The sequence below is a fragment of the Kitasatospora aureofaciens genome, assembly GCF_019192735.1.
Lineage (GTDB): Bacteria > Actinomycetota > Actinomycetes > Streptomycetales > Streptomycetaceae > Kitasatospora > Kitasatospora aureofaciens_A.
This window is the reverse complement of the sequence record NZ_JAHTKP010000047.1, coordinates 1-57,131: the sequence shown is the minus strand read 5'-3', so window position 1 is coordinate 57,131 and position 57,131 is coordinate 1. Positions and strand designations below refer to the sequence as shown.

Below are 57,131 nucleotides of genomic sequence, written 5' to 3'. Positions count from 1 at the left end.
GATCCGGCCCGGGGTCACCGCGCCGTCCGCCAGGGCGGCGAGGCCCAGCGCGCGGGCCGTGCCCCAGCGGGCGGCCCGTTCGGCGCCCTCCTCGGCGAGCGCTCGGGCCGCGGCCGGCCTGCGCGCGGCGGCGAGGATGAGGCAGGAGTCGGCCCACCACGGGGCGAAGACCGGGTTCTCGACGCCGGCGGCCTGCTGGACCCGGCCGCATTCGAGTAGCAGGCGCAGGGCGCCGTCGGTGTCACCGGCCGCCCAGCGGGCGCGGCCCCGGGCGAGCAGGTAGAGCTGTTGCTCCAGTCCGGTGCCGTCCGGCCCGGTCCGGACGGCACCGGCGAGCAGGGCCTCGGCCCGGTGGGCCTCGCCGCGGTCCACCAGGATCGCCGCGAGGACGGCCCGGGGGGCGATCAGGCAGGTGTCGGGGCCGGCCGTCCCGAACCCGTCGACCGCGGCACGGGCCACCCTCTCGGCCTCGGCGACGGCGCCGGCGCGGTGCAGGACGAGGGCCCGGCCGGCCTCGGCGAGGGTGCGGACCCAGGGGCCCGCGCCGTGCAGGGCGCGGTCGAGCACGGCGCCGGCGGCCCCGGTCTCGTCCGCGAGGGCGAGGGCGGCCGCGGCGGCGATCAGCGGCCACCCGGGGCAGGACGGCCCGGCGGCGTCCGCGGCGCGGCGGGCCGCCGCCACCGCCAGCTCGCGGGAGTGCCCGGCCAGGGCGGTGCGCAGGGCGGCGAGCGCCTGCTCCTGGACGTTCCCGAGGTCGTCCTCCGCGACCGTGAACTGCGCGGCGCGGGGAGCGGGGACGGTCGCCACGGCTGCCCGGTATCCACGGCCGGTGACCAGCAGGGCGGTCCGCACCTGCCAGCGCAGCCGCGGGCCGGGGCTGCCCTCCGGGCCGTCCAGGGCGCCCTCCAGCGCCTCCGCCAGTTCGGCGCGGGAGGACGGCGTGAGCGGGACGGCCAGGCAGGCCATCGCGCACTGGACGGCGATCCGCGCCCGCGCGGTGGGGTCGGCGGCGAGGGCGAGCGCCGCGCGGAACCTCGGGACGGCGGCCAGCGGGTCCGTCTGGGCGAGCGCGACGGCCAGCCGCAGGAGCAGCCGGTCGTCGTCCGGTGCCGCGTCCAGGGCGCGCTGCAGGAACCCGGCGGCGGTGTCGAAGTCGCCGCGCTCCTCGGCCTCGGTGGCGGCGTCCCGCAGGACCGCGGCCATCCACGGCAGCGGGGTGCCGGGGACCTCCATCAGGTGCCGGGCCACCTGCTCGGGCGGGCGGCCCGCGTCGCTGAGCAGCAGGGCGGCCCTGGCGTGCAGGTCGGCGGGACCGCCCGCGTCGCTCAGTAGGGCGGTGCGCGCGGCCTCGTGGACCGGGCCGGCGCCGTCGGCGGCGAGGACGCCGGCCTCCCGCAGCAGGGCGACGGCCTCCTCGGCGCGAGGGCCGGCCACGCCCGCGAGGGCGGCGATGTGGTCGGTGCGGGCCGCGCCGACCACCGCGACGGCGGCAGCGGCGGCCCGCACCGGGGCGGGCGCGCCGTCGAGCAGGCCGCGTACCGTCCGGGCGAGGATCCGGCCACCGAGCTCGGCCGCCCGGTCCGCACCGTCCCGGTCCGGGCGCACGCCCTGCGCGCGCAGCTCGTCGAGGACCTGCAGGGTGGTGCGCGGGTTGCCGCCGCTCACCTCGGTGAGGTGTTCGACGAAGGCGGGGTCGGCCGGTGCCTGCGACCACTGCCGGACGAGTTCCCCGACGGCGGTGCCGTCCAGCGGGGTGAGCCGCACGGTGCTGACCGAGGGCTGGGTGGAGAGGTCCAGCCAGGCTTCGGAGCCGGCCGGCCGGGTGCCGGCGCGGCGGGTGAGCGCGATCAGCAGCGGGTGCCCGGCCGAGCGCCGCAGCAGGAAGTCCAGGAAGCGGAGCGTGTGTTCGTCGCAGTCCTCGGCGTCGTCGAGGGCGAGGACGAGCGGACGGTCCGTCATCAGCGCGGCGGTGGCCCGGTAGAGAGCGTGGAAGACCGGGCAGGCGCTCGCGGGGGTGAAGGGCTGCTCGGCGCCGGGCTCGGGCAGCAGGGCGGCGAGTGCGCCGGCGAGCTCCCTGTCCACGGCTGGTGCGAGCAAGGCCCGCAGCCCCGAATAGCCCGTGCGCGCGGGTCGGTGGCCGTGCAGGACCACAGCACCGCGACGGCGGGAATCGGCCAGGAGCGCATTGAGCAGACTCGTTTTCCCGATACCGGCCGGGCCGGTCAGGAGCACGCATCGGGCCCGTCCCCGGCGCGCTGCCTCGGCATGTCCGAAAATCGTCGACAGTTCACTGCTGCGGCCGAAAATCGGCTCCGCCTCCCCCGGAATTCCCTCCGATGACAGCACGAAACCTTCACCCCCAAGCGCAGACAGTTCCGATATTCCGTCACCACGCCCGGAACGGACCACAATTGCGGCCGACAGGCGTCAGCGTACCCGAGCGCATCCGACCAAGAATGTATGGGGTCCGTCAAGAAGCCGAGGGGTGTCCGAACCAATTCCGGCCGCGCCGCGCCCGCATCCGCGGACCGGCTGGTGGCCGCCCCGAACGCCGCGGGCGCCGCCGTGACCACCAAGAAAGGTTGAAACGTCCGTTAACTTCTCTTTGCCATCAGGCTTTTCGGCCAAATACGGACACACCCGGACGATCGGGCCGGGTGCGTGCCCGGCCGGGCGCAGGACTAAGGAATTCCCGGCACCGGGCGTGAGACCACAGTGGGGTGCAGTACCAGCCGCCACCCCGCCCCGAGGGAGTCCGATGAGCACCGCGCAACGGCCGATCCTTTTCGTCAGCCTTCCGGAGAGCGGCCTGCTCAATCCGCTGCTCGTGCTGGCCGGCGAGCTGGCCCGGCGGGGCGTGCCCGACCTCTGGTTCGCCACCGACGAGCCCCGGCGCGCCGACGTCCTGGCGCTCGCCGACAAGTCGGCGGTGGAGTTCGCCTCCCTCGGCGACGTGTTCTCCGAGCTGTCCGCGGTCACCTGGGCCGACGACGTCTACCGCGAGGTGACCCAGGCCTCGCGGTTCAAGGCGCACCGCGCCGTGATCCGGCAGTCCTACCGGCCCGATCTGCAGGCCGAGAAATACCGCCGGCTCGCCGCGGTCGTGGACTCCTGCGAGCCGGCGCTGATGGTCATCGACTGCGTCAGCTCCTTCGCCGTCGACCTGGCCCTGACCCGGGGGATTCCGTTCGTCCTGAGCGTGCCATTCCTGCCGAGCAATGTCCTCACCTCGCACAGCCCGTTCGGGAACTCGTACACGCCGACGGATTTCCCCGTCCCGCATTCCGGCCTGCCCTACCCGATGGGTTTCGGCCAGCGTCTGCGCAACCGGCTCTTCAAGCTCCGCACGCTCGCACTCTTCCTCCACCCCGCGATGGGGAAGGTGCTTTCCGAGGACGCCCGGCTGCGCAAGGAACTCGGCCTGCCGAAGCCCAGCCCGATGACCCGGATCGACCGGGCGGAAATGGTGCTGTGCAATTCCGTCCCGGAACTCGACTATCCGTTCGAAATGCCGGGGAAGGTGAAGCTCGTCGGGGCGATGGTACCGCCGCTGCCGGAGACCACCCGGGCCGAGGACGGCACCGGGGTCATGGACTGGCTGGACGCGCAGTCCTCGGTGGTCTACATGGGCTTCGGCACGATCACCCGGCTGACCCGGCCGCAGGTCGGCGCCCTGGTGGAGGTGGCCCGGCGGCTGGACGGCAGCCACCAGGTGCTGTGGCGGCTGCCGGCCGAGCAGCAGCACCTCCTGCCGCCGAAGGACGAACTGCCGGACAACCTCCGGATCGAGGGCTGGCTGCCGTCCCAGCTGGACGTGCTGGCCCACCCCAAGGTCGGGGTGTTCTTCACCCACGGCGGCGGCAACGGCTTCCACGAGGGCGTGTACTTCGGAAAACCGCTGGTGGTACGGCCGTTGTGGGTGGACTGCTACGACCAGGCGGTGCGCGGGCGGGACTTCGGGATCAGCCTGACGCTGGACCGGCCGCAGGACCTCGACCCGGCCGACGTCGTGGACAAGCTCACCCGCGTGCTCGGCAACCGCTCGTTCCGCGAGCGCGCCGAACGCATCGGCGCGGCGCAGCGCGCGGCCGGCGGGCGAACCGCCGCGGCCGACCTCCTGCTCAGCCTGCCGTCCGTCGCCTGACGCCCACCCCGATCTCCCACCCCGACCGACCACCCCGACCGACCACCCCGACCGACCGCGAAGCGAGGACCCCATGCCCTTCACCATCCCCGTGTCCCGGCCGAGCCTCGACGGGCGGGAGCTGGAGTACGTCACCGACACCATCGGCGACGGCTGGATCTCCTCCCAGGGCCCGTACGTCCAGCGGTTCGAGCAGGCCTTCGCCGACTACAACGGCTCCGCCCACGGCGTCGCCTGCTCCTCGGGCACCGCGGCGCTCACGCTGGCGCTGCGCGCCCTCGGCGTGGGTCCGGGCGACGAGGTGATCGTGCCCGAGTTCACCATGATCGCCTCGGCCTGGGCCGTGACGTACACCGGCGCCACCCCGGTCTTCGTCGACTGCGCGGACGACCTGAACATCGACGTCACGCGGATCGAGGAGAAGATCACGCCGCGGACGAAGGCCGTCATGCCGGTGCACATCTACGGCCGCCGCTGCGGCATGCGGGCGGTCATGGACATCGCGCACCAGTACAACCTGCGGGTGGTGGAGGACTCCGCCGAGGCCCACGGCATCCGCCCGACCGGCGACATCGCGTGCTTCTCGCTGTTCGCCAACAAGATCATCACGGCCGGCGAGGGCGGGATCTGCCTCACCGACGACCCCCGCCTGGCCGGCCAGCTGGCCCACCTGCGCGCCATGGCCTTCACCACCGACCACAGCTTCCTGCACAAGAAGCTCGCCTACAACTTCCGGATGACGGCCATGCAGGCCGCCGTGGCCCTCGCCCAGACCGAGCGGCTGGACGGGATCCTCGCGGCCCGCCGGGAGATCGAGCGGCGCTACGACCAGGGCCTCAAGGACGTCCCCGGGATCACCCTGATGCCGCCCCGGGACGTGCTGTGGATGTACGACCTGCGCGCCGAACGCCGCACCGCGCTGCGCGAGTTCCTGGCCGCCGAGGGCATCGAGACCCGGCTGTTCTTCCAGCCGATGAGCCGCCAGCCCGGCTACCTCGACCCGGCCTGGCCCGGCCTCAACGCGGCCCGGTTCGCCGCCGACGGCCTCTACCTGCCCACCTACACCGACCTGACCGTCGCCGACCAGGACCGCGTGATCGACCGGGTCCGCGCGTTCCACGGCGCGTCCTGAACCGGACCACGAACCCGGAGCACAGATCCGGACCACAGAGACCCGGACCACATACCCGGACCGCGAACCGGCCCACGAACCCGGACCACGCCGAGGGAGACCCGACGACATGACAAGCGCCGAACCGCGGGTGGTCGACTTCCCGCTGCGAAGGCCCGGCGAGGCCTTTCCGCCGCCCCGCTACCAGGACTACCGGGACCAGCCGGGCCTGATGCTGTCCTACCTGCCCAACGGCAACAAGGTGTGGCTGGTCACCCGGCACGAGGACGTCCGGGCCGTCCTGACCAACCGGAAGATCAGCTCCAACCCGGACCACCCGGGCTTCCCGAACATCAGCCAGACCATGGGCGTGCCCCGCCAGGAGCAGATCCCCGGCTGGTTCGTCGGCCTCGACTCGCCCGAGCACGACCGCTTCCGCAAGGCGCTCATCCCCGAGTTCACCGTCCGCCGGGTCCGGGAGCTGCGTCCCGCGGTCGAGCAGACCGTCGACCGGTGTATCGACGCGATGCTGGCCGCCGGGAACGAGGCCGACCTGGTCGCCGACTTCGCGCTGCCCGTCCCCTCGCTGGTCATCTCCTCCCTGCTCGGCGTGCCGCCCGTCGACCGGGACTTCTTCGAGTCCCGCACCCGCACCCTGGTCGCCATCCAGGCCTCCACCGACCAGCAGCGCGACACCGCGTCCCGCGAACTGCTGCGCTACATCAACCGGTTGGTGGCCATCAAGCAGAAGTGGCCCGGCGACGACCTGATCAGCCGTCTGCTGGCGACCGGCGCGATCGAGCCCCAGGAGATGTCCGGGGTGCTGATGCTGCTGCTCATCGCGGGCCACGAGACCACCGCCAACAACATCGCGCTCGGCGTCGTGACGCTGCTGAACAACCCCGAGTGGATCGGCGACGACCGGGTGGTCGAGGAGACGCTGCGCTTCCACTCCGTGGCCGACCTGGTCTCCCTGCGGGTCGCCGTCGAGGACGTCGAGATCTCGGGCCAGCTGGTGCGGGCCGGCGAGGGCATCGTGCCGCTGGTGGCCGCCGCCAACCACGACGAGCAGGCCTTCGCCTGCCCGCACCGCTTCGACCCGGCCCGCACCGAGCGCCACCACGTGGCCTTCGGCTACGGCGTCCACCAGTGCCTCGGCCAGAACCTGGTCCGGATCGAGATGGAGATCGCCTACCGCAGGCTCTTCGAGCGCATCCCGGGGCTGCGCCTGGCCGTGCCGGCCGAGGAACTGCCGCTCAAGTACGACGGCGTGCTGTGCGGCCTGCACGCGCTGCCGGTCCGCTGGTAGCACGCGCTGCCTCGTCGCACCTGTCACCGACTGGTAGCACCCACCACCCACCACCGACCGGGAGAACCGTTCATGCGCATCACCGTCGACACCGACCGCTGTGTCGGCGCGGGCCAGTGCGTGCTGACCGCGCCCGCGGTCTTCGACCAGGACCACGACGGCGTGGTCGAGGTCCACGACCCCGCGGTGGGCGCCGACGAGCAGGACGCGGTCGCCCTGGCCGCCACGCTCTGCCCGTCCGGCGCCATCACCGTCCAGCGGGACTGAATCCCGCCCCCAGAGAGGACCGACCCCATGACCAGTCCCGGCACGTCGAGCACGCTGTGGCTGCGCCGCTTCCATCCGGCCGCCGACCGCCCCGTACGGCTCGTCTGCTTCCCGCACGCCGGCGGCTCCGCCCCCTTCTTCCACCCCGTCTCGGCCGCCCTCGCCGCCGACACCGAGGTGATCGCCCTGCAGTACCCCGGACGGCAGGACCGCCGGCTGGAACCCTGCATCGAGGACATCGCCACCCTGGCCGACCGGATCACCGACGAACTGCTCGCCCTGGACGACCGGCCCACCGTCTACTTCGGCCACAGCATGGGCGCCGTCCTCGCCTTCGAGACCGCCTGGCGGCTGGAGCAGAAGGGCACCCACGCACCCCGGTGCATCGTCGCCTCCGGCCGACGGGCGCCCTCCACCACTCGCAGCGAGACCGTGCACCGGCAGGACGACGACGGCATCATCGCCGAGCTCAAGCTGCTCAACGGCACCAGCGCCCAACTCCTCGGCGACGAGGAGGTCCTGCGCATGGCGATGCCCGCGATCCGGGCGGACTACCGCGCCATCGAGCGCTACACCTGCGGGGCGGAGCGGGTCGTCGGCTGCCCGATCACCGCGCTCACCGGGGACGCCGACCCCCGGACCACGATCGCCGAGGCCCGGGCCTGGCAGGTCCACACCGCCGGCGCCTTCCGGCTCCAGGTCTTCCCCGGCGGCCACTTCTTCCTGGCCGGCCGGCAAGCCGCGGTCCTCCGGGAGCTCTCCGCCGAACTCGCCGCGTTCCGCTGACCAACCGCCGGCCGGACAAGGACCTCTGATGCGCACTCTCCTGGTCGACAACTACGACTCCTTCACCTACAACCTGTTCCACTACCTCGCCGAGGTCAACGGCTGCGAGCCGGAGGTCATCCGCAACGACGACCCGGCCTTCCGGCCGGGCCTGCTCGACGCGTTCGACAACGTCGTGCTCTCCCCCGGCCCCGGCACCCCGCACAACCCCGCCGACTTCGGCCACTGCGCCGGGATCGCCCGCGAGGGCCGGCTGCCCGTCCTCGGCGTCTGCCTCGGGCACCAGGGCCTGGCCCTCGCCCACGGCGCCGCGGTGGGACGCGCGCCCGAACCCCGGCACGGGCGCACCTCGGCCGTCCGGCACACCGGCACCGGGCTCTTCCACCACCTGCCGAACCCGCTGGAGGTCGTCCGCTACCACTCGCTCGCAGTCACGACGCTCTCCCCCGCCCTGGAGCCCATCGCCTGGGCCACCGACGACGGGGTGGTGATGGCCCTGCGCCACCGCGAACTCCCCATGTGGGGCGTGCAGTTCCACCCCGAATCGATCGGCACCGAGGCCGGCCACCAACTGCTCGCGAACTTCCGCGACCTCACCGAACGCCACGGCCGCCGGCGCAGCACCACCCCGCCGCCGCCACGCACCGAGCCCACCCCCGCGCCGGCGACGCCGGCCGCCCGGCACCTGACGGTCCTGACCCGGCGGATCGACACCCGGTGGGACGCCGAGACGGTCTTCGACCGGCTGTTCCGCCCCGGCAGCCACCCCTTCTGGCTGGACAGCAGCCTCCCGGGCGGGCGGCTCGGACGGATCTCCGCGATGGGCAACGCCTCCGGGCCGCTCGCCCGGATCGCCACCGCCGACGTGTCCCGCGGCACCGTGACGGTGACCGCCGGCGACACCACCGAGGTCGTGCACGGCGCGTTCCTGGACTGGCTCGACGAAGACCTGCGCTCGGTGCGGGCGGACGTGCCCGCGCTGCCGTTCGACTTCGCGCTCGGCTGGGTCGGCTGCCTGGGCTACGAGCTCAAGGCCGAGTGCGGCGGCGACCGCGCCCACCGCTCCCCCGACCCGGACGCCGTCATGGTGTTCGCCGACCGGGCGGTCGTCCTCGACCACCACACCGGCGCCGCCCACCTGCTCGCCCTGGCCGAGGACGGGAAGGACCGCGCCGCGAGGGCCTGGCTGCAGGCCACGGAGGCCCTGCTCACCGCGCCCGCCCCGCGCACCGACGCGCCCACCGCCACCCCGCCCGGCGAACCGGTCCGGCTGCGGCTGCGCCACTACCGCGACGCCTACCTCAAGCTCATCGACGCCTGCCAGGACGAGATCGGGGCGGGCGAAACCTACGAGGTCTGCCTCACCAACATGATCGACGCCCCGTCCGGCCTCGACCCCTGGCAGGCCTACCGCGCCCTGCGGCGGATCAGCCCGGCCCCGTTCGCCGCCTTCCTGGACTTCGACGGCCTGTCGGTGCTCAGCTCCTCCCCCGAGCGCTTCCTGCGGATCGGCCCGGACGGCCTGATGGAGTCCAAGCCGATCAAGGGCACCCGGCCGCGCGGCGCCACCCCGCAGGAGGACACCCTGCTGCTCGCCGACCTGGCGACCAGCGAGAAGGACCGGGCCGAGAACCTCATGGTCGTCGACCTCGTCCGGCACGACCTCGGGCGGTGCGCGCGGACCGGATCCGTCACCGCCGACCCGCTGTTCGACGTCGAGACCTACGCCACCGTCCACCAGCTGGTCAGCACCGTCCGGGCGCAGCTGCGCCCCGAGTGCAGCGCGGTCGCGGGCGTGCGGGCGGCGTTCCCCGGCGGCTCGATGACGGGCACGCCGAAGATCCGCACCATGCAGATCATCGACCGGCTGGAGAACGGCCCGCGCGGCATCTACTCGGGCGCGATCGGCTACTTCTCGCTCACCGGCGCCGCCGATCTGAGCATCGTCATCCGCACCGCCGTGCTCAGCGGCGGCCGGCTGCGCTACGGGGTCGGTGGCGCGATCATCGCCCTGTCCGACGCCGAGGGCGAGTTCGACGAGACGGTGGTCAAGGCCCGCCCGCTGCTGGCCCTGCTCGGCACCACGCTTCCCGAGCACGCCCCGCCCCCGCCGCGCCTGCGCAGCTCTAGGGCTTTCCCGGCGGTCTCGGGCTGAGGATGGCTGCGGCAGCCCCAGCGACCCCTCGGGAGTGAAGGTGTCCGTCCACCGCAAGAACTACGCGATCGATCCGGCCGCGGGCTCGCCCGGGGCCCTGGGCGGCCACACCCTGCCGGGCGTGTTCGCGGCGGCGGTGCGCAGCGCGCCGGACGCCGTGGCCCTGGTCGACGGGGACCGCGAGCTCACCTGGGCCCAGTGGCGGGCCGAGGTGGCCGCGCTGGCCCGGGCGCTCCAGGAGCTGGGTGTCGGCCCGGGCGACGTGGTCGCGGTCCAGCTGCCGAACTGTCGGGAGTACCCGACCGCGCACGTGGCCGTCGCCACGATCGGCGCGGTCATGCTGCCGGTGCACGCCGGACACGGCGCCGCCGACGTCCGGGCCCTGCTGGCCCGGGTGGACCCGGTGGCGGTCCTGCTCGGGCCGGAGGCGGCGGGGACGGCGCCGGACCTGCTGGCGGCGGTGCCGTCGCTGCGGACGGCGCTGGTCGCGGGGGATCCGGACGAGCTGCCGCAGTCGCCGCGGGTCCACTCCCTGGAACGCGAGTCGGCCGCCTGGGCCGGCCACGAGCCGCACCCGGTCGAGGTGCGGCCGGAGCAGCCGCTGGTCCTGATCCCCTCCTCCGGCACCACCTCGGCCCGGCCGAAGATCTGCCTGCACAGCCACGACGGGCTGCTCTCCAACACCGCGCCCGTCGCGGAGGAGGGCGGCCCGGCCTTCGCCGGGGCGATCCTGACGGCCTGTCCGCTCACCCACCTGTTCGGCCTGCAATCCCTGCACACCGCGCTGTTCCGGGCCTGCCGGCAGGTGCTGCTGCGCAGTTGGGACCCGGACCGCTTCCTCGCCCTCGCCCGGCGCACCGGGCCCAGCGCGGTCTTCGCCGTCCCGGCGCAACTGCACGACGTCGTCGCCGCCCTGGCCCGCAGCGGGCAGCCGGCCGGCTTCCGCCCGTACGAGGTGCGCACCGCCGGTGCGGCGATACCCGCCGCGCTGGCGGCGGACGTCCGGGCGGCGCTCGGCGGCGAGCTGGTGGTGGTCTGGGGCATGTCCGAACTGGGCACCGGGACCCGGACCCCGGCGGGTGACCCGGCCGGGGCGGCCGTGCGCAGCGTCGGCCGGCCGACCAGCGGCGCGCAGGTCCGGATCGTCGCCGAGGACGGGCAGGAGCTGCCCGCGGGCGAGGCCGGCGACCTCCAGTACCGCAGCCCGAGCATGTTCCGCGGCTACTACCGGGAGCCCGAGCTGACCCGCGCCGCGATGACCCCGGACGGCTGGCTGCGCACCGGCGACCGGGCGAGCGTGGACGAAGACGGGCTGGTCCGCTTCCACGGCCGGTCGGCGGAGCTGATCAACGTGGGCGGGCGGAAGTTCGACGCGACCGAGGTCCAGGAGGTGCTGGCCGCCCTGCCGGGCATCGGCCCGCTCGCCGTCGTCGGCCGGGCGGACGAACGGCTCGGCGAGATCCCGTGCCTGGTGCTCACCCGCCGGGCCGACCCGGCGATCGGGCTCCGGGCGGTGACGGCGTTCCTGCGGGAGCGCGAGGTCGCCGAGTACAAGGTCCCGCTGGAGCTGGTGACCGTCGACGACCTGCCGCGCACCCCGGCCGGCAAGCTCCACCGGCGGGCGCTGGAGGAGCTGGTGGCCTCGGACGCGGCAGCCGGCACCCCGGCGGAAGGCCCGGCCCCGCTCGGGTACGGCGACGCGCTCGACCTGGTGCGCTCCTGCGCGGCCGAGGTCATGGGCCGCGGCCCCGAGGAGGAGCCGATCGGGGCGGAGACCGCGTTCCGGGCGTACGGGCTGGACTCGGTGCGCACCATCCGGCTGCGGAACCTGCTGGCAGAGGCCACCGGACGGCCGCTCCCGGTGAGCCTCGGCTTCGACCACCCGAACCCGGCGGCGGTCGCCCGCCTGCTGTCCGGGTCGGCCCCGGACCAGCCGGACGAGGACGCTGCGGTTGCCTTCGACGAACCGGTGGCCATCGTCGGCATGGCCTGCCGGCTGCCCGGCGGGATCGCCTCGCCCGACGACCTGTGGGCGCTGGTCGCCGACGGCATCCACACCGCCTCCGGGTTCCCCGACGACCGCGGCTGGGACCTGGACGGCCTGTTCCACGACGATCCGGAGCACCCGGGCACCTCATACGTCCGCAAGGGCGGCTTCCTGCCCGACGCCGGTCGGTTCGACGCCGCCTTCTTCGGCTTCTCGCCGCGCGAGGCCCTGGCCGCCGACCCGCAGCAGCGGCTGCTGCTGGAGACCGCGTGGGAGGCGCTGGAGCACGCCGGGATCGACCCGACCGGGCTGCACGGCAGCCGCACCGGGGTGTTCACCGGCGCGATGTACCACGACTACGGCGCCCGCCCGGGCGCCGGGGCCCCGGCAGAGCTGGAGGGACTGCTCGGGATCGGCACGGCCGGCAGCGCGCTGGCCGGGCGGATCTCGTACTGCTTCGGCTTCGAGGGCCCGGCCCTGACGGTGGACACCGCCTGCTCGTCCTCGCTGGTCGCCCTGCACCTGGCCTGCCGCTCGCTGTGCTCGGGCGAGTCCTCGCTCGCCCTGGCCGGCGGCGTCGCGGTGATGGCCACCCCGGCGTCCTTCGTCGAGTTCTCCCGGCTGCGCGGGCTGGCCCCGGACGGCCGCTGCAAGGCCTTCTCGGACGACGCCGACGGCGCGGCCTGGGCGGAGGGCGCGGGGCTGCTCGTCCTGGAGCGGCTGAGCGACGCCCGGCGCAACGGGCACCCGGTGCTCGCGCTCGTCCGGGGCTCGGCCGTCAACCAGGACGGCGCCTCGAACGGCATCACCGCGCCCAACGGCCCCGCGCAGCAGCGGGTCGTCCGGCGCGCGCTCGCCGACGCCGGGCTCGCCCCCGCAGACGTGGACGCCGTCGAGGCCCACGGCACCGGGACGGCGCTGGGCGACCCGATCGAGGCGCAGGCCCTGCTGGCCGTCCACGGACGCGAACGGCCGGCGGACCGGCCGCTCTGGCTGGGATCCGTGAAGTCCAACATCGGGCACGCCCAGGCGGCGGCCGGGGTCGCCGGGGTGATCAAGACGGTCCAGGCGCTGCACCACGGCCTGCTGCCACGCACACTGCACGTCACCGAGCCCACCACCCGGGTGGACTGGTCCTCGGGCGCGGTCCGGCTGCTCACCGAGGCCCGGCCGTGGCCGAGGGAGGCCGGGCGGGCGCGGCGGGCGGGAGTGTCCTCGTTCGGGATCAGCGGGACCAACGCCCATGTCGTCCTGGAGGAGGCGCCCGCGCCCGTAAGCGCCGGTGCCGCCGAGGGCGGGCCGGTGCCGCTGGTGCTCTCCGCGCGCAGCGAGCCTGCCCTGCGGGCCCAGGCCGGACGGCTGGCCGAACATGCTGCCGCGCACCCGGAGTACGCCCTGCCCGATCTCGCCCGCGCCCTGGCCACCACCCGGGCCGTCCACGGGCACCGGGCGCTTTTGGTCGGCGCGAACCGTGGCGAAGTCCTCACCGCGCTGCGGCAGTTCGCCGCCGGATCGCCCTCGCCGGTCGCCCCGGTGGCGGGCCGGCGCGACGGCGGCGGCCGGCTCGCATTCGTATTCGCCGGGCAGGGCAGCCAGCGGCCCGGGATGGGCCGTGAACTCGCCAGTGCCTTCCCGGAGTTCAGGGCTTCCCTGGAGGAGGTGTGCGCCGCCCTCGACTCCTTGCTCGACCGGCCGCTGATCTCCGTCCTGTGGGCTGAGCCCGGTCCCTTGCTGGACCGGACGGAGTACGCGCAGCCCGCGCTGTTCGCCCACGAGGTCGCGCTGCACCGGCTCTTCGCCTCCTGGGGCGTGCGGCCCGACCTGCTGGCCGGGCACTCCGTCGGCGAGATCGCCGCCGCCCAGGTGGCCGGGGTGCTCTCCCTCGCGGACGCCTGCACCCTGGTCGCCGCCCGGGGCCGGCTCATGCAGGCCCTGCCGGCCGGTGGCGCCATGCTCGCCGTGCAGGCGACGGAGGACGAAGTCCGGCCGCTCCTGGGTGAGTTCGTCTCGATCGCGGCGGTGAACGGCCCGTCCTCAGTGGTCGTCTCGGGCACCGAGGACGCCGTCGCGGCGATCGAGGCCCGCTTCGCCGACCGGCGCACGACCCGGCTGCGCGTCTCGCACGCCTTCCACTCCCCGCTGCTGGAACCGATGCTGGCCGAGTTCCGGGCGGTGGCGGCCCGGCTGTCCTTCACCGCGCCCGCCGTTCCCCTGGTCTCCGGGGTCACCGGCCGCCTCCTCACCGGGGACGATGCCTGCGACCCCGGCTACTGGGTGCGGCAGGTCCGCGAACCGGTCCGGTTCCGGGACACCGTCGAGCAGCTGCGCCGCGAACGGGTCGACGCCTACGTGGAGCTCGGCCCCGCCGCCGCGCTCGCGCCGATGGTCGGGGAATGCCTGGCCGGGCCCGGCGGACGGCGGCCGTCCGCCGCCGTGATCGCCACCGGATCGGCCGACGGGGACGAGACCCGGGGTGCGCTCGCCGCCGTGGCGCGGCTGCACCTGCACGGCGTGCCGGTGAACTGGGACGCCGTCCTGCCCGGGACCGGGCCGGTGCCGCTGCCGACCTATCCGTTCCAGCGGCAGACGTACTGGCTGGCCGCGCAGGCTCCGCTGCCGGTGCTGGCGCCCGCCGACGCCCCGTCGGCTCCTCTCGCCGAGCGCCTCGCGACGGCGGGCGCCGAGGAACGCGACGCCGTCCTCCTGACGCTGGTCCTGGCGGAGACCGCGGCCGTGCTCGGACGGACCGCCGCCGAGCTGGACGCCGCGCAGGCCTTCGCGGACCTCGGCATCAACTCCGTGAACGCGATCGAACTGCGCGAGCGGATCGCCGCCGCGACCGGCAGCGCGCTCCCCGCAACCCTGGTGTTCGACCACCCGTCGCCGCACGCCGTGGTCCGCGTCCTGCGCGGCTGCATCGCCCGTCCCGCCGGGCAGCCGGGCACGGCGGCCGAGCTGGTCGAGCGGCTGGCCGACCTGCTCGCGGCCGGAACGCCCGTCGACCCGGCCACCGCCGCCCGGCTCCGCGACCTCGCCCAGCGCTGCGCCCCGCCGGCCGCCCCGGCGCGCCGCGTCCCCGGCCCGGAGCTCGACACGGCCACCGACGAGGAGCTGTTCCGCCTGATGGACGCCGTCGACTGAGGCGCCCGAACCGCCCGTCCCACCCCACCAACCGCCGCTCGGAGACCCGCCCATGACCGGCCGTACTCCTGCTCCGCCCTCGCACCCGGGCGCTCGTCCGGGCGCCGACGACATCGTGATCGAGGCGGTCGACGTCGGCATGACCTTCGGCACCGTCCGCGCGCTCGACGCGGTCAGCCTCACCGTCCGCCGGGGCAGCGTCCTCGCCCTGCTCGGCCACAACGGCGCCGGCAAGACCACCCTCGTCGGCGTCCTCACCACCGCCCTGGCGCCCACCTCCGGCCGGGCCGCCGTCGCCGGGTACGACGTCCGCCGCCGGCCCGCGGAGGTCCGCCGGCGGATCGGCCTCACCGGCCAGTACGCCACCGTCGACGGACGGCTCAGCGGGCGCGACAACCTCGTCCTGCTCGCCGGGCTGCTCGGGGCCGGCCGCCGCGCCGCCCGCGCCCGGGCCGACGAGCTGCTGGACCTTTTCAAGCTCGGGCACGTCGCCACCCGGCCCGCCCGCGGCTACTCCGGCGGCCTGCGCCGCCGCCTCGACCTGGCCGCGAGCCTGGTCGGGCGCCCGGAGGTGGTCTTCCTCGACGAGCCGACCACCGGCCTCGACCCGGTGAGCCGGCTCGGCCTGTGGGAGATCGTCGAAGGGCTGGTGGCCGAGGGCACCACTGTCCTGCTCACCACCCAGTACCTGGAGGAGGCGGACCGGCTCGCCGACTCGATCACCGTCCTCTCCGGCGGATCCGTGATCGCCGGCGGCACCCCCGCCGAACTCAAGGCCCGGGTGGGCCGGCGCACCGTCACCGTCGTCCTCGACGGCGCCGACGACCCGGCCCGCGCGGCCGAGGCGCTGCGCCGCGCCGGGCTGGCGCCGGTCGCGGGCCGCGAGGACGCCACGCTGGTCGTCCCCATCGAGGCCACCCGCGACATCGCGGCCGTGGTCCGGGCCCTCGACGGGGTGGGCATCGAGGCCGCCGAACTCTCCTTCGGCGAGCCCAGCCTGGACGACGTCTACCTCGCCCTGGCCCACCGCCCCGACCGCCCGGAAGGACCCGCCCGGTGACCACCACGCTCGACACCAGCCGGCCGCCCCGCACACCGACGTCCGCGCCACCCGCCTGGCGCGGCAGTTCGCGGCTCACCCAGGTCCGGATCCTCACCGGGCGGTCGCTGCGCTCGCTGGTGACGGACCCCGCCGTCCTGCTCTTCGGGCTGCTGCAGCCCGTGATCACCCTCGTGGTGCTGACCCAGGTCTTCGGCAAGATGGGGCTCCCGCCGCACTTCCCCCCGGGCGTCCGGTACCTGGACTTCGTCCTCCCGGCCGTCCTGGTGGACAACGCCGTGCAGTCCGCCGTCCAGTCGGGGGTCGGACTGGTCGAGGACCTGCAGAACGGCATCGTCGCCCGGCTGCGCTGCCTGCCCGTCGCGCCGAGCTCGCTGCTGATCGCCCGCAGCCTCACCACCCTGGTGCGCGGCGCCGTCCAGGCCGGGATCATCCTGCTGCTCGGTACCGCCGTGCTCGGCTACGCGCCGCGCGGCGGAGCCGCCGCGGTCGCCGCCTCCGTCGGGCTGACCCTGTTCATCAGCTGGGCACTCGGCTGGGTGTTCATCGCCGCCGCGGCCTGGCTGCGCCGGGCCGAGCCGATCCAGAACCTGGCGATCATCGCCGTGCTGCCGCTGATGTTCGCCTCCAGCGCCTACGTCCCGACCGCCGACCTGCCGGACTGGCTCGCCGCGGTCTCCCGGGTCAACCCGCTGACGTACGCGATCGACTCGACGCGCGCGCTGGCCCTCGGCCTGCCCGGGACGGGCACCGCCGTGTCGGCGCTGCTGCTCGGCGCGGCGCTCGCGGCGGTCGGCGCGGGCCTCGCGGTCCTCGGCTTCCGCCGGCCGCTGACGCCGCGCTGACCCACATCGGCCCGGCCCCCTTCCGTCGCTGCGGAAGGGGGCCGGCCGCCGTCAGGAGGTACGGTCACCGGTTTCCGTGCGGACGGCCGCCGAGTACAGCGGCCAGCCGTCGTGGTCCGGACGGCACGACACGTCCGCGAAGCACCCCGACTCCCGCAGCAGCGCCGGCACCGACGCACCGTGAAGGTGGCCGTGCTCGACGACCAGCACACCGCCCGCGCGCAGCAGCCCCGCCGCGGCCTCCACCACCTGCCGGACGACCCGCAGACCGTCCGCGCCCCCGAACACCGCCTGCCGGGGCTGATAGCGGCCGAACTCGTCCGATACCTCCGCCGCGTCCGGCATGAACGGCGGGTTCGCCAGCACCAGGTCCACCCGCCTGTCCAGCCCGGTCAGCGCACCCGCCCGGGTGGCCTCGCCCTCGTGCACCGTGACCGCGGTGTCCCCGAGAGCGGCGCGCCGGGCGGCGTTGCGGCGGGCGAAGTCCACGGCGACCGGATCGAACTCGACCGCGTGCACCTGCGCGTCCGGCCGCCCGGCGGCCAAGGCCAGCCCGATCGCGCCGGACCCCGCACACAGGTCCACCACCGTCGGCCCGGCGATGCCCGCGACGGTCTCCCGGCCCGCCGCCAGTACCAGCTCGCTGTGCACCCGGGGCACGAACACGCCCGGTCCGACCACGAGTTCGAGGCCCGCGAACACAGCCCGTCCGGTCAGGTGCCCCAGCGGCACCCCGTCGGCTCGTCTGCCCACCAGGTCCCGTAGCCGGCGGACCGCTCGGCCGTCGAGCACCCGCTCCCGGTCCAGCTCCGCCGGCTCCACCCCGAGCACCCGCGCGGCCAGCTCCTCCACCTCCCGCCGCGCTTCCGCCTGCGCCGTCGCGCGCAGAATCGGGACCGCCTCGTCGAGCAGATCCCCGAGTGTCGTCGATCTCACTGTCGCCTCCCAGTCCGCCGTGCGGCACTCGCGGCCGCACAATGCCGCCAACTCTGCGGCCGGGGAAGCTAGGTGAGCATTCAGACTTGGCGCCAACGCATGGGACACGCCGCAGGAGCCCGCTGGGTGCGGGCTCCTGCGGCGGGGTGGGGACCGGTTCTCAGTCGGCGAGGCCCAGTTCGTTGTCCAGGAGGTCGAACATCTCGTCGTCCGAGGCCGACTCGAAGTCGAAGGCTCCGGACTCGGCGGGCTCACCGGTGGACATGCTGCGGGCGGCGAGCCACTTCGCGCGGAGCACCTCCAGGCGGGCGGCGACCTGGTCGAACAGGCCCTCGTCCGCCGCCGTGGTGCCGAACGCCTGCTCCAGGCGGTCGAGTTCGGCCAGCAGGGCGGCCGGGCCCGCGGTCGGTTCCGGTTCGAGCCCGAGGCGGTCGAAGAGGTGGTCCGCCAGTTCCGCGACTGTCGGGTGGTCGAAGACCAGGGTGGCGGGCAGCCGCAGGCCCGCGAGCGCGCTCAGGCGGTTGCGCAGTTCGACGGCCGTCAGCGAGTCCAGCCCGAGATCCTGGAAGGCCCGCTGCGGATCCACCCCGGACGCCTCGGTGTGGCCGAGGACCGCGGCCACCTGCCGGCGGACCGCCTCCAGGAGGACCTCGTGCCGCTCGGCCCCCCGGAGTTCGGACAGCCTCCGGACGAACTCGGCACCGCCGCCGGCACCGCCGTCCGCACCGGCGGCCGAGCCGCGCCGCACCGGCATGCGCACCAGGCCGCGCAGCAGCGGCGGCACTTCGCCGCGCTGCCGGAGGGCAACCGGGTCCAGCCGGAGCGGGAGGACGGCGGGATCCGCACTGGCCACGGTGGCGTCGAACAGTGCCAGCCCCTGCTCCGCGCCGAGCGCCGGCATGCCCGCGCGGGCCAACCGTTCGGTCTCGGCCTCGGTGAGGCCGCCGGTCATGCCGCCGGTGCCGGCCCACGGGCCCCAGGCCAGCGAGACGGCCGGCAGGCCGAGGGAGCGGCGGTGCCGGGCGAGCGCGTCCAGGAAGGCGTTGGCGGCGGCGTAGTTGGCCTGGCCGGGGTTGCCGAGCGTCCCGGCCGCGGAGGAGAAGAGGACGAAGGCGGTGAGGTCCACGCCCTCGGTGGCCCGGTGGAGGTTCCAGGCGGCGTCGGCCTTCGGCCGCAGGACGCCCGAGACCCGCTCGGGGGTGAGGGAGCCGATCACGCCGTCGTCCAGGACACCCGCGGTGTGCACCACCGCCCGGATCGTGTGCCGGGCGAACAGGCCTGCCACGGCGGACGGTTCGGCGACGTCGCAGGCCTCGACGACGGCCTCGGCGCCCAGCTCGGACAGCTCGGCGACCAGGGCGTCGACCCCGTCGGCGTCGGGACCGCTGCGGCTGACCAGCAGCAGGCGGCGCACCCCGTGCCCGGCCGCCAGGTGCCTGGCCAGCGCGCGGCCCAGACCGCCGGTGCCGCCGGTGATCAGGACCGTGCCCTCGGCGGGCCAGCGCGCCGCCTCGGTCGAGGGCTCGGCCCGGACGAGCCGAGCGGCGAGCAACTCGCCGTTGCGGATGAGGAGTTGCGGTTCGTCCAGGGCGAGGGCGGCGGACGGCAGCTCGTGCTCGTCGGCCGGGAGGTCGATCAGGCCGAACCGGCCCGGCTCCTCGGAGGCCGCCGAGCGGACCAGGCCCCAGACTGCGGCCCCGGCGAGGTCGGCGCCGGACACCGCGCCCCTGGTGACGAAGACCAGCCGCGAGACGGCGAACCGCTCGTGCGCGAGCCACGTCCGGACGAGGTCCAGGACGTCGGCCGCCCGGGCGTGCACCGACTCGGCACCGCCGGCGGGGAGAGTGACCAGCACCACCGGGGGGACGTCCGACAGCTCGGCCAACGCCTGTGCGCTCGGCTCGACTTCGACGAACGGGATCGCCGGCTGGTCCACTTCGACCGGCACCCAGTCGAGGCGGAACAGTGAGTCCCGGCCGACCGGTCCGGCGGCGCCGAGCTGGTCGGCGCTGACCGGCCGCACCGTCAGCGCGCCGACCGAGGCCACCGGCCTGCCGCCGGCATCGGCTGCTTCGAGCGACAGCCCGCCGGACGCCGAGGGCGTCAGGCGCACCCGGAGCGCGGACGCGCCGGAGGCGTGCAGCGCCACGTTCTCCCACGCGAACGGCACCCCGGCGGCGCCCTCGCCGAGCCCGCCCGGTGCGAGCGTGTGCAGCGCGAGTGTGTGCAGGCAGGCGTCGAACAGCGCCGGGTGCAGGCCGTAGGCGGTGCCGTCGACTCCGTCCGGGAGCGCGACGTCGGCGAACAGCTCCTCCCCGCGGCGCCAGGCCGCGCGCAGCCCCTGGAACGCCGGGCCGTACCCGAACCCGGCCTCCGCCAGCCCGTCGTACAGGCCGGTCAGGTCGAGCGGGTCGGCGCCGGCCGGCGGCCACACCGACGCGTCGAACTCCGCCGGCGCCGCGCCCGTCCCCAGCACTCCGCTCGCGTGCAGGGTCCACGGCTGCAGAGCCCCCGAACCGGGCCGCGAGTGCACGCTCACGGACCGCCGGCCCGAGTCGTCCGGCGCCCCGACCGCGACCTGTAGCTGCACGGCGCCCGTCCCGGGCAGGACCAGCGGCGCCGCCAGCGTCAGCTCCTCGACCACGTCGCACCCGACCTCGTCGCCCGCCCGGACGGCCAGCTCGACCAGCGCCGTGCCCGGCAGGATCACCGAGCCCAGCACCACGTGGTCCGCCGACCAGGGGTGGGACCGGGCCGACAGCCGACCCGTGAACAGGAGGCCGTCGCTGCCGGCCAGTTCCAGCGCGCCGGTGACCAGCGGGTGCTCCGCCGACCGCAGCCCGGCCGCCTCGGCGCCCCGGCCGCCGGGCGCGCCGGTCGGCCAGTAGTCGCGGTGCTCGAACGCGTACGTCGGGAGGTCGGCGAGGCGCCCGCCCGTCCCGGCGAACAGAGCACGCCAGCCGACCTTCGCGCCGCGGACGTACAGCCGCGCGAGGGCGTGCAGGACGGTCGCCTCCTCGGGACGGTCCTTGCGGAGGGCCGGGACCGCCGCCGCCTCGTCGTCGGGCAGGGCGCTCGCGGTGAGGGCGGTGAGGACGGTGTCGGGGCCGAGTTCGAGGAACCGGCGGACGCCGGCGGTGTGGAGGGTGCGGATGCCGTCGGCGAAGCGGACGGCCTCGCGGACGTGGCGGACCCAGTAGTCGGGGGTGCGGAGGTGGTCGGGCTCGGCCAGGTCGCCGGTGAGGTTGGAGACGATCGGGATCTTCGGCTCGGCGAAGGTGAGGCCGGTCAGGACGGCCCGGAAGTCCTCCAGCATCGGGCCCATGAGCGGGGAGTGGAAGGCGTGCGAGACCCGCAGGCGGGTCGTCTTCCGGTCCGCGAAGTGGGCTTCGATCGCTGCGACGGCTTCCTCGGTGCCGGAGACGACGACCGAGGACGGGCCGTTGACGGCGGCGATCGAGACGAAGTCGGTGAGGAGGGGCAGGACTTCGTCCTCGGCGGCCTGGACGGCGAGCATCGCGCCGCCGGACGGGAGAGCCTGCATCAGGCGCCCGCGTGCGGCGACCAGCGCGCAGGCGTCGGCGAGGGAGAACACCCCCGCGACGTGAGTTGCGGCGACCTCACCGATCGAGTGCCCGGCGAGGAAGTCGGCACGGACGCCGAGGGATTCGACCAGGCGGTAGAGCGCGACCTCGACGGCGAACAGCCCGGCCTGGGCGTACGCGGTCTGGTTCAGCAGGTCCTCGTCCTCGCCCCACACCACGGCGCGGAGAGGCTGCTCCAGGTGCTCGTCCAGCCCCGCGCACACCGCGTCGAAGGCGTCGGCGAACACGGGGAAGCGGGAGTACAACTCCCGTCCCATGCCGAGCCGTTGCGAGCCCTGGCCGGAGAACAGGAACGCGTTCTTGCCCTCAGTCGCGACGCCCCGAGCAACCTCGGAGCCGTCCACGAGCACCGCGCGGTGCGCGAAGCTCGACCGGCCGGCCAAGGTGGAGCCCACGTCGACGGCCGACTGCCCGGGCAGGTCCGCGATGCGCGCGACCTGGGTGTCCAGTGCCGCCTCCGACTTGGCCGACACCACCCACGGCAGCATGCCGGGTGCGGGGGCGATCTCCCCCGGGGCCACCGGTTCGGGCTGCTCCAGGATCACGTGCGCGTTGGTGCCGCTGATTCCGAAGGACGACACCCCCGCCCGGCGCGGCCTGTCCGCCGTCGGCCACTCGGTGCGCTCGGTCAGCAGCTCGACGGCGCCCGCCGTCCAGTCGACGTGCGAGGAGGGGCGGTCGATGTGCAGAGACTTCGGCAGCTCTCCGTGCTTCATCGCCAGCACCATCTTGATCACGCCCGCCACGCCGGCCGCCGCCTGGGCGTGGCCGATGTTCGACTTGATCGAGCCCAGCAGCAACGGGTGTTGACGATCCTGGCCGTACGTCGCGAGCAGGGCCTGCGCCTCGATCGGGTCACCCAGCGTCGTGCCCGTGCCGTGCGCCTCCACCGCGTCCACCTCGGACGCCGACAGGCCGGCACTCGCCAGCGCCTGCCGGATCACCCTTTGCTGGGACGGGCCGTTCGGCGCCGTCAGGCCGTTGGACGCGCCGTCCTGGTTGACCGCGCTGCCACGCAGGACCGCGAGGATTCGGTGCCCGTTGCGCCGGGCGTCCGACAGACGCTCCAGCACCACCAGGCCCACGCCCTCGCCCCAGCCCACGCCGTCCGCCGCCTCGGCGAAGGCCTTGCTGCGGCCGTCCGCGGCCAGGCCGCGCTGCCGGGAGAACTCGACGAACGTCGCCGGGGTGGACATCACGGTCACACCGCCGGCCAGTGCCAGCGAGCACTCCCCGGTCCGCAGCGCTTGCGCCGCCAGATGCATGGCGACCAGCGACGACGAGCAGGCCGTGTCCACCGTCACCGCCGGACCCTCCAGGCCCAGCGTGTACGACACCCGGCCCGAGGCGACACTCCCCGCGCTGCCACTGCCCTGGTGGCCCTCGAACTCACCACCGCCGAGCAGGCTCGCGTAGTCCGCGTACATCACGCCCGCGAACACACCCGTCCGGCTTCCCCGCAGCGACACCGGGTCGATGCCGGCTCGCTCGAACGCCTCCCACGAGGTCTCCAGCAGAAGGCGCTGCTGCGCATCCGTCGCCAATGCCTCCCTCGGACTCATCCCGAAGAAGCCCGCGTCGAACGCGGCCGCCGCGCTCAGGAATCCACCCGTCCTCGTGTAGGACGTGCCGGTGTGATCCGGGTCGGGGTTGTACAGCGACTCGACGTCCCAGCCGCGCTCGGCCGGGAAGTCCGAGACCGCGTCCACACCGTCGGCCACCAGCCGCCACAGATCCTCCGGCGACTCCACCCCACCCGGATACCGACACGCCATCCCCACGATGACGATCGGATCATCGGACAGCACTGGCAGCGCCCCGGGCAGCTCGGTCACCGACTCGGCACCGAACAGGCCGTCCAGCACGAAGCCCGCAAGCGCGTGCGCGGTCGGGTAGTCGAACACCACCGTGGCGGGCAGCTGGAGCCCGGTCACCGACCGCAGCCGGTTCCGCAGCTCCACCGCCGTCAGCGAATCGAAGCCCAAGTCCTGGAACGCCCGCGACGGATCCACCATCGACCGGCCTTCGTGTCCCAGCACCAGCGCGACCTGGTCGCGCACCAGGTCCAGCACCACCTCATGCCGCTCGTCCGCGCCCAGCCCCGACAACCGTCGCGTCAGGTCGATCGCGGCCGGGGCCGTGGCCGCCCGGCGCATGGGGGTGCGGACCAGGCCGCGCAGCAGGGCGGGGACGTCGCCGAGGTTCCGCATGACCGGCAGGTCGAGCCGGACCGGCAGCACGACCGGCTCGGGCCCGGCGGCGACGGCGTCGAACAGCGCCAGCCCGCGCGCCGGGTCGAGCGGCGGCACGCCGGCTCGCGTCATCCTCTGGATCTCGGCCTCGGTGAGGGTGCCGGTCATCCCGGCCACGTCGGTCCAGGGGCCCCAGGCGAGCGAGACGGCCGGCAGTCCCAGCGAACGGCGGTGCAGCGCGAGGGCGTCCAGGTATGCGTTGCCCGCCGCGTAGGCGGCCTGACCGGCGTTGCCGAACGTGCCCGCCATCGACGAGAACAGGACGAACGCGGACAGCTCGCGGTCCTTCGTCGCCTCGTGCAGGTTCCAGGCCGCGTCGGCCTTCGGCCGGAGGACGGCGGTGACGCGCTCGGGGGTGAGCGAGCCGACCACGCCGTCGTCCAGGACGCCTGCGGTGTGCACCACCGCGCGGATGTCGTGGCGGGCGAACAGGTCGGTGATGGCAGCGGAGTCGGCCACGTCGCAAGGCTCGACGACGGCCTCGGCGCCCAGGTCCGCCAGCTCGGCGATCAGCTGGTCGGTTCCTTCCGCGTTCGCGCCCCGACGGCTGACCAGCAGCAGACCCCGCACGCCGTGCTCGGAGGCCAGGTGGCGGGCGAGCAGGCGACCCAGCCCGCCCGTGCCGCCGGTGATCAGGACCTTGCCCTCGGTCGGCCACACCGGGGAGTCGGATGCGGGTTCGGTCCGGGCGAGCCTGGCCGCCAGCACCTCGCCGTCGCGGACGAGCACCTGCGGCTCGTCCAGGCCGAGCGCGGCAGGCGGCAGCTCGTCCTCGTCGTCCGCCAGATCCAGCAGGCCGAACCGGCCCGGCTCCTCCGACATCGCCGACCGCACCAGACCCCAGGCCGCAGCCCCGGCCGGATCAGCGCCCGACACCACACCGCGCGTCACGAACACCAGCCGGGAGGCGGCGAACCGCTCCTCCCACAGCCACGCCTGCACCAGCTCCAGCACACGGGCGGTCAGGGCATGCACCTCACCGGGAGCCAGCCGAACCACCACCACCGGCGGCACCTCCACCAGCTCCGACAGCGACACGGCTTCCACGAACTCCGGACCGGCGTCGACGGGCTTCACCGGCACCCAGTCCACCCGGAAGAGCTCGTCCCGGCCGACTCCTGCCGTGGCGGCAAGCTGCTCGGCGGCGAGCGGCCGCACCGTCAGCGCGCCGACCGAGGCCACCGGCCTGCCGCCGGCATCGGCCACGGCGAGCGACAGCCCGCCGGACGCCGAACGCGTCAGGCGCACCCGGACGGACGACGCGCCGAAGGCGTGCAGCGCCACGTTCTCCCATGCGAACGGCACGCCCGCGGCTCCCTCTCCGAACCCGCCCAGCGCGAACGCGTGCAGGCACGCGTCGAACAGCGCCGGGTGCAGGCCAAAGCCGGCGCCCTCGGTCCCGTCCGGCAGCGCGACGTCCGCGAAGACCGTGTCCCCGGTGCGCCAGGCCGCGCGCAGACCCTGGAAGAGCGGACCGTACTCGAAACCGGCCTCCGCCAGCCCCTCGTACAGACCGGACAGGTCCACCGGCTCGGCACCGACCGGCGGCCACACCGACCCGTCGAACTCCGCCGGCACCGCACCCGAGCCCAGCACGCCACTCGCATGCAGGGTCCAGACCGGCTCCGGCCCGGTGTCCGCCGTGGCGTGGATGCCGACCGCACGACGTCCGGAGCCGTCGGGCTCGTCCAGCCGCACCTGGATCCGGACGGCACCGTCCTCGGGCAGCACCAGAGGTGCGGCCATGGTCAGTTCCTCGACGAGGTCGCAGCCGACCTCGTCCCCGGCACGCACGGCCAGCTCCACCAGCGCCGTGCCCGGCACCAACAACGCACCCATCACCACGTGGTCCGCCAGCCACCCGTGCGACCGCGCCGAGAGCCGTCCGGTGAACACCAGCCCGGCCGACCCGGCCAGTTCCAGGGAACCGGTGAGCAGCGGGTGATCGGCGGACCTGAGTCCGGCGGACTCGGCCGTGGGGAAGAAGGCCGAGGCGTCCGACCAGAACGTGCGGTGCCGGAAGGCGTACGTCGGCAGAGCGACGCGGCGGGCGCCCGTTCCGGCGTAGAAGGCCGACCAGTCCACCCGCACCCCGAGTACGTGCAGGCGGGCCAGCGCCTCGACGACCGTCGGTTCCTCGTGGCGTCCCCGGCGCAGCGCGGCGATCAGCCCGGCCTCGTCGTCAGGCAGTGTGCTCGCGGCAAGGGCGGTGAGGATGGCGTCGGGGCCGAGTTCGAGGAAGCGGGTGACGCCGTGGGCCTGGAGCGTACGGACGCCGTCGGCGAAGCGGACGGCCTCCCGGACGTGGCGCACCCAGTAGTCGGGGGTGCACAGCTGGTCGGTCTCGGCCAGGGCGCCGGTCAGGTTCGAGATCAGAGAGATCGAAGGTGCTTGGAACGACAGGCCGTTGAGGACGGCTCGGAAGTCCTCCAGCATCGGGTCCATGAGCGGGGAGTGGAAGGCGTGCGACACGCGCAGGCGCGTCGTCTTCCGGTCCGCGAAGTGGGCTTCGATGGCTGCGACGGCTTCCTCGGTGCCGGAGACGACGACCGAGGACGGGCCGTTCACAGCCGCGATCGAGACGAAGTCACCGAGCAGGGGCAGGACTTCGTCCTCCGTCGCCTGCACGGCGAGCATCGCGCCGCCGGACGGGAGCGCCTGCATCAGACGCCCACGTGCCGCGACCAGCGTGCAGGCATCAGCGAGGGAGAACACCCCGGCGACGTGAGCCGCCGCAACCTCACCGATCGAGTGTCCGGCCACGAACTCCGGTTGCACGCCCAGGGATTCGACCAGGCGGTAGAGCGCGACCTCGACGGCGAACAGCCCGGCCTGGGCGTACGCCGTCTGGTTCAGCAGCTCCTCGTTCTCACCCCACACCACGGCGCGAAGCGGCCGGTCCAGATGCTCGTCCAGCCCCGCGCACACCGCGTCGAAGGCCTCCGCGAACACTGGGAAGCGCTCGTACAACTCCCTTCCCATGCCGAGCCGTTGCGAGCCCTGCCCGGAGAACAGGAAGGCGACCCGCCCGCCCGTCGCCACGCCGGTCGGAGCCTCGCCCTGGACCACCGCGCGCAGGCCGGCGAGGAGTTGGTCCGTCCCGTCGCCGACGACGGCCGCCCGGTGTTCGAGCGACGCGCGGGTCGTGGCCAGCGAGTAGGCGATGTCCGCCGGGGCCACCGAACCGTCGGCCGGGACGGCCGCGAGCAGCCGCTCGGCCTGGGCGCGCAGAGCATCCTCGGTGGCCGCGGAAAGCAGCCACGGGACGACCCGGGGCTCGGGGCACGCGTCCGTGGTGCCGTCGGGGGCGGCCGGGGCCTCCTCGACGATCACGTGGGCGTTGGTGCCGCTGATGCCGAAGGAGGACACGCCGGCGCGCCGCGGGCGGTCGCCCGGGGCCCACGCCCGGCTCTCGGTCAGGAGCCGTACGGCCCCCTCGGACCAGTCCACCTGGTTGCTCGGCTCGTCGACGTGGAGGGTCGACGGCAGTTCGCCGTGGTGCATCGCGAGCACCATCTTGATCACGCCGGCGACTCCCGCCGCGGCCTGGGTGTGGCCGAGGTTCGACTTCACCGAGCCCAGCCAGAGCGGCCGGTCCTCGGTGCGGTCCCGGCCGTAGGTGGCGAGCAGGGCCTGCGCCTCGATCGGGTCACCCAGTGTCGTCCCCGTCCCGTGCGCCTCGACCGCGTCGACCTGGTCGGCGCCGAGGCGTGCGTTCGCGAGCGCCTGCCGGATCACCCGCTGCTGCGACGGGCCGTTGGGCGCCGTCAGGCCGTTCGATGCGCCGTCCTGGTTCACCGCGCTGCCGCGGACGACGGCCAGCACCGGGTGCCCGTTGCGCCGGGCGTCCGAGAGCCGTTCGACGACCAGGAACCCGGCGCCCTCCGCGAAGCCGGTGCCGTCGGCCGCGGACGCGAAGGACTTGCACCGCCCGTCGGGTGCCAGCGCGCCCTGTCGGCCGAACTCGGCGAACACGCCCGGCGTCGCCATGACCGTCACGCCGCCCGTGATCGCGAGCGAGCAGTCGCCCTGCCGCAGCGCCTGCACGGCCAGGTGCAGGGCGACCAGCGAGGAGGAGCAGGCGGTGTCCACCGCGACGGCCGGGCCCTCCAGACCGAGTTTGTACGAGACGCGCCCGGCCACGACGCTGCCGTTGCCGTCACTTCCGGGGTAGTCGTGGTACATCACCCCGGCGAAGACGCCGGTCCGGGTGCCGCGCAGGGCGGTCGGGTCGATCCCCGCGCGTTCCAGCGCCTCCCAGGAGAGCTCCAGCGTGAGCCGCTGCTGCGGGTCCATCGCCAGGGCCTCGCGCGGGGAGATCCCGAAGAACCCGGGGTCGAACTCGGCCGCGCCGTCCAGGAATCCGCCCTCGCGGGTGTAGTACGCCTCCGGGCCTCCGGCGGGGTCGACGCGGAGCGCCGACAGGTCCCAGCCGCGGTCGGCGGGGAACGGGGAGATCGCGTCCGCGCCGGACGTCACCAGGCGCCACAGCTCCTCGGGCGTGGTCACCCCGCCCGGGTAGCGGCAGGACATGCCGACGATGGCGATCGGGTCCTGACGGCCGGGCCCCGAGTCGGCCCCGGCCTCGTCCTCGGACGGTTCCGTGCGCAGATCGTCGGGCCGGACCCGTGCCTCGGCCAGGTCGAGCAGCGTGTCGACCAGGCCCGCGTCGCGCAGGCGGCGGGTCGGGATCGACTGCAGCGCGGCGCGGAGTTCGGCCTCGCCGAGGGCCCCGGCACCGCTCGCGCCCCCGGGCTGCGTGCCCAGCTCGGCGACGATGTACTCCGTCACCGCCTGGGCGTTGGGGTGGTCGAAGGCGAGGGTGGCGGGCAGCCGCAGGCCGGTGAGAACGTTGAGCTGGTTGCGCAGGTCGGTCGCGGCGAGGGAGTCGAAGCCGAGCTCCTGGAACGCGCGGTCCGGCGCGATCGCGTCGCCGGACTCGTGGCCGAGCAGGGCGGCCACCCGGGCGCGCACGATCCCGAGGACGGTGCGCTGCTGCTCGGCGGCCGTCAGCCCGGCGAGCTGGGCACCGAGCTGTGTACCCGGAGCGCCGGCCGGTGCGGTCGACACCGGGGTCGCCGTGCGGCGGACCGTCGGCACCAGGGCGCGCAGGAGGGCGGGGATCTCGTCGGTGCGGGCGCGCAGGGCGGCCGGGTCGACCCGGATCGGGACGACGGTCGCGCGCTCGGTGCGCAGGGCGGCGGCGAAGAGAGCGAGGCCGGTTTCGCGGGTGAGCGGCGGCACGCCCTGGGCTGCCATGCGGTTGCGGTTGAGCTCGTGCAGGTACTCGCCGAGGCCGGCGCCGACGTCCCAGAGGCCGAAGGCCAGGGACGTCGCGGGCAGGCCGGCGGCGTGCCGGTGGGTGGCGAGGGCATCCAGGAAGACGTTCGCCGCGGCGTAGTTGCCCTGGCCGGCGGTCAGGACGAGACCACCGGCGGAGGAGAACATCACGAAGGCCCGAAGGCTGAGGTGACGGGTCAGCTCGTGCAGGTGCCAGGCACCTTCCGCCTTGGGGGCGAGCACGGCGTCCATGCGCTCGGGCGTCAGCGCGCCGACGAGACCGTTGTCACCGATGCCGGCCGCATGCACCACCGCGGACAGGGCCGGGACGCCCTCGACCAGGCCGGCGACGGCGTCGCGGTCGGACATGTCGCAGGCACGGACCTCGGCGGCGGCGCCCAGCTCGGACAGCTCCGCCACCAGCTCCGCCGCACCCGGCGCAACCGGGCCGCGACGGCTCGTCAGCACCAGACTCCGGACACCGCACTCCGCCACCAGGTAGCGGGCCACCACAGCACCCAGACCACCCGTACCACCGGTGATCAGTACGGTGTCGTCCGGGCCGATGGACGTCGGAGCATCCGCTCCCGCCACACGGGTCAGCCTCGGCACCAGCACCGTGCCCGACCGCACCGCCGACTCCGGCTCACCCGTCACCAGCAGGTCCCCGTCCACGTCCAGCAGCAGGAACCGGCCAGGATTCTCCGCCTGCGCCGCCCGGACCAGACCCCACACCGGCGCCTGCACCAGATCGACCGGCTCACCGTCACGCACCGCCACCGCACCACGCGTCACCACCACCAGACGCGACGCCGCGAACCGCTCCTCCGCCAGCCATTCCTGGAGGACCGCCAACACGGCGTGGACCGTCGCGCGGACACCGCCCGGGACGTCCGCCGGGGCGACGAGGGCACCGCAGTCGAGCACGACCAGGTCGGGCACCGGTTCCGCGGAGCGGGACACGTCCTCCCAATGCTCCCAGGCGTGGCCCGTGGCAGGCGAGTCCGGCAGCTCCGACCACTCGATCGCGTACAGCGGGTCGGCCGAGCCGAGCTGTTCGGCGGACACCGCCCGGCCCACCATCGAGGCCACCGACAGGACCGGCCCGCCCGTGGCGTCGGCGAGGTCGAGCCGCAGCCCACCGTCGCCGAGCCGGGTCAGCCGCACCCGAACCGCCGAGGCACCCACGGCGGACAGGGACACCCCGGTCCACGCGAACGGGATCATCGTCTCCCGGTCACCACCGGCCAAGATCGCCGCGTGCATGGCCGCGTCCAGCAGCGCCGGGTGCACGCCGAAGCCGTCGGCCTCGACGCCCTCCGGCAGCGCAACGTCCGCGAACAGCTCGTCCCCGCGACGCCACACCGCGCGAAGGCCCTGGAACACCGGCCCGTAGCCGAAACCGGCCTCCGCCATCCGCTCGTACGCACCCTCCACCGGCACCGGCTCGGCACCGGCCGGCGGCCAGACGGACGTGTCGAATTCCTCTGTTGCCGCGGCGTGGGCGGCTTGGGGAGCCAGCATGCCGGCCGCGTGCTGGATCCACCCGGCGTCCGGATCGCCGTCCGGGCGGCAATGGATGGCGAGCTCCCGGCGGCCGGAGGCGTCCGGCCCGCCGACCCGTACGTGCAGCTGGACCGCGCCCTGCTCCGGCAGCAGCAGCGGCGCCGCGAGCGTCAGCTCCTCCACCGCCGTGCAGCCGGTCTCGGCCCCGGCCCGCAGCGCGAGTTCGACCAGCGCCGCACCCGGGACCAGGACCGTGTCCAGGACCCGGTGGTCGGCCAGCCACGGGTGCGAGTCCAGCGACACCCGGCCGGTGAGCAGGAAGCCGTCCGTGTGGGACAGGTCGACGGCCGCGCCGAGCAGCGGGTGCGCGAAGGCACCCACGCCCACCGCGCCCAGGTCGCCGAGCGGGCTCGTCGCGTCGAGCCAGAAGCGCCGGCGCTGGAAGGCGTAGGTCGGCAGGTCCACCGTCCGGGCGCCGCTTCCGGCGAAGAACGCGGGCCAGTCCACCCCGGCCCCGGCCGTGTACAGCCGGCCGAGTGCGCCGACCAGGCTCGCCTCCTCGCCCTGGTCCCGTCCCAGGGCGGGAACGACGCAGGTGCCGGCGGCGGTCGGGTCGTCGAGGCCGCCCTGCACCAGGCCGGAGAGCACGGCGTCGGGGCCGAGCTCCAGGAACCGGCGCACGCCCGCGGCCTCCAGGGTGCGGACGCCGTCGGCGAAGCGGACGGCCTCGCGGACGTGGCGCACCCAGTAGTCGGGGGTCAGCAGGCGGTCGGGGGTGGCGAGTTCGCCGGTCAGGTTGGAGACCAGGGGGATCATCGGTGCTTGGAAGGAGAGTCCGTTGAGGACAGTGCGGAAGTCTTCCAGCATCGGGTCCATCAGGGGCGAGTGGAACGCGTGCGAGACGCGCAGGCGCGTCGTCCTGCGATCCGCGAAGTGGGCTTCGATCGCCGCGACAGCTTCCTCGGTGCCGGAGACGACGACCGACGCCGGACCATTCACGGCCGCGATCGAGACGAAGTCACCCAACAGGGGCAGGACTTCGTCCTCCGTGGCCTGCACGGCGAGCATCGCGCCGCCGGACGGCAGCACCTGCATGAGGCGCCCGCGGGCCGCGACCAACGCGCAGGCATCGACAAGGGAGAACACCCCGGCCACGTGCGCGGCCGCGACCTCGCCGATCGAGTGCCCGGTCACGAACTCCGGGCGCACGCCCAGGGATTCGACCAAGCGGTAGAGCGCCACCTCGACGGCGAAAAGCCCAGCCTGGGCGTACGCCGTCCGGTTCAGCAGCTCCTCGTCCGCGCCCCACACAACGCTGCGCAGCGGCCGGTCCAAGTGCAGGTCCAGTCCCTCGCACACCGCGTCGAAGGCCTCCGCGAACACCGGGTAGCGGGCATACAACTCCCGTCCCATGCCGAGCCGCTGCGACCCCTGCCCCGAGAACAGGAACGCCGTCGCCCCGCCGGCCCTGGCCGACGCGGTGGCCGTGCCGGGGGCGAGTTCGCCCCGGCCCAGCGCGTCGAGCCCGGCCAGCAGGTCGTCCCGGCTCGTTCCCAGGAGCAGCGCGCGGTGCTCCAGCGCGGGCCTGGTGGTGGCCAGGGAGTGCGCGATGTCCAGGGCGTCGACTTCCGGACGCGAGCCGAGGAAGGACGCGAGTCGCCCGGCCTGGGCCCGCAGGGCCTCGGGGGTCGCCGCGGCGAGCAGCCACGGCAGCGTGCCGGGCGCGCGGTGGTTCCCGGGCCGGTCCGAGGCGCCGTCGGCCGGTGCCGGTCCCTGTTCGACGATCACGTGCGCATTGGTCCCGCTGATCCCGAACGCCGACACGCCCGCCCGGCGCGGACGGCCGGCCTCCGGCCAGTCCCGGGTCCCGGCCAGCAGCTCGACCACGCCCTCGGACCAGTCGACGTGCGGCGAGGGCCGGTCGATGTGCAGGGACTTCGGCAGCACACCGTGCTGCATCGCCAGCACCATCTTGATCACGCCCGCCACACCGGCCGCCGCCTGAGCATGGCCGATGTTCGACTTGATCGAGCCCAGCAGCAGCGGGTGTTCACGGTCCTGCCCATAGGTGGCGAGCACCGCCTGGGCCTCGATCGGGTCACCCAGCGTCGTCCCCGTACCGTGCGCCTCGACGGCGTCGATGTCGGACGCCGACAGGCCGGCGCTCGCGAGCGCCTGGCGGATCACCCGCTGCTGCGACGGCCCGTTCGGCGCCGAGAACCCGTTGGACGCGCCGTCCTGGTTGACGGCCGTACCGCGGACCACCGCCAGCACCCGGTGGCCGTGGCGTTCCGCGTCGGACAGCCGCTCGACCAGCAGCACCCCGACGCCCTCGGACCAGCCCACGCCGTCCGCCGCGCCCGCGAAGGCCTTGCACCGGCCGTCCGGGGACAGCCCCCGCTGCCGGGAGAACTCGATGAACATGCCCGGCGTCGACATCACCGTCGCACCGCCCGCCAGGGCCAGCGAGCACTCGCCCGACCGCAGCGCCTGCACCGCCAGGTGCAGCGCCACCAGGGACGACGAGCACGCGGTGTCGACGGTCACCGCCGGACCCTCCAGACCCAGCGTGTACGACACCCGGCCGGAGACCACGCTGCCGCCGCTGGTGCCCGAGGGGTTCGTGTTCAGGGCGTAGTCGTGGTACATCACACCCGCGAAGACACCCGTCCGGCTGCCGCGCAGCGACAGCGGGTCGATGCCCGCCCGCTCCAGGGCCTCCCACGAGGTCTCCAGCAGGAGCCGCTGCTGCGGGTCCATGTAGAGCGCCTCGCGCGGGGAGATCCCGAAGAAGCCGGGGTCGAACTCGCCGGCGTCGTGCAGGAAGCTGCCGTGGCGGGTGTAGCTCCGGCCTTCCTTTCCGGGCTCGGGGTCGTAGAGGTTCTCGATGTCCCAGCCGCGGTCGGTCGGCAGCCCGGACGTGGTGTCGACACCGTCGGCCAGCAGCTGCCACAGCTCCTCGGGCGTGGCCGCGCCGCCGGGGTAGCGGCAGGCCATGCCGACGATCGCGATCGGCTCGTCGGAGGTGTGCGGGCGAGGCACGGTGCCGTCCGCCGGCGCCGGGTCCGTGCCCGAGCCGGCCAGGGCGAGGAGGTGGTCCGCCACCGCCCGGGCGTTGGGGTGGTCGAAGGCGAGGGTGGCGGGCAGGCGCAGGCCGGTGCGCTTGGTGAGGCGGTTGCGCAGGTCGGTCGCGGCGAGGGAGTCGAAGCCCAGCTCCTGGAACGCGCGCTCCGGCGCGATCGCCTCGGCGGAGGCGTGGCCGAGCACGGCGGCGATCTCCGTCCGCACGAGGTCCAGCGCCAGCCGCCGACGCTCGCCCTCCCCCAGGCCGGCGAGCCGCTGGGCGAGGCCGGTCTCGGCGGCACGGCTGCTCGCGGGGAGTTCGGAACGCCTGCGCGGAGCCGCGAGGGCGCGCAGGAGGGCGGGGAGCTCGTCGGTGCGGGCGCGCAGGGCCGCCGGGTCGACCCGGATCGGGACGACGGTCGCGCGCTCGGTCCGCAGGGCGGCGGCGAATAGGGCGAGGCCGGTCGCGTGGTCGAGCACGGGGATGCCCTGGGTGGCCATGCGGGTGCGGTCGACCTCGGCGAGGTCGCGGCCGAGGCCGGCGCCGACGTCCCAGAGGCCGAAGGCCAGGGACGTCGCGGGCAGGCCGGCGGCGTGCCGGTGGGTGGCGAGGGCATCCAGGAAGACGTTCGCCGCGGCGTAGTTGCCCTGGCCGGCGGTCAGGACGAGACCACCGGCGGAGGAGAACATCACGAAGGCCCGAAGGCTGAGGTGACGGGTCAGCTCGTGCAGGTGCCAGGCACCTTCCGCCTTGGGGGCGAGCACGGCGTCCATGCGCTCGGGCGTGAGCGCGCCGACGAGACCGTTGTCGCCGATGCCGGCCGCGTGCACCACGGCGGACAGAGCCGGGATGCCCTCGACCAGGGCCGCGACGGCCTCGCGGTCGGACATGTCGCAGGCGCGGACCTCGGCGGCGGCGCCCAGCTCGGACAGCTCCGCCACCAGCTCCGCCGCACCCGGCGCAACCGGGCCGCGACGGCTCGTCAGCACCAGGCTCCGGACGCCGCACTCCGCCACCAGGTAGCGGGCCACCACAGCGCCCAGACCACCCGTACCACCGGTGATCAGCACCGTGTCGTCCGGGCCGACGGACGTCGGAGCATCCGTTCCCGGCACACGGGTAAGCCTCGGCACCAGCACTGTGCCGGAGCGCACCGCCGACTCCGGCTCGGCCGTCACCAGCAGGTCCCCGTCCGCGTCCAGCAGCAGGAACCGGCCAGGGTTCTCCGCCTGCGCCGCCCGAACCAGACCCCACACCGGCACCTGCACCAGATCGACCGGCTCACCGTCACTCACCGCCACCGCACCACGCGTCACCACCACCAGGCGCGACGCCGCGAACCGCTCCTCCGCCAGCCAGGTCTGTACCGTCCGCAGAACGTGATGCGTCACCGTGCGCACGGCCGCCGGAACGTCGTCGGCCGGGACGGGCACGGTCGCGCAGTCCAGGACGACGGTGTCGGGGGCCGGCCCGTCGGCGGGCAGCGCGTCCCAGGCCGTCCAGGCAGAGTCCGAGCCTGGGGTGGTCGTCTCCGACCACTCGATCGCGTAGAGCGGGTCGGCCGAGCCCAGTTGCTCGGCCGACACCGGTCGGCCCTTCACCGCGGCCACCGCCAGCACCGGCCCGCCCGTGGCGTCGGCGAGGTCGAGCCGCAGCCCGCCACCGTCGAGCCGGGTCAGCCGCACCCGCACCGCCGAGGCACCCACGGCGGACAGGGACACCCCGGTCCACGCGAACGGGACCACGGTGTCGTCGCTCCCGGCGTCGACGATCGCGACGTGCATGGCCGCGTCCAGCAGTGCCGGGTGCAGACCGTAAGCGGTGCCGTCGACGTCGTCCGGGAGCGCGACGTCGGCGAACAGCTCGTTCCCGCGGCGCCAGGCCGCGCGCAGCCCCCGGAACGCCGGCCCGTAGCCGAAACCGGCCTCCGCCATCCGCTTGTACGCACCCTCCAGGAGCAAGGGCTCGGCACCGGCCGGAGGCCAGACGGACGTGTCGAATTCCTCTGTTTCCGCGGCCTGGGCAGCCAGCATGCCGGCCGCGTGCTGGATCCACCCGGCGTCCGGGTCCCCTCCCGGCCGGGAATGGATGACGAGCTCCCGGCGGCCGGAGGCGGCCGGCGCTCCGACCCGGAGCTGGACCTGCACCCCTCCGCCCGCGGGCAGGAGCAGCGGCGCCCCGAGCGTCAGCTCCTCCACCAGTTCGCAGCCCACCTCGGCGGCGGCCCGCATCGCGAGTTCGAGCAGCCCCGCGCCGGGGAGCAGGACCTTGCCCTGGACCACGTGGTCGGCCAGCCAGGGGAACGAGGCCGGTGACAGGTGGCCGGTGAGCACCAGCACGTCCTCGTCGGCCAGTTCGACGGCCGCGCCGAGCATCGGGTGCGTGGTGGCCCCGAGGCCGGCGGAGCGGATGTCGCCGCTGCGGGCCGAGAGGGGGGCCGGCCAGTACCGCCGGCGCTGGAAGGCGTAGGTCGGCAGATCAATGCGCCGGGCGCCGGTGGCGGCGAACAGGGAGGCCCAGTCCACCTTCATGCCGTGCACGTGGAGACGGGCGAGGGCGTCGACGAAGGCGCGCTCCTCCTCCCTGTTCCTCCGGAGTGTCGGGACGGCCATGGCCTCGTCGTCGGGCAGGGCGGTCGCGGCGAGGGCGGTGAGGACGGCGTCGGGGCCGAGTTCGAGGAACCGGCGGACGCCCGCGGCCTCCAGGGTGCGGATGCCGTCGGCGAAGCGGACGGCCTCGCGGACGTGGCGCACCCAGTAGTCGGGGGTGCGGAGGTGGTAGGGCTCGGCCAGGGCGCCGGTGAGGTTGGAGACGATCGGGATCCTCGGCTCGGCGAAGGAGAGACCGGTCAGGACGGCCCGGAAGTCCTCCAGCATCGGGTCCATGAGCGGGGAGTGGAAGGCGTGCGAGACGCGCAGGCGCGTCGTCTTCCGATCCGTGAAGTGGGCTTCGATCGCGGCGACGGCTTGCTCGGTGCCGGAGACGACCACCGACGACGGACCGTTCACCGCCGCGATCGAGACGGACTCGCCCAGCAGAGGCAGGACTTCGTCCTCCGTGGCCTGGACGGCGAGCATCGCGCCGCCGGACGGGAGCGCCTGCATCAGGCGTCCGCGCGCGGCTACCAGCGCGCAGGCGTCGGCGAGGGAGAACACCCCGGCCACGTGCGCTGCGGCGACCTCGCCGATCGAGTGGCCGGTGAGGAAGTCGGCCCGGACGCCGAGCGATTCGACCAGGCGGTAGAGCGCGACCTCGATGGCGAACAGCCCGGCCTGGGCGTACGCGGTCTGGTTCAGCAGGTCCTCGTCCTCGCCCCACACCACGGCGCGGAGAGGCTGCTCCAGGTGCTCGTCCAGCCCCCCGCACACCGCGTCGAAGGCGTCGGCGAACACGGGGAAGCGGGCGTACAACTCCCGTCCCATGCCGAGTTGTTGCGCACCCTGCCCGGAGAACAGGAGCGCGTTCTTGCCCTCCGTTGCAACGCCCCGGGCCACCTCGGCGCCGTCCACGAACACCGCACGATGTGCGAATTGCGACCGGCCGGCCAGCGACAGGCCCACGTCCACCGCCGACTGCCCGTGCAGGTCCGCAAGCCGGACCAGCTGCGCGTCCAGCGCCGCCTCCGACTTCGCCGACACCACCCACGGCACCGCACCCGGCGCAGCTCCCGGCTCCGCCACGGCCACCGGCTCGGCCTGCTCCAGGATCACGTGGGCGTTGGTGCCGCTGATCCCGAACGACGACACACCCGCCCGGCGCGGACGGTCCGCCGCCGGCCACTTGGTGCGCTCGGTCAGCAGCTCGACGGCACCGGCCGTCCAGTCGCCGTGCGACGAGGGAGCATCCACGTGCAAGGTGCGCGGCAGCTCACCGTGTTGCATGGCGAGGACCATCTTGATCACGCCCGCCACACCGGCCGCCGCCTGGGCGTGGCCCATGTTCGACTTGATCGAGCCGAGGAGCAGCGGGTGTTCACGGTCCTGGCCGTACGTCGCCAGCAGGGCCTGCGCCTCGATCGGGTCACCCAGCGTCGTCCCGGTGCCGTGTGCCTCGACGGCGTCGACGTCGGCCGGCACGAGCCCGCCACTGGCCAGCGCCTGGCGGATCACCCGCTGCTGCGACGGCCCGTTCGGCGCCGTCAGACCGTTCGACGCACCGTCCTGGTTCACGGCCGACCCACGCAGGACCGCGAGGATCCGGTGCCCGCTGCGCCGCGCGTCCGACAGACGCTCCAGCACCACCAAGCCAACACCCTCGCCCCAGCCCACGCCATCGGCCGAGTCCGCGAACGAGCGGCACCGCCCGTCGGCCGACAGGCCACCCTGCCGCGAGAACTCCACGAAGGTGTTCGGCGTGGACATCACCGTCACGCCGCCGGCGAGCGCCAGCGAGCACTCCCCCGCCCGCAGCGCCTGTGCCGCCAGATGCATCGCCACCAACGACGACGAGCAGGCCGTGTCCACCGTCACCGCCGGACCCTCCAGGCCCAGCGTGTACGAGACGCGACCCGACGCCACACTCCCCGCACTGCCACTGCCCTGGTAGCCCTCGAACTCACCACCGCCGAGCAGGCTCGCGTAGTCCGCGTACATCACACCCGCGAACACGCCCGTCCGGCTGCCCCGCAGCGACACCGGGTCGATGCCCGCCCGCTCGAAGGCCTCCCAGGACGTCTCCAGCAGCAACCGCTGCTGCGCATCCGTCGCCAAGGCCTCCCGCGGACTCATCCCGAAGAACTCGGGATCGAACTCCCCGGCGTCGTAAAGGAACCCGCCCGACCGCGTGTACGACGTGCCCAGGTGATCCGGGTCCGGGTTGTAGAGCGACTCGACGTCCCAGCCGCGCTCGGCCGGGAAGTCCGAGACCGCGTCCACACCATCGGCCACCAGCCGCCACAGATCCTCCGGCGACTCCACCCCGCCCGGGTACCGGCACGCCATCCCCACGATGACCACCGGATCGTCCGACAACGACGGCAGGGCCTCCGGAACTTCGACCACCGCGTCGGTGCCGAACAGACCCTCCAGGAGGAAGCCCGCCAGCGCACCCGCCGTCGGATAGTCGAACACCACCGTCGCGGGGAGCTGAAGGCCCGTCACCGACCGCAGCCGGTTCCGCAGCTCCACCGCCGTCAGCGAGTCGAAGCCCAAGTCCTGGAACACCCGCGACGGATCCACCGTCGACCCGTCCGCGTGTCCCAGCACCACCGCGATCTGCCCGCGCACCAGATCCAACAGGACCTCATGCCGCTCGTCCACCCCCAGCGCCGACAGCCGCTGCACCAGCCCGGCCGACACCGCCGAACCTGCCACCACCGCGCGCCGGACCCGCCCACGCACCAACCCCCGCAGCAGCGCGGGGACATCGCCGTGCGCCTGCATCGCCTTCAGGTCGAGGCGCACCGGCAGCACCACCGCGTGTTCACCGGCGAGCGCGGCGTCGAAGAGCTCGACCCCCTGGTCCGGGGAGAGCGCCGGCATGCCGAGCCGGGAGATGCGTTCGGCCTCGGCATCGCTGAGAGTGCCGGTCATGCCGCCCGTGCCGGACCAGGGGCCCCAGGCCAGCGAGACGGCCGGCAGTCCCACCGAACGGCGGTGCAGCGCGAGGGCGTCCAGGTATGCGTTGCCCGCCGCGTAGGCGGCCTGACCCGCGCTCCCGAAGGTGCCGGCCACGGAGGAGAAGAGCACGAAGGCGTCGAGGTCGAGGCCTTCGGTGGCGCGGTGCAGGTTCCAGGCCGCGTCCGCCTTGGGCCGCAGGACGGCGGACACCCGCTCGGGGGCCAGCGAACCGATCACGCCGTCGTCCAGGACACCGGCCGTGTGCACCACCGCGCGAATCTCGTGCCGGGCGAACAGGTCCGCCACCGCCGCCGGGTCGGCCACGTCGCAGGCCTCGACGACGGCGTCGGCGCCCAGGTCCGCCAGCTCGGCGACCAGCACGTCGACGCCCTCGGCGTCCGCGCCCCGACGGCTGACCAGCAGCAGACGCCGCACACCGTGCTCGCCCGCCAGGTGCCGGGCCACGACCCGGCCCAGGCCACCCGTACCACCGGTCACCAGGACTGCGCCCTCGGCAGGCCATGCGACGGCGTCGGACGTCGATTCCGTCCGCACGAGCCTGGCGGCCAGCACCTCACCGTCGCGGACGAGCACCTGCGGCTCGTCCAGGCCGAGAACCCCAGGCAGCAGCTCGTCCTCGTCACCCGCCAGATCCACCAGCCCGAACCGGCCCGGCTCCTCCGACATCGCCGACCGCACCAGGCCCCACACCGCAGCACCGGCGAGATCAGCGCCCGACACCACACCGCGCGTCACGAAGACCAACCGGGAGGCGGCGAACCGCTCCTCCGACAGCCAGCCCTGCACCAGCTCCAGCACACGGGCGGTCAGCGCATGCACTTCGCCAGGAGCCAGCGGAACCACCACCACCGGCGGCACCTGCCCCAGCTCCGACAGCGACGAGACTTCCACGAACTCCGGACCGACGTCAGCCGGCTTCACCGGCACCCAGTCCACCCGGAACAACGCATCCCGACCGGGCGAGCCCACCTCGCCCGCGGACACCGCCCGCACGACGAGGGAACCGACCGACGCCACCGGCAGGCCCTGGCCGTCGGCGATCGCCAGCGACACCCCGCCGCCGGCCGACGGCGTCAGCCGCACCCGGACCGACGACGCCCCGGACGCGTGCAGCGCCACGTTCTCCCACGCGAACGGCACCCCACCGGCGACCTCGCCGAACCCGCCCACCGCGAACGCGTGCAGGCACGCGTCGAACAAGGCCGGGTGCACGCCGAAGCCGTCTCCCTCGACGCCGTCCGGCAGAGCCACCTCGGCGAAGACCGTGTCCCCGGCACGCCAAGCCGCCCGCAGCCCCCGGAACACCGGCCCGTAGCCGAAACCGGCCTCGGCCAGGCCCTCGTACAGACCGGACAGGTCCACCGCCTCCGCGCCCGCCGGGGGCCACACCGCCGCGTCGAACTCCGCCGGCACCGCACCCGACCCCAGCACGCCGCTCGCATGCTGCGTCCAGTCCGTCCCGCGTCCGTCGTCCGGCCGCGAGTGCACGGTGAGTGCGCGCCGCCCGGACGCGTCCGGCTCGCCCACCCACACCTGAACCTGGACACCGCCCCGCTCGGGCAGGACCAGCGGCGCCGCGAGCGTCAGCTCCTCGACGAGGTCGCAGCCGACCTCGTCACCGGCGCGGACGGCCAGCTCCACCAACGCCGTGCCCGGCACCAGGACTGAACCCATCACCACGTGGTCCGCCAGCCACCCGTGCGACTGGGCCGACAGCCGGCCGGTGAACAGGAACCCGTCCGTGGTGACCAGTTCGACGGCTGCGCCCAGCAGGGGGTGCTCGGCGGCACCGAGGCCCGCAAGCCGAACGTCACCGCCGCGTGCCGGCGTGACCGCCGGCCAGAAGTGGCGGTGCTGGAAGGCATACGTGGGCACGTCCACCGGGCAGGCACCCGTTCCGGCGAACAGCGCGGCCCAGTCGACCTGCGCGCCCCGGGTGTACAGGCGGGCCACGGCGCCGATGAGCGACCGCTCCTCCGCCCGGTTCTTCCGCAGGGCGGGAACGATCACGGCCTCGTCGCCGGCCACCGATTCGGCGGCCGGGCCGGCCAGGACGGCGTCGGGGCCGAGTTCGAGGAAGCGGGTGACCCCGGCGGCGTGGAGGGTGCGGACGCCGTCGGCGAAGCGGACCGCCTCGCGGACGTGGCGCACCCAGTAGTCGGGGGTCAGCAGGTGGTCGGTCTCGGCCAGGTCGCCGGTCAGGTTCGAGATCAGAGAGATCGAAGGTGCTTGGAACGAAAGGCCGTTGAGGACAGCCCGGAAGTCCTCCAGCATCGGGACCATGAGCGGGGAGTGGAAGGCGTGCGACACGCGCAGGCGCGTCGTCTTCCGGTCCGCGAAGTGGGCCTCGATCGCGGCGACGGCCTCCTCGGTGCCGGAGACGACGACCGAGGACGGGCCGTTCACAGCGGCGATCGAGACGAACTCACCCAGCAGGGGCAGAACTTCGTCCTCGGCCGCCCGCACGGCGAGCATCGCGCCGCCGGACGGGAGCGCCTGCATCAGGCGTCCGCGAGCCGCGACCAACGCGCAGGCGTCGGCGAGGGAGAACACCCCGGCCACGTGCGCGGCCACAACCTCGCCGATCGAGTGCCCGGCCACGAACTCCGGCCGCACGCCGAGGGATTCGACCAGGCGGTAGAGCGCCACCTCGACGGCGAACAGCCCGGCCTGGGCGTAAGCCGTCTGGTTCAGCAGTTCCTCGTCCTCGCCCCACACGACGCTGCGCAGCGGCTCCGCCAGGTGCTCGTCCAGCCCCGCACACACCGCGTCGAAGGCGGCGGCGAACACTGGGAAGCGCTCGTACAACTCCCGTCCCATGCCGAGCCGTTGCGAGCCCTGCCCGGAGAACAGGAACGCGTTCTTACCCTCGGAGACCTCGCCACGAGCAACTTCGACGCCGTCCACGAGCACCGCGCGGTGCGCGAAGCGCGACCGCCCGGCCAGCGACAGACCAACGTCCACCGCCGACACCCCGGTCAGCTCCGCAAGCCCCGCCAGCTGCGCGTCCAGCGCGGCCTCGGACTTCGCCGACACCACCCACGGCACCACACCCGGCGCAGCTCCCGACTCCGCCACAGCCACCAACTCGGCCTGCTCCAGCACCAGGTGGGCATTCGTGCCGCTGATCCCGAACGACGAAACGCCCGCCCGGCGCGGACGGCCGGCCTCCCGCCAGTCCCGGGCCTCGGCCAGCAGCTCGACCGCGCCCTCGGACCACTCCACGTGGGAGGAGGGCCGGTCGATGTGCAGGGACTTCGGCAGCACACCGTGCTGCATCGCCAGCACCATCTTGATCACGCCCGCCACACCGGCTGCCGCCTGGGCGTGCCCGATGTTCGACTTGATCGAACCCAGCAACAACGGGTGCTCACGGTCCTGGCCGTACGTCGCGAGCAGCGCCTGCGCCTCGATCGGGTCACCCAGCGTCGTCCCCGTGCCGTGCGCCTCCACCGCGTCCACCTCGGACGCCGACAGGCCGGCACTCGCCAGCGCCTGCCGGATCACCCGCTGCTGCGACGGCCCGTTCGGCGCCGTCAGACCGTTCGACGCACCATCCTGGTTCACGGCCGACCCGCGCAGAACAGCGAGCACCCGGTGCCCGTTGCGCCGCGCGTCCGACAGACGCTCCAGCACCACCAAGCCAACACCCTCGCCCCAGCCCACACCGTCCGCCGAGTCCGCGAACGACCGGCACCGCCCGTCGGCCGACAGGCCACCCTGCCGCGAGAACTCCACGAACGTCCCCGGCGTCGACATCACCGTCACGCCGCCCGCCAGCGCCAGCGAGCACTCCCCCGCCCGCAGCGCCTGAGCCGCCAGGTGCATCGCCACCAACGAGGACGAGCATGCCGTGTCCACCGTCACCGCCGGGCCCTCGAACCCGAAGGTGTAGGACACCCGGCCGGAGGCGATGCTGGGAGCACTCCCGTTGCCCCGGAAGCCCTCGAACTCCTCCCCGTCCAGCAGCGAGCGGTAGTCGGTGTACATGATGCCCGCGAACACACCCGTCCGGCTGCCGCGCAGCGCCACCGGGTCGATCCCCGCCCGCTCGAACGCCTCCCAGGACGCCTCCAGCAGAAGGCGCTGCTGCGCATCCGTCGCCAACGCCTCCCGCGGGCTCATCCCGAAGAACTCGGGATCGAACTGCCCGGCGTCGTAAAGGAATCCGCCCGACCGCGTGTACGACGTACCGGCCACCGACCGGTCCTCGCTGTACAGCGACTCAAGGTCCCAGCCGCGGTTCGTCGGGAAGTCCGAGACCGCGTCGACGCCCTCGGCCACCAGCCGCCACAGATCCTCCGGCGACTCCACCCCGCCCGGGTACCGGCACGCCATCCCCACGATGACCACCGGGTCATCGGACAGCGCAGGCACCACCGACGGCAGCTCGGCCGGCGCCTCGGCACCGAACAGGCCCTCCAGCACAAACCCCGCGAGCGCGTTCGCCGTCGGATAGTCGAACACCACCGTGGCGGGCAGCTGGAGCCCGGTCACCGACCGCAGCCGGTTCCGCAACTCCACCGCCGTCAGCGAATCGAACCCCAGATCCTGGAACGCCCGCGACGGATCCACCACCGACCCGCCGGCATGCCCCAGCACCAGCGCGACCTGGCCGCGCACCAGGTCCAGGAGCACCTCGCGCCGCTCGTCCGTGCCGAGCGCCGACAGGCGCTGCACCAGCCCGGCCGACGCCGCGGAATCCGCCACCACCGCGCGCCGGACCCGCCCGCGTACCAACCCCCGCAGCAGCGCGGGGATCTCGTCCTGGGCCCGCAGCGCCGCGAGATCCAGCCGCACGGGGAGGATCGCGGGCTCGCCGGCCGCCAGCGCGGCGTCGAACAGTGCGGCGCCCTCCGCAGGGGTGAGCTCGGGCATGCCCGCGCGGGCGATCCGGTGCAGGTCGACGTCGGTCAGGGTGCCGATCATGCCGCCGTCCCGGGCCCACGGGCCCCACGCCTGCGACACGGCGGGCAGGCCGAGCGAGCGCCTGTACAGCGCCAGGGCGTCCAGGAACGCGTTGCCGGCGGCGTAGCCGGCCTGCCCGGGGCCGCCGAAGACGCCGGACACCGACGAGAACAGGACGAACGCCGCCAGCTCGCGGTCCTTCGTCGCCTCGTGCAGGTTCCAGGCGGCGTCCACCTTCGGCCGGAGGACCGTCGAGACCCGCTCGGGGGTCAGCGAACCGATCACGCCGTCGTCCAGGACACCGGCCGTGTGCACCACCGCACGGATGTCGTGCCGGGCGAACAGGTCCGTCACCGCTGCCGGATCGGCCACATCACAGGCCTCGACGACGGCTTCCTCGCCCAGCTCGGCGACCAACTCATCGACGCCCTCGGCGTCCGCGCCCCGGCGACTCACCAGCAGCAGGCGCCGGACACCGTGGACCGTCACCAGGTGACGGGCGACCACACGCCCGAGCCCGCCGGTGCCGCCGGTGACCAGAACCACGCCGTCGCTCGGCCAGGACACCGGCTCACCCGAGGACTCGGCGCGCACCAGCCGGGCCGCCAGCACCTCGCCGTCCCGGACGAGCACCTGCGGCTCGTCCAGGCCGAGCGCGGCAGACAGCAGCTCGTCCTCGTCACCCGCAAGATCCACCAGCCCGAACCGGCCCGGCTCCTCCGACATCGCCGACCGCACCAGACCCCAGGCCGCAGCCCCGGCCAGATCAGCGCCGGACACCACGCCCCGCGTCACGAACACCAGCCGCGACGCCGCGAAGCGCTCCTCCGCCAACCAGCCCTGCACCAGCTCCAGCACACGGGCGGTCAGCGCATGCACCTCGCCGATACCACCGGGAGCCAGCGGAACCACCACCACGGACGGCACCTCCACCAGCTCGGCCGGCGACGGCACCTCCGCGAACTCCGGACCCGGAGAAACCGGCTTCACCGGCACCCAGTCCACCCGGAACAACGCATCCCGACCGGCCGAAACGGCCTCACCCGCGGACACCGCCCGCAGCACCAGCGACCCCACCGACGCCACCGGCCGGCCCTCGGTGTCGGCCACCGCCACCGCGACGGACTCCTCACCGGTGCGTGTCACCCGCACCCGCACCGAGGACGCCCCGGACGCGTGCAGCGACACGTCCTCCCACGAGAACGGCACCACGCCCCGCGGCATCCCGTTGAACGCCGTCACGTGCAGGGCCGCGTCCAGCAGCGCCGGGTGCAGCCCGAAACCGGTGCCCTCGGTCCCGTCCGGCAGCGCGACGTCCGCGAACACGGTGTCCCCGGTACGCCAGGCCGCCCGCAGGCCCCGGAACGCCGGCCCGTAGCCGAAGCCGCCCTCGGCCATGCCGTCGTACAGACCGGCCAGGTCCACCGCCTCCGCGCCCGCCGGGGGCCAGGCGGACGTGTCGAAGGCCTGGCTCGCCTCCCCCGCCGCCAGGACGCCGATCGCGTGCTGGTCCCAGGTCCGGCCGACGGCGCCTTCGGGCCGGGACGCGATGGCGAAGGTCCGCCGCCCGTTCTCGTCCGCCGCGCCGACGCGCAGCTGCACCTGCACACCCTCGCGCTCAGGAAGCACCAGCGGCGCGGCGAGCGTGAGTTCCTCCACCCGGTCGCAGCCGACCTCGTCACCGGCGCGGACGGCCAGTTCGAGGAACGCGGTGCCGGGCAGCAGGACGTTCCCCCGCACCACGTGGTCCGCGAGCCAGGGGTGGGACTGCCGCGAGAGCCGGGAGGTGAACAACAGGCCGTCGTCGTCCGAGAGTTCGAGCGACGCGGTGAGCAGCGGGTGGTCGGCGGCCGCCAGGCCCGCGGCGCCGAGGTCGCCGGCCGTCGCCGGGCCGGTCTCGGGCCAGTAGCGCTGGTGCTGGAAGGCGTAGGTCGGCAGGTCCACCGTCCGGGCGCCCGTTCCGGCGAACAGGGCCGACCAGTCGACGGCCGCGCCGGTGACGTGCAGCCGTGCCAGGGCGGTGAGGGCGGTCAACTCCTCGGGCTGGTCCTTGCGGAGGGCGGAGGCCAGCACGGCGTCGTCGGGGAGGGATCCGGCCGCCATCGCGGCGAGGACGCCATCGGGGCCGAGTTCGAGGAAGCGGGTCACGCCCTGCGCGTGGAGCGTGCGCACGCCGTCGGCGAAGCGGACGGCCTCGCGGACGTGGCGCACCCAGTAGCCGGGGGTGCACAGCTGCTCGGCGGCGGCGAGCTCACCGGTCAGGTTGGACACGACGGGGGTCGAAGGCGCCTGGAACGACAAGCCGTTCAGAACCGTGCGGAAGTCCTCCAGCATCGGGTCCATCAGCGGCGAGTGGAAGGCGTGCGAGACGCGCAGCCGGGTGGTCTTGCGGTCCGCGAAGTGCACCCGGATCGCTTCGACGGCCTCCTCGGTGCCGGAGACAACGACCGAGGACGGTCCGTTGACGGCCGCGATCGACACGAACTCGCCCAGCAGCGGCAGAACTTCGACCTCCGTCGCCTGCACGGCGAGCATCGCGCCACCGGCCGGGAGCGCCTGCATCAGGCGACCGCGCGCGGCCACCAGGGCACACGCGCCGGCCAGGGAGAACACCCCCGCCACGTGCGCCGCAGCCACCTCGCCGATCGAGTGCCCGGCCACGAACTCCGGCCGCACGCCCAGGGATTCGACCAGCCGGAACAGCGCCACCTCGACCGCGAACAACCCCGCCTGGGCGTAAGCCGTCCCGTTCAGCAGTGCCTCGTCCTCGCCCCACACCACCTCGCGCAGCGGACGGTCCAGGTGCGCGTCCAGCTCCACACACACCGCGTCGAACGCCTCTGCGAACACGGAGAAGCGCCCGTACAACTCCCGTCCCATGCCGAGCTGTTGCGACCCCTGCCCCGAGAACAGGAACGCCGTCCCACCGCCACGGACCGCGCCCTCGACGACACCGGCCGCCCCGGATTCGCCCGCCGCCAGCGCGGCAAGCCCGCGCAACAGCGCGTCCCGGTCCGAACCCACCACCACGGCCCGGTGGTTGAGCATCGACCGGCTCGTCACCAGCGACGAGCCCACGTCCGCCGACGGCAGGTCGCCGACGCTGGCCAGCAGCCGTGCCGCCTGGGCGCGCAGCGCGCCCTCCGTCCGGCCGGACAGCGCCCAGGGCACCACCGCCGGAACCGTACCCGGGGCCGCGTCCTCCACCGCCGGGTCCTCGGCCTGCTCCAGCACCACGTGCGCGTTCGTGCCGCTGATCCCGAAGGCCGACACGCCCGCCCGGCGCGGCCGGCCGGTCTGCGGCCAGTCCCGGGCCTCGGTCAGCAGCTCGACGGCCCCCGCCGACCAGTCCACGTGGGGGGACGGCGCGTCCACGTGCAGGGTGCGCGGCAGCCGCCCTGCGCGCAGCGCCATCACCGTCTTGATCACGCCCGCGACGCCGGCCGCCGCCTGTGCATGGCCGATGTTGGACTTGACGCCGCCGAGGAACAGCGGACGGTCGGCGGGCCGGTCCTGCCCGTACGTCGCCAGCAGGGCCTGCGCCTCGATCGGGTCGCCCAGGGTGGTGCCGGTGCCGTGGGCCTCGACGGCGTCGATCTGGTCGGGGGTGAGCCGGGCGTTGGCGAGGGCGGCGGTGATGACCCGTTGCTGGGAGGGGCCGTTGGGGGCGGTCAGCCGGCTGCTGGCGCCGTCCTGGTTGACCGCGGTGCCGCGGATGACGGCCAGGACCTCGTGTCCGTGGCGGCGGGCGTCGGAGAGCCGCTCGACGAGCAGGACGCCGACTCCCTCGGCCCAGGAGGTGCCGTCGGCGCCCTCCGCGAAGGGCTTGCAGCGGCCGTCGGGGGCCAGTCCGCGCTGGCGGGAGAACTCGGTGAACAGGCGGGTGGTGGGCATGACGGCGACGCCGCCGGCGACGGCCATCGAGCACTCGCCGGCGCGCAGTGCGCGGACCGCGAGGTGGAGGGCGACGAGGGCGGAGGAGCAGGCGGTGTCGACGGTGACCGCCGGGCCCTCCAGGCCGAGGGTGTAGGCGATCCGGCCGGAGAGCACGCTGACCGCGCCGCCGGTGAGCAGGTGTCCTTCGGTCTCGTCGGTCTGCCGGGCGAGCGAGCCGTAGTCGGTGTCGGCGCCGCCGATGAAGACGCCGGTGTCGGTGCCGCGCAGCGAGGCGGGGGCGATCCGGGCGCGTTCGACCGCCTCCCAGGCCGATTCGAGCAGGAGCCGCTGCTGCGGGTCCATGGCCAGGGCCTCGCGGGGGGCGATGCCGAAGAGTTCGGCGTCGAAGTCGGCGACGCCGTCGAGGAATCCGCCGTGGCGCACGTAACTCTTGCCGGGGGTGCCCGGGGTGGGGTCGTAGAGCGCCTCGGTGTCCCAGCCGCGGTCGGCCGGGAGGTGGCCGATGGCGTCGACGCCGTCCGCGACCAGGCGCCAGAGGTCCTCCGGGGTGCGGACCCCGCCGGGGTAGCGGCAGGCCATTCCGATGATCGCGATCGGCTCGGCGTCCCTCGCCTCGACGGACTCCAGGCGCTGCCTCGTGCGCCGCAGGTCTGCGGTGACCTTCTTGAGGTAGTCGCGGAGCTTGTCCTCGGAGGTGCTGGCCATGGGTGGGAAACCTCGCAGTTCGGAAGGGCGGTACGGGTGCGCGGTCCGGTGGCGCCGGCGGACGGGTCAGGCGAGTCCGAGTTCGCGGTCGATGAGGTCGAACATCTCGTCGTCGGTGGTGTCGGCGAGCTCGGTGCCGGTCTCGGACTCGCCGTCGGCCTCCTCGGCCGCGTCGCCGTCGAGCCGCCACTGGAGGCTCTTGAGGCGGGCGAGCAGCCGGGCGCGGGAGTCGGCGTCCAGCTCGGCGGCCGAGACCGCCGTCTCCAGGTCGTCCAGTTCGGCGAAGACCGGCCGGGCCGGGGTCGCGGTGGCCGTCAACGCGCCGACCAGGGTGCGCAGATGGCCGGCCAGGGCGGTGGGCGACGGGTGGTCGAAGATCGCGGTGGTGGGCAGGCGCAGGCCGGTGTCGGCGTTGAGGCGGTTGCGCAGTTCGACGGCGGTCAGCGAGGACATGCCGAGGTCGAGGAAGCCGCGGTCGGGTTCGACCGCCTCGGGCGTTCCGTGGCCGAGCACGGCGGCGAGGTGTCCGACGACCAGGTCCAGCAGCAGCTTCTCCTGCTGGGCGGCGCCGAGCCCGGGGAGGCGGTCCAGGATGCCCCGGTCCGTGCCGGACTCGGTGGGGCCGGTCGCGGCCGTGGGCCGGGCGGGGCCGCGCCGGGGGGCGAGGTCGGCGAACAGCGGCGGGGCGCCGGCGGTGGCGAGGGCGTGCCGGTCCAGCCTGACGGGTGCCAGGTGCGGGCGGTCCACGGTGCTCGCGGCGTCGAGCAGGGCGAGGCCCTGGCCGGCCGAGAGCGGCAGCATGCCGGAGCGGGCGAAGCGGGCGATGTCCACGGCGTCCAGCGTGGACGTCATTCCACTCGATTCTCCCCAGTATCCCCAGGCGAGGGAGACGGCCGGCCGGCCCTGGGCGCGGCGCCGGTGGGCCAGGGCGTCGAGGAAGGCGTTGGCGGCGGCGTAGTTGGCCTGGGCGGGGCCGCCGGCCATCGCGGCGAAGGAGGAGAACAGGACGAAGGCGGAGAGGTCCAGGTGCGCGGTCGCCTCGTGCAGGTTCCAGGCCGCGTCGACCTTGGGCCGCAGCACGTCGGCGAGCTGGTCGTCCGTCAGGGATTCGAGCAGCCCGTCGTGCAGGACGCCGGCCGCGTGCACAACACCGGTGAGCGGGTGCGCGGCCGGGATCGTGGCGAGGAGTGCGTCCAGCTCGGCCCGATCGGCGGTGTCACAGGCCGCGACGGTGACCTCGGCGCCCAGCGCGATCAGTTCCTCGCGCAGGGCCTCGGCCCCGGGGGCGGCCGGGCCGCGCCGGCCGGTGAGCAGCAGGTGGCGGACGCCGTGGCGGGTGACCAGGTGGCGGGCGACCAGGGCGCCGAGGGTGCCGGTGCCGCCGGTGATCAGGACGGTGCCGTCGGGGTTCCAGGACCAGGCCGGGCAGTCGCCGGGCGCGGGCACCGGGCGCAGTCGGGGCGCCGTCACCGCGCCGTGCCGGACCGCGAGCCGGGGCTCGGCGGCGGTGGCCAGGGCCGTGCGGAGAGCTGCTTCGGACCTCGGGTCGTCGTCGAGGTCGACGAGGAGGAACCGTCCGGGGTTCTCGGCCTGCGCGGACCGGATCAGCCCGTGGACGGCGGCCAGGGCGAGGGCGGTCACGTCCTCGCCGGGGGTCGCGGCCTCGGCGCCGCGGGTGAGCAGGGCCAGGCGGGAGCCGGCCAGCCGGTCGTCGGCGAGCCAGGCGCGGGCCAGGTCGAGCACGGCCCGTACGGACCGGTGGGCAGCCGCCACGGGTGCGCTCTCGTCGGGTGCGGCGAGGCGCAGGACGACGGTGCCGGGCGCGGGTTCGCCGGTGTCCAGGGCGGCGGTGAATTCGGCAAGGTCGGCAAAGGCACGGGCGCCGCGGGCGGTGGCGAGCGCGTCGTCCGCGCCCAGGACGGCGAGGCCGCCCGGGTGTCCGGCGCCGGTGGCGGTCACCGGGGTCCAGTCGACCTGGTAGAGCGGGTCGGCCGCGGGGGCGAGCCGTTCCGGCTCGATGCTGCGGACGGTGACGGCCTCGGCGGTGAGCACGGGGGCGCCGTGGGCGTCGGCGGCGGTGAGCGCGAAGGTGCCGTCGGGGGCCGGGGTGAGCCGGACCCGGAGCAGGGCCGCGCCGGTGGCATGCACGGTGACGCCGCGCCAGTCGGTGGGCTGCCCGGCGGCGATACCGGACGGCGTATCGGCGAGCAGCGCCTGGAGCAGGGCGGGGTGGAGCCGGAAGGCGGCGGCCTCGGCCCGGAATTCCTCGAGCAGGGCGACCTCGGCGAGGATCTCGTCGCCGTGCTGCCAGCGCGCCCGGACGGTCTGGAACTGCGGGCCGTACTCGGCGTGCTGCTGCTCCGTCGGCGTGACGGAGAGGGGCCGGGCGTCGCGGGGCGGCCAGTCGGTCAGGGGTGTCCCGGCGGGTGCGTCGGCGGTCAGGGTGCCGGTGGCGTGGCGGGTCCAGGGCGTGTCGTCGGGCGCATCGGTGGGACGCGCGTGGAGGGTGAGGGGCCGTCGGCCGTCGGCGTCGGCGGGGCCGACCGTGAGCTGGAGGTCGACGGTGCCGTCCTCGGGCAGAGTCAGCGGGGTCAGCTCGGTGAGTTCCGCCACGGTCGGGCAGCCGGCCTCGTCGCCGGCCCGGACGGCCCAGTCGAGCAGCGCGGTGCCCGGGACGACGGCGGTGCCCAGCACCCGGTGCCCGGCCGTCCAGGGGTGGGTGGCGGCACCGATCCGGCCGGTGAGCAGGACGGTGTCGTCGCCCGCGAGGCGGACGGCGCGGTCCAGGCCGGACGGGTCGGCCGCAACGGTCCGGCCGGCGTCCTGGGCCAGCCAGTAGCGCCGGCGCTGGAAGGCGTAGGTCGGGAGGTCGACGGGACGGCCACCGACGACGGCCGGGAGCCAGTCGATCCGCACGCCGCGCACGTGGGCCTCGGCCAGGGAGGTGAGCAGGCGGGCCGGCCCGCCGTCCTCGCGCCGGACGGTCCCGATCACTGCGGCCGGCGTCCCGGCGGCTGCCGCGGTGTCCTCGACGGCCATGGTGAGCACGGGGTGCGGGCTGCATTCGAGGAAGACGTCGTGACCCTGGGCGAGCAGGGCGCGGACGGATTCCTCCAGCCGGACGGTCTGCCGCAGGTTGCGGTACCAGTAGGACGCGTCGAGGGCGGTGTCGCCGAGCCAGTCCGCGGTGACGGTGGAGAAGAAGGGGATCCGGGCCTCCCGGGTGGTGAGCCCGGCGAGGTCGGTGAGCAGGATGTCCTCGATCCGCTCGACCTGGGCGGAGTGCGAGGCGTAGTCGACGGGGATGCGCTTGGCCCGGACGCCGTCGCGGGCGCAGCCGGCGAGCAGGTCGTCGAGGGCGTCGGGCTCGCCGGAGACCACCACGCCGGCCGGGCCGTTGGCGGCGGCCACCGAGATCCGGCCGCCGTACGGCTCGATGCGGGCGAGGACATTGGCGTGCGCCTCCGGCACCGAGACCATGCCGCCGTGCCCGGACAGGTGCAGGGCGATGGCCTGGCTGCGCAGGGCGACGATCTGCGCGCCGTCATCCAGGGAGAGCGCACCGGCCACGCAGGCGGCGGCGATCTCGCCCTGGGAGTGGCCGAGGACGGCGGCGGGGGTGACGCCGTGGGCCTGCCAGCAGGCGGCGAGCGCGATCATCGTGGCCCACAGCGCGGGCTGGGCGACGTCGACCCGGTCGAGCGAGGGCGCGTCGGGCTCGCCGCGCAGCACCGCGCGCAACGACCAGTCCACCCAGGGGGCGAGGGCCTGCTCGCAGGCAGCGATCCGGTCGGCGAACTCCGGTGAGGTGTCGATGAGTTCGGCGCCCATGCCGGCCCACTGGGAGCCCTGGCCGGGGAAGACCAGGACGGCCCGGCGGTCGCGGCCGGCGGCGTGGTGGCCGGTGACCACGCCGGGGGCGGGGGTGCCCTCGGCGAGCGCGGCGAGTCCGGCGCGCAGCTGCTCGGGGCCGGTGCCGATCACGGCGGCGCGGTGTTCCAGCAGGGATCGCCGGGTGGCCAGCGAGTGCGCGAGGTCGAGCGGTTCCGGGGTGGCGTCGGGTGCGGCGTCGAGGTGGTCGAGCAGGGCGCGGGCCTGGCCGCGCAGCGCCTGGGCGCTGCGGGCGGAGAGCAGCCAGGGCAGGGCGGGGCGCTCGGGCCGTGGGGCCGGCTCGGGCTCCGGCTCGGGGGCCTGTTCCAGGATCAGGTGCGCGTTGGTGCCGCTGAGGCCGAAGGAGGAGACGCCGGCCCGGCGGGGCCGTCCGGTCTCCGGCCACGCCCGGGCCTCGGTGAGCAGCTCGACGGCGCCCTCCGACCAGTCCACGTGGGTGGTGGGCCGGTCGATGTGGAGGCTCTGCGGGAGGGCGCCGTGGCGCAGAGCGAGGACGGTCCTGATCACCCCGGCGACACCGGCCGCAGCCTGGGTGTGGCCGAGGTTGGACTTCACCGACCCGACCAGCAGCGGAAGTTCGCGGTCCTGACCGTACGTGGCGAGCAGCGCCTGCGCCTCGATCGGGTCGCCGAGCCGGGTGCCGGTGCCGTGCGCCTCGACGGCGTCCACCTCACCGGGCGTCAGGCCGGCGTCGGCGAGGGCCTCGTGGATCACCCGCTGCTGGGACGGCCCGTTGGGAGCGCTGAGCCCGTTGCTGGCGCCGTCCTGGTTGACGGCACTGCCGCGCACCACCGCGAGCACCGGGTGGCCGTGGCGCAGCGCGTCGGAGAGCCGCTCGACGAGCAGCACGCCGGCGCCCTCGGAGAACCCGGTGCCGTCGGCGGCGTCGGCGAAGGGCTTGCAGCGGCCGTCGGCGGCCAGGCCGCGCTGGCGGGCGAAGTCGACCGGGATCATCGGCGTGGACATCACGGTGACGCCGCCCGCGAGGGCGAGGGCGCACTCGCCGCTGCGCAGCGACCGCACGGCCAGGTGCAGGGCGACGAGGGAGGAGGAGCAGGCGGTGTCGACGGTGACCGCTGGGCCCTCGAGGCCGAGGGTGTAGGCGATCCGGCCGGAGACGACGCTCACGGCGTTGCCGGTGTTGACGTACGGGGCGGCCTCGTCGGGGACGCGGCCGACCCGGTCGAGGTAGTCGCTGGAGGACAGGCCGGCGAACACGCCGGTGCGGGTGCCGCGCAGCGTCCGGGGGTCGATGCCGGCGCGTTCGACGCTCTCCCAGGCGGTCTCCAGGAGGAGCCGCTGCTGCGGGTCCATGGCGAGGGCCTCGTTGGGGCTGATGCCGAAGAAGCCGGCGTCGAACTCGGCCGCGCCGTCGAGGAATCCGCCCTCGCGGGTGCGGGAGGAGTCCGGGTGGTCGGGGATGCCGTCGTAGAGCCGGTCGAGGTCCCAGCCGCGGTCGGTGGGGAAGCCCGCGACGGCGTCGGTGCCGGTGGACAGCAGGGTCCACAGCTCCTCGGGGGTGCGGACGCCGCCGGGGAAGCGGCAGGCCATGCCGACGACGGCGATCGGCTCGTCGGCGGCGGTGCGGGAGGCCGTCCGCTTGGCGGTGCCGGCGAGGCGGTCGGTGAGGCTGTCGGCCAGGTGCTCGGCGAGGGCCCCGGGGGTGGGGTGGTCGAACACCAGGGTGGCGGGCAGGCGCAGGCCGGTCGCGGTGCTCAGGCGGTTGCGCAGTTCGACGGCCGTCAGCGAGTCGAGGCCGAGGTCGCGGAACGGCTTCCCGGTGTTGACCCGGTCGGCGGAGGTGTGGCCGAGGACGGCGGCGGCACAGCCGGTGACCAGGTCGAGCAGCAGCGTGTGGCGGTCGGCCTCGGTGAGCGCGGCCAGGCGTGCGCGCAGCCCGTCGGCGGCTTCCGCGGTCTGCGCGGTGCGGCGGGCGGGGGTGCGGACCAGGGAGCGCAGCAGTGCGGGGAGTTCGGCCGCGGGGCGGGCGCGCAGCGCGGCGAGGTCGAGGCGGACGGGGACGAGCAGGGCGCGGCGGGCGGTCAGGGCCGCGTCGAACAGGGCGAGGCCGTCGGGGGTGCTGAGGGCGAGCGCGCCGGACTGCCCGGCGCGGGCCCGGTCGGTCGCGCCGAGGTGGGCGGTCATCGCGCTCGCGTCGGCCCACAGGCCCCAGGCGAGCGAGGTGGTGGGCAGACCGTGCACCCGGCGGTGCTGGGCGAGCGCGTCGAGCCAGGCGTTGGCGGCGGCGTAGTTGCCCTGGCCGGGCGAGCCGAACACGCCGGCGGCGGAGGAGAACAGGACGAGGTCGGCGAGGTCGAGTCCGGCGGTGAGCTCGTGCAGGTTCCGGGCGGTGTCGGCCTTGGGGCGCAGCACGGCGGCGAGCCGTTCGGGGGTGAGCGAGGCGGTGACGCCGTCGTCGAGGACGCCTGCGGCGTGGACGACGGCGGTCAGCGGGCGGTCGGCGGGCACGGCGGCCAGCAGGGCGGCCAGCGCGTCGCGGTCGGCGGTGTCGCAGGCCGCGACGGTGACCTCGGCGCCGAGCGCGGTGAGGTCGCGGTGCAGGTCCTCGGCGCCGGGGCTGTCGGGGCCGCGGCGGCTCGTGAGCAGCAGGTGGCGGATGCCGTGCGCGGTGACCAGGTGCCGGGCGAGTGCGCCGCCGAGGGTGCCGGTGCCGCCGGTGACGAGGACGGTGCCCGCGCGGTCCCAGGGGCGCGGGACGGTGAGCACGATCTTGCCGGTGTGCCGGGCCTGGGCCATGTGGCGGAAGGCCTCGCGGGCGCGGGTGACGTCCCAGCAGGTGAGCGGGAGCGGCTGCAGGACCCCCTGTTCGAACAGGTCGACCAGGTCGGTGAGCATCTGCCCGATCCGCTCCGGCCCGGCCTCCTGGAGGTCGAAGGCGCGGTAGTGGGCGCCGTCGTGGGCGGCGGCGACCTCGTCGGCGACGCGGACGTCGGTCTTGCCCATCTCGATCAGCCGCCCGCCGGGCCGCAGCAGGCGCAGCGAGGCGTCGACGTACTCCCCCGCGAGGGAGTTGAGCACGACGTCCATGCCCCGGCCGCCGGTGGCGGTGCGGAAGCGGCCCTCGAAGTCGAGGGTGCGGGAGGAGGCGATCTGCTCGTCCGGCAGGCCGTCGGCGCGCAGCAGGTGCTGCTTGGCCTCGCTCGCGGTGCCGTAGACCTCGGCGCCCCAGAGCCGGGCGAGCTGGGTGGCGGCCATGCCGACGCCGCCGGTGGCGGCGTGGACGAGGACGCGCTCGCCGGCGCGGAGGCCGGCCAGGTCGCGCAGGGCGTAGTAGGCGGTGAGGAAGACGACCGGGGCGGAGGCGGCCTGGGCGAAGCTCCAGCCCTGCGGGACGCGGGCGAGCAGCCGGTGGTCGGTGACGGCGAGCGGGCCGAAGCCGCCCGGGACCATGCCCATCACCCGGTCGCCGACGGCGAGTCCGGTGACGCCCGGCCCGACCTCGCGGACGATGCCGGCGGCCTCGGAGCCGAGGAACCGCGCGCCGCCCGGATACATGTCGAGGGCATTGAGGACGTCACGGAAGTTGAGGCCGGCGGCCCGTACGTCGAGCCGGACCTGGCCGTCGGCGAGTGGCTCGGCCGCGTCGGGGCAGGGCAGCAGTTCGAGGTCGTCGACGGTGCCCTTGGTGCGGATGTCGAGGCGCCAGGGGGCGGCGGGCACGGGCAGCGGCTCGGCGGTGTGGGCCCGGGCCAGCCGCGGGGCGTGGACGGTGCCGTGGCGCAGGGCGAGCCGGGGTTCGCCGGTGGCGAGCGCGCCGGGGAGGGCGCGCCAGGAGGCGGGGTCGTCGTCCAGGTCGGCGAGCACGATCCGGCCGGGGTGCTCGCTCTGGGCGGAGCGGACCAGGCCGTGGACGGCGGCGGCGGGCAGGTCGTGGACGTCCTCGGCCGGGTCGGCGGCCACCGCGCGGCGGGTCAGGACGAGCAGCCGGGCGGCGGCGGGGCGGTCGTCGGCGAGCCAGTCCTGCATGGTGGCGAGGGCGCGTTCGAGGGCGGGGAGCGCTTCCGCTCCGGCTACCTCGAACACCGCGAGGTCGGCGTCGGGGTTGTCGGTCAGGGTGACGCCGGCCTCGGCGAGGGCCGCCGCATGGGCGGGCCGCTCGCCGAGGACGGCCCACCGGGTGGCGGCCGGCCCCGGCTCGGGGGTGGGCAGGGCCGGCCAGTCGAGGTGGTAGAGGGCCTCGCGGGCCGGCCGGCCGGCCGGGTCGAGGGCGCCTTCGGCGAGCGGGCGGACGGCCAGGGCCTCGACGGCGGCCACCGGGCGGCCGACCGGGTCGGCCATCAGCACGGACACCGTGTCCGGGCCCGCCGGGGTCAGCGTCACCCGCAGCGCGGTGGCCCCGGCGGCGTGCAGCGTGACGCCCGTCCAGGAGAAGGGCAGCCCGGGGCGGCCCTGCAACGGGCCGAGCCCGGCCGGGTGCAGGGCGGCGTCGAGCAGGGCCGGGTGCAGGCCGTAGCGGGCGGCGTCGGGGCGGGCCGGCTCGGGCAGCTCCACCTCGGCGTGGACGGCAGTGCCGAGCCGCCAGGCCGCGCGGACGCCCTGGAACACCGGGCCGTAGCCGTAGCCGTCCGCGCGCAGGCCGGGGTAGAAGCCCCTGACGTCGAGCGGTTCGGCGCCGGCGGACGGCCGGGTCGGCCCGGCCGGGGCCGAACCCGCCCCGGCCCCCGCCGCCTGGCCGCCCGCCG

At 74.8% G+C, this 57,131-nt stretch carries 13 protein-coding genes; 9 read left to right on the top strand and 4 right to left on the bottom strand.

Translation table 11 applies throughout. The features are described 5' to 3' along the window. The coding region (locus KV557_RS31290; RefSeq protein WP_218204930.1) for an ATP-binding protein at positions 1 to 2,346 on the bottom strand (2,346 nt) is incomplete at its 3' end. Positions 2,347 to 2,758: 412 nt separating this feature from the next. Here KV557_RS31290 and KV557_RS31285 point away from each other — a divergent pair. The 9 genes from KV557_RS31285 to KV557_RS31245 all read left to right on the top strand — a co-directional run bounded on the left by KV557_RS31285 (position 2,759) and on the right by KV557_RS31245 (position 16,805). After that, positions 2,759 to 4,144: a glycosyltransferase gene (locus KV557_RS31285; RefSeq protein ID WP_218204929.1), complete on the top strand. Its 1,386-nt coding sequence runs from the start codon at positions 2,759 to 2,761 to the stop codon at positions 4,142 to 4,144. A gap of 73 nt (positions 4,145 to 4,217) precedes the next feature. After that, positions 4,218 to 5,276 carry a DegT/DnrJ/EryC1/StrS family aminotransferase gene (locus KV557_RS31280; protein WP_218204928.1) on the top strand — a complete coding sequence of 353 codons (1,059 nt, stop codon included), beginning with the start codon at positions 4,218 to 4,220 and terminating at the stop codon, positions 5,274 to 5,276. Between the two features lie 109 nt (positions 5,277 to 5,385). Further along, the gene (locus KV557_RS31275) at positions 5,386 to 6,564 is read left to right on the top strand and encodes a cytochrome P450 (protein WP_218204927.1); all 1,179 of its coding nucleotides are present in this window, start codon (positions 5,386 to 5,388) and stop codon (positions 6,562 to 6,564) included. Positions 6,565 to 6,636: 72 nt separating this feature from the next. Continuing rightward, positions 6,637 to 6,831, top strand: coding sequence for a ferredoxin (locus KV557_RS31270; RefSeq protein ID WP_218204926.1), 195 nt, complete (start codon positions 6,637 to 6,639; stop codon positions 6,829 to 6,831). A 27-nt stretch (positions 6,832 to 6,858) separates the two neighbouring features. After that, entirely contained in the window at positions 6,859 to 7,617 is a 759-nt protein-coding gene (locus tag KV557_RS31265; RefSeq protein ID WP_218204925.1) for a thioesterase II family protein, read from the top strand. A gap of 28 nt (positions 7,618 to 7,645) precedes the next feature. Beyond that, positions 7,646 to 9,772 carry an aminodeoxychorismate synthase component I gene (pabB, locus tag KV557_RS31260; RefSeq protein ID WP_218204924.1) on the top strand — a complete coding sequence of 709 codons (2,127 nt, stop codon included), beginning with the start codon at positions 7,646 to 7,648 and terminating at the stop codon, positions 9,770 to 9,772. A gap of 40 nt (positions 9,773 to 9,812) precedes the next feature. Beyond that, positions 9,813 to 14,900: a type I polyketide synthase gene (locus tag KV557_RS31255; RefSeq protein WP_218204923.1), complete on the top strand. Its 5,088-nt coding sequence runs from the start codon at positions 9,813 to 9,815 to the stop codon at positions 14,898 to 14,900. A gap of 52 nt (positions 14,901 to 14,952) precedes the next feature. Then, on the top strand, positions 14,953 to 15,960 hold the full coding sequence (locus KV557_RS31250) for an ATP-binding cassette domain-containing protein (RefSeq protein WP_218204922.1): 1,008 nt from the start codon (positions 14,953 to 14,955) through the stop codon (positions 15,958 to 15,960). Further along, positions 15,957 to 16,805, top strand: coding sequence for an ABC transporter permease (locus KV557_RS31245; RefSeq protein WP_218204921.1), 849 nt, complete (start codon positions 15,957 to 15,959; stop codon positions 16,803 to 16,805). Before KV557_RS31250 ends, KV557_RS31245 begins: the two co-directional genes overlap by 4 nt. Positions 16,806 to 16,856: 51 nt before the next feature. Here the strand turns inward: KV557_RS31245 and KV557_RS31240 are convergent, their stop codons facing one another. The 3 genes from KV557_RS31240 to KV557_RS44210 all read right to left on the bottom strand — a co-directional run. After that, positions 16,857 to 17,741 carry a N5-glutamine methyltransferase family protein gene (locus KV557_RS31240; protein WP_218204920.1) on the bottom strand — a complete coding sequence of 295 codons (885 nt, stop codon included), beginning with the start codon at positions 17,739 to 17,741 and terminating at the stop codon, positions 16,857 to 16,859. Between the two features lie 160 nt (positions 17,742 to 17,901). Further along, a complete protein-coding gene (locus KV557_RS31235; RefSeq protein WP_218204919.1) occupies positions 17,902 to 48,537 on the bottom strand; it encodes a type I polyketide synthase in 30,636 nt (10,211 codons plus the stop codon). A gap of 66 nt (positions 48,538 to 48,603) precedes the next feature. Beyond that, on the bottom strand, positions 48,604 to 57,131 hold an 8,528-nt coding region (locus KV557_RS44210; RefSeq protein WP_218204918.1), incomplete at its 5' end, for a type I polyketide synthase.

Coding starts and splice junctions, on each gene's coding strand:
- KV557_RS31270 (WP_218204926.1), top strand. CDS start 6,637: ATGCGCATCACCGTCGACACCGACCGCTGTGTCGGCGCGGGCCAGTGC.
- KV557_RS31285 (WP_218204929.1), top strand. CDS start 2,759: ATGAGCACCGCGCAACGGCCGATCCTTTTCGTCAGCCTTCCGGAGAGC.
- KV557_RS31250 (WP_218204922.1), top strand. CDS start 14,953: ATGACCGGCCGTACTCCTGCTCCGCCCTCGCACCCGGGCGCTCGTCCG.
- KV557_RS31275 (WP_218204927.1), top strand. CDS start 5,386: ATGACAAGCGCCGAACCGCGGGTGGTCGACTTCCCGCTGCGAAGGCCC.
- KV557_RS31235 (WP_218204919.1), bottom strand. CDS start 48,537: ATGGCCAGCACCTCCGAGGACAAGCTCCGCGACTACCTCAAGAAGGTC.
- KV557_RS31265 (WP_218204925.1), top strand. CDS start 6,859: ATGACCAGTCCCGGCACGTCGAGCACGCTGTGGCTGCGCCGCTTCCAT.
- KV557_RS31280 (WP_218204928.1), top strand. CDS start 4,218: ATGCCCTTCACCATCCCCGTGTCCCGGCCGAGCCTCGACGGGCGGGAG.
- pabB (WP_218204924.1), top strand. CDS start 7,646: ATGCGCACTCTCCTGGTCGACAACTACGACTCCTTCACCTACAACCTG.